General features: G+C 59.4%; 34 protein-coding genes and 5 pseudogenes. 9 read left to right on the top strand and 30 right to left on the bottom strand.

Going from position 1 to position 41,002, the window contains the following annotated elements; genetic code table 11:
• The 11 genes and pseudogenes from J5286_RS29355 to J5286_RS29305 all read right to left on the bottom strand — a co-directional run.
• The coding region (locus tag J5286_RS29355) for a Gfo/Idh/MocA family protein (protein ID WP_245206655.1) at nucleotides 1-994 on the bottom strand (994 nt) is incomplete at its 3' end.
• 67 nt (nucleotides 995-1,061) lie between these two features.
• A pseudogene (locus J5286_RS29350) lies at nucleotides 1,062-2,114 on the bottom strand (sugar phosphate isomerase/epimerase family protein).
• 91 nt (nucleotides 2,115-2,205) lie between these two features.
• The gene (locus J5286_RS29345) at nucleotides 2,206-3,165 is read right to left on the bottom strand and encodes an arginase family protein (RefSeq protein WP_209193511.1); all 960 of its coding nucleotides are present in this window, start codon (nucleotides 3,163-3,165) and stop codon (nucleotides 2,206-2,208) included.
• A 71-nt stretch (nucleotides 3,166-3,236) separates the two neighbouring features.
• On the bottom strand, nucleotides 3,237-4,376 hold the full coding sequence (locus tag J5286_RS29340) for a Gfo/Idh/MocA family protein (protein WP_209193510.1): 1,140 nt from the start codon (nucleotides 4,374-4,376) through the stop codon (nucleotides 3,237-3,239).
• A gap of 20 nt (nucleotides 4,377-4,396) precedes the next feature.
• Nucleotides 4,397-5,290 (bottom strand): sugar phosphate isomerase/epimerase family protein, encoded by an 894-nt coding sequence (locus J5286_RS29335; protein WP_209193509.1) that lies wholly within the window; start codon nucleotides 5,288-5,290, stop codon nucleotides 4,397-4,399.
• Between the two features lie 77 nt (nucleotides 5,291-5,367).
• Nucleotides 5,368-6,431: pseudogene (locus J5286_RS29330) on the bottom strand (ABC transporter ATP-binding protein).
• 4 nt (nucleotides 6,432-6,435) lie between these two features.
• The gene (locus tag J5286_RS29325) at nucleotides 6,436-7,263 is read right to left on the bottom strand and encodes a carbohydrate ABC transporter permease (protein ID WP_209193508.1); all 828 of its coding nucleotides are present in this window, start codon (nucleotides 7,261-7,263) and stop codon (nucleotides 6,436-6,438) included.
• Between the two features lie 147 nt (nucleotides 7,264-7,410).
• Nucleotides 7,411-8,175 (bottom strand): carbohydrate ABC transporter permease, encoded by a 765-nt coding sequence (locus J5286_RS29320; protein ID WP_209193507.1) that lies wholly within the window; start codon nucleotides 8,173-8,175, stop codon nucleotides 7,411-7,413.
• A complete protein-coding gene (locus J5286_RS29315) occupies nucleotides 8,172-9,449 on the bottom strand; it encodes an ABC transporter substrate-binding protein (RefSeq protein ID WP_209193506.1) in 1,278 nt (425 codons plus the stop codon). Before J5286_RS29315 ends, J5286_RS29320 begins: the two co-directional genes overlap by 4 nt.
• A gap of 259 nt (nucleotides 9,450-9,708) precedes the next feature.
• The gene (locus tag J5286_RS29310; RefSeq protein WP_209193505.1) at nucleotides 9,709-10,656 is read right to left on the bottom strand and encodes an AraC-like ligand-binding domain-containing protein; all 948 of its coding nucleotides are present in this window, start codon (nucleotides 10,654-10,656) and stop codon (nucleotides 9,709-9,711) included.
• A gap of 227 nt (nucleotides 10,657-10,883) precedes the next feature.
• On the bottom strand, nucleotides 10,884-11,903 hold the full coding sequence (locus J5286_RS29305) for a YeiH family protein (RefSeq protein ID WP_209193504.1): 1,020 nt from the start codon (nucleotides 11,901-11,903) through the stop codon (nucleotides 10,884-10,886).
• A gap of 107 nt (nucleotides 11,904-12,010) precedes the next feature.
• On the opposite strand from J5286_RS29305, the gene J5286_RS29300 reads away from it, so the two are divergent.
• On the top strand, nucleotides 12,011-12,898 hold the full coding sequence (locus J5286_RS29300; RefSeq protein ID WP_209193503.1) for a LysR family transcriptional regulator: 888 nt from the start codon (nucleotides 12,011-12,013) through the stop codon (nucleotides 12,896-12,898).
• A 7-nt stretch (nucleotides 12,899-12,905) separates the two neighbouring features.
• Here the strand turns inward: J5286_RS29300 and J5286_RS29295 are convergent, their stop codons facing one another.
• The 6 genes from J5286_RS29295 to J5286_RS29270 form a co-directional block, all read right to left on the bottom strand.
• Nucleotides 12,906-14,969 carry an alpha-glucosidase gene (locus tag J5286_RS29295; RefSeq protein ID WP_245206654.1) on the bottom strand — a complete coding sequence of 688 codons (2,064 nt, stop codon included), beginning with the start codon at nucleotides 14,967-14,969 and terminating at the stop codon, nucleotides 12,906-12,908.
• 29 nt (nucleotides 14,970-14,998) lie between these two features.
• Nucleotides 14,999-15,853 carry a carbohydrate ABC transporter permease gene (locus tag J5286_RS29290; protein WP_209193501.1) on the bottom strand — a complete coding sequence of 285 codons (855 nt, stop codon included), beginning with the start codon at nucleotides 15,851-15,853 and terminating at the stop codon, nucleotides 14,999-15,001.
• 3 nt (nucleotides 15,854-15,856) lie between these two features.
• Nucleotides 15,857-16,774 (bottom strand): carbohydrate ABC transporter permease, encoded by a 918-nt coding sequence (locus J5286_RS29285; protein WP_209193512.1) that lies wholly within the window; start codon nucleotides 16,772-16,774, stop codon nucleotides 15,857-15,859.
• Between the two features lie 136 nt (nucleotides 16,775-16,910).
• On the bottom strand, nucleotides 16,911-18,146 hold the full coding sequence (locus J5286_RS29280; RefSeq protein ID WP_209193500.1) for an ABC transporter substrate-binding protein: 1,236 nt from the start codon (nucleotides 18,144-18,146) through the stop codon (nucleotides 16,911-16,913).
• A 56-nt stretch (nucleotides 18,147-18,202) separates the two neighbouring features.
• Nucleotides 18,203-19,279, bottom strand: a complete 1,077-nt coding sequence (locus tag J5286_RS29275) for an ABC transporter ATP-binding protein (RefSeq protein WP_209193499.1) — start codon at nucleotides 19,277-19,279, stop codon at nucleotides 18,203-18,205.
• 217 nt (nucleotides 19,280-19,496) lie between these two features.
• Nucleotides 19,497-20,201, bottom strand: coding sequence for a GntR family transcriptional regulator (locus J5286_RS29270; protein ID WP_209193498.1), 705 nt, complete (start codon nucleotides 20,199-20,201; stop codon nucleotides 19,497-19,499).
• Nucleotides 20,202-20,303: 102 nt separating this feature from the next.
• Between J5286_RS29270 and J5286_RS29265 the strand changes: the two genes are divergently transcribed.
• Genes J5286_RS29265 through J5286_RS29255 form a run of 3 tightly spaced genes read left to right on the top strand, consistent with a single transcriptional unit; the run spans nucleotide 20,304 to nucleotide 22,878 of the window.
• Complete coding sequence (locus tag J5286_RS29265; protein WP_209193497.1) at nucleotides 20,304-21,461, top strand: LLM class flavin-dependent oxidoreductase; 1,158 nt, start codon at nucleotides 20,304-20,306, stop codon at nucleotides 21,459-21,461.
• Nucleotides 21,461-22,351: an aldo/keto reductase gene (locus tag J5286_RS29260; protein ID WP_209193496.1), complete on the top strand. Its 891-nt coding sequence runs from the start codon at nucleotides 21,461-21,463 to the stop codon at nucleotides 22,349-22,351. Before J5286_RS29265 ends, J5286_RS29260 begins: the two co-directional genes overlap by 1 nt.
• The gene (locus J5286_RS29255) at nucleotides 22,351-22,878 is read left to right on the top strand and encodes a flavin reductase family protein (protein ID WP_209193495.1); all 528 of its coding nucleotides are present in this window, start codon (nucleotides 22,351-22,353) and stop codon (nucleotides 22,876-22,878) included. The genes J5286_RS29260 and J5286_RS29255 overlap by 1 nt, the downstream gene beginning before the upstream one ends.
• Nucleotides 22,879-23,507: 629 nt before the next feature.
• On the opposite strand, the gene J5286_RS29250 is transcribed toward J5286_RS29255, so the two are convergent.
• Entirely contained in the window at nucleotides 23,508-24,542 is a 1,035-nt protein-coding gene (locus tag J5286_RS29250; RefSeq protein ID WP_209193494.1) for a hypothetical protein, read from the bottom strand.
• 526 nt (nucleotides 24,543-25,068) lie between these two features.
• Nucleotides 25,069-25,419: a hypothetical protein gene (locus J5286_RS29245; RefSeq protein ID WP_209193493.1), complete on the bottom strand. Its 351-nt coding sequence runs from the start codon at nucleotides 25,417-25,419 to the stop codon at nucleotides 25,069-25,071.
• Nucleotides 25,420-25,656: 237 nt separating this feature from the next.
• Between J5286_RS29245 and J5286_RS29240 the strand changes: the two genes are divergently transcribed.
• Nucleotides 25,657-25,908 (top strand): WGR domain-containing protein, encoded by a 252-nt coding sequence (locus tag J5286_RS29240; protein WP_209193492.1) that lies wholly within the window; start codon nucleotides 25,657-25,659, stop codon nucleotides 25,906-25,908.
• A gap of 673 nt (nucleotides 25,909-26,581) precedes the next feature.
• Here J5286_RS29240 and J5286_RS29235 read toward each other — a convergent pair.
• The 4 genes from J5286_RS29235 to J5286_RS29220 all read right to left on the bottom strand — a co-directional run bounded on the left by J5286_RS29235 (nucleotide 26,582) and on the right by J5286_RS29220 (nucleotide 31,023).
• Nucleotides 26,582-27,319 (bottom strand): ATP-dependent metallopeptidase FtsH/Yme1/Tma family protein, encoded by a 738-nt coding sequence (locus J5286_RS29235; protein ID WP_209193491.1) that lies wholly within the window; start codon nucleotides 27,317-27,319, stop codon nucleotides 26,582-26,584.
• The gene (locus J5286_RS29230) at nucleotides 27,316-28,872 is read right to left on the bottom strand and encodes an AAA family ATPase (protein ID WP_209193490.1); all 1,557 of its coding nucleotides are present in this window, start codon (nucleotides 28,870-28,872) and stop codon (nucleotides 27,316-27,318) included. Before J5286_RS29230 ends, J5286_RS29235 begins: the two co-directional genes overlap by 4 nt.
• Nucleotides 28,873-29,261: 389 nt before the next feature.
• Nucleotides 29,262-30,296: a hypothetical protein gene (locus J5286_RS29225; RefSeq protein ID WP_209193489.1), complete on the bottom strand. Its 1,035-nt coding sequence runs from the start codon at nucleotides 30,294-30,296 to the stop codon at nucleotides 29,262-29,264.
• 382 nt (nucleotides 30,297-30,678) lie between these two features.
• Nucleotides 30,679-31,023 (bottom strand): hypothetical protein, encoded by a 345-nt coding sequence (locus J5286_RS29220; protein WP_209193488.1) that lies wholly within the window; start codon nucleotides 31,021-31,023, stop codon nucleotides 30,679-30,681.
• Nucleotides 31,024-31,567: 544 nt separating this feature from the next.
• Between J5286_RS29220 and repA the strand changes: the two genes are divergently transcribed.
• The 3 genes from repA (at nucleotide 31,568) to repC (J5286_RS29205) (ending at nucleotide 35,139) form a co-directional block, all read left to right on the top strand.
• A complete protein-coding gene (repA, locus tag J5286_RS29215; protein WP_209193487.1) occupies nucleotides 31,568-32,803 on the top strand; it encodes a plasmid partitioning protein RepA in 1,236 nt (411 codons plus the stop codon).
• Nucleotides 32,800-33,771 carry a plasmid partitioning protein RepB gene (gene repB / locus J5286_RS29210; protein ID WP_209193486.1) on the top strand — a complete coding sequence of 324 codons (972 nt, stop codon included), beginning with the start codon at nucleotides 32,800-32,802 and terminating at the stop codon, nucleotides 33,769-33,771. Before repA ends, repB begins: the two co-directional genes overlap by 4 nt.
• 153 nt (nucleotides 33,772-33,924) lie before the next feature.
• Entirely contained in the window at nucleotides 33,925-35,139 is a 1,215-nt protein-coding gene (repC, locus tag J5286_RS29205; protein ID WP_209193485.1) for a plasmid replication protein RepC, read from the top strand.
• Nucleotides 35,140-35,658: 519 nt separating this feature from the next.
• Here the strand turns inward: repC (J5286_RS29205) and J5286_RS31425 are convergent.
• Together J5286_RS31425 and J5286_RS29200 are read right to left on the bottom strand one after the other, a co-directional pair.
• Nucleotides 35,659-36,061: pseudogene (locus J5286_RS31425) on the bottom strand (integrase); the annotation flags it as partial.
• A gap of 432 nt (nucleotides 36,062-36,493) precedes the next feature.
• The gene (locus J5286_RS29200; RefSeq protein WP_245206653.1) at nucleotides 36,494-36,688 is read right to left on the bottom strand and encodes a hypothetical protein; all 195 of its coding nucleotides are present in this window, start codon (nucleotides 36,686-36,688) and stop codon (nucleotides 36,494-36,496) included.
• Between the two features lie 177 nt (nucleotides 36,689-36,865).
• Here J5286_RS29200 and repC (J5286_RS29195) point away from each other — a divergent pair, with 177 nt between their 5' ends.
• Nucleotides 36,866-37,108, top strand: coding sequence for a replication initiation protein RepC (gene repC / locus J5286_RS29195; protein ID WP_449090078.1), 243 nt, complete (start codon nucleotides 36,866-36,868; stop codon nucleotides 37,106-37,108).
• Between the two features lie 142 nt (nucleotides 37,109-37,250).
• On the opposite strand, the gene J5286_RS29190 is transcribed toward repC (J5286_RS29195), so the two are convergent.
• From J5286_RS29190 to J5286_RS29170, 5 genes and pseudogenes are all read right to left on the bottom strand, one after another.
• Nucleotides 37,251-38,393 carry a tyrosine-type recombinase/integrase gene (locus J5286_RS29190; RefSeq protein ID WP_209193483.1) on the bottom strand — a complete coding sequence of 381 codons (1,143 nt, stop codon included), beginning with the start codon at nucleotides 38,391-38,393 and terminating at the stop codon, nucleotides 37,251-37,253.
• On the bottom strand, nucleotides 38,390-38,794 hold the full coding sequence (locus J5286_RS29185) for a type II toxin-antitoxin system VapC family toxin (protein ID WP_209193482.1): 405 nt from the start codon (nucleotides 38,792-38,794) through the stop codon (nucleotides 38,390-38,392). The genes J5286_RS29190 and J5286_RS29185 overlap by 4 nt, the downstream gene beginning before the upstream one ends.
• A complete protein-coding gene (locus tag J5286_RS29180; protein ID WP_209193481.1) occupies nucleotides 38,791-39,048 on the bottom strand; it encodes a type II toxin-antitoxin system VapB family antitoxin in 258 nt (85 codons plus the stop codon). The genes J5286_RS29185 and J5286_RS29180 overlap by 4 nt, the downstream gene beginning before the upstream one ends.
• Nucleotides 39,049-39,561: 513 nt before the next feature.
• Nucleotides 39,562-40,482 (bottom strand): annotated as a pseudogene (locus J5286_RS29175) (IS3 family transposase); the annotation flags it as partial.
• Nucleotides 40,483-40,763: 281 nt separating this feature from the next.
• A pseudogene (locus J5286_RS29170) lies at nucleotides 40,764-40,904 on the bottom strand (transposase domain-containing protein); the annotation flags it as partial.
• Nucleotides 40,905-41,002: the final 98 nt, after the last annotated feature.

The following is a 41,002-nucleotide window of genomic DNA, read 5'->3' as shown; positions in this document are numbered from 1 at the left end:
GCCGCTGGTCTTCCGGGGCGCGCCCCGGAAGACCAGCGGCCGCAGCACCTGGGGAAGATTCAAACGGCACTAATGAGGAGTATTGCTCCGGTACTGACAGCTTGGCCTTTCCGAACTCCGTGAACCACAAGATGTTCGGGTTGTCTTGGCGCCATTCCAGTCCGCCCATGTCGCCGTAGACGCGAAGCTGCAAGCCATTCTCATTGCCAGGCGCGACTTGGCTCGCCCACAGCATTCCCCGGGCGCCCCCTTCAAGCCGCAACATGATGTGGACATTGTCGTCGACCTGACGTCCAGGAACAAAGCTAGTCAGATCTGCGGCAACCGCCTCGACAGGAATTCCCGTAACAAAACGCAGAAGATTAAAGGCATGGGTACCGATGTCCCCGATGGCGCCACCGACACCCGATCTCGCCGGATCGGTACGCCATTGGGCACCTTTGGCGTCGGCAATCTGCTCAACAGGCTCGGTGAGCCAGTCCTGGGCATACTCGACCTGCACAACCCGAATTTTGCCGATGGCGCCTGACGCCACAAGCTCTCTGGCCTGGCGAACCAAGGGATACCCGGTATAATTGTGCGTCAAAAGGAACCTTGCCCCCTTGGCTGGCTTCACGTCTCCCAAAAGACACGCATCTTCCAGTGTAGAGGCCAGTGGCTTATCGCAAATCACATGGATGCCCGCCTCAAGGAAGGTCTTCGCAGGTCCGACATGTATATGATTGGGCGTGACAATGGCCACTACCTGGATTCCGTCTGGCCGAGAGGCCTCGGATCGCGCCATTTCTTCGTAGCTGGTGTAGACGCGGTCGCGGTCTAAGCCCAGTCTGCGTCCAGACTCAATAGCAACGTCAGCTCGCGACGAAAGCGCACCTGCAACGAGGTCATAGTGCCCGTCGAGCCTCGCCGCCAGCCGATGCACATTGCCGATGAAAGCGCCCGTGCCGCCACCGACCATGCCAAGACGAATCCGCGCACTGCCGTGCTCGCTCATTGATCCTATTCCTTTCGAAGTGGGCGGGGTGACCGACCTGGGAGGAGTGCGGCCAACACTGCCGGGGTCAGAGCCCGAGCAACCGACGGTTCGCTGCAAGGTCTGTTCCTCCGCTGGCGAAGTCGTCGAATGCGTTTTCGGTGACACGAATTATGCGCGATTGGATGAACTCAGCGCCTTCACGGGCTCCATCTTCGGGGTGTTTGATCGCGCACTCCCATTCAAGAACAGCCCACCCGGGAAAATCGTATTGCGCCATCTTTGCAAAGATGCCGTCGAAATCGACCTGGCCATCACCAAGAGATCGGAACCGTCCTGCCCTGTTGACCCAATTCTGGTAGCCGCCATAGACACCTTGGCGGCCCGTCGGATTGAACTCGGCATCCTTCACGTGGAAGAGCTTGATGCGCTCATGGTAGATGTCGATAAATTCGAGATAACGCAGCTGCTGGAGTAGGAAGTGGCTGGGGTCATATAGGATGTTTGCGCGGCCATGGTTTTTCACGGCGTCGAGGAACATCTCGAACGTCACACCATCATGCAGGTCCTCGCTGGGATGAAGCTCGAACCCGACATCCACGCCAGCATTTTCGAATGCGTCCAAGATGGGCATCCAGCGACGAGCGAGCTCGGCAAAAGCCTCGGTGATCAGGCCCGCCGGGCGCTGTGGAAATGGATAGAGGAACGGCCATGCCAATGAGCCCGAGAACGTGGCCTGGCCCGTCAGCCCCAAATTCTGTGAGGCCTTGGCGGCAAACAGCAATTGTTGAACCGCCCACTGCTGACGCCCAGATTTGTTGTTGCGGATGGCCTCAGGTGCAAAGCCATCCAGCTGCAAGTCGTAGGCAGGATGGGAAGCAACCAACTGACCCTGAAGGTGTGTGGATAGTTCGGAAATCTCCAGGCCGTGCGCCCGTACCGTGCCAGAGATCTCGTCCGCATAAGTCTGCGAGTTTGCTGCCTTTTCGAGGTCGATCAGGCTGCTGACCCAAGTCGGTATCTGGACACCCTTGTAACCATAGTCGGCTGCCCATTATCAGATGGAGTCGAGGGAGTTGAATGGCGCTTGATTGCCGACGAATTGAGCGAGGAAGATGGCCGGGCCCTTGATGGTCCGCATGATGGCACTCCCGATACAAACCGATAGAAATTTGTCGACGCGGAGCATAGCCCCGCGGCGAGGTGAGTTGGTCGGATTGGCGAACGTTCGCTCAGCCGTTGCGCTGAGTGCTCTGCGCAGTCACCTTGGCAGAGTGCACGAACAGGGGCACCACCACGTCGAGGCACTTGGGATCCAGGGTAGGATCGAGAGCAGCCCAGGCAACCGAGAGAATCTCAAGACGCTCAGAGATCAGTGTCAGGGCATTGGCAAGCTGTTCGGCGGTGAGGCCGCCAGGAGCGGTATGGTAGCTTGGCAGCAGCACGGTCGGATCAAGAACGTCGACGTCAACGTGGACGTAGACCTTCTTGCAACGGGTCGCCAGACGATCCAGGGCCTGGGTCAGGGCACTTTCGAAGCCAAACTTTTCGATGACCGGCTTGTCGACCCGTTCGCCTACCGCATAGCCGGAACCGGGCCGAGCACGCTCGGTATATTGCTCGTGCAGCCCAACCGAAATGATGCGATCTTCGGAAATCTCCCGGAAACCCGGAATCTTCCGCCGCATCCGCGGCCAGCACTGGCCCGCGATGGTGGTGACCGGCATGCCTTCGAAATAGCCGTTCTCGGTCGTATCGGGCGTCTTGGCATCACCATGGCAATCCAGCCAGATCATACCGATTTCTTCGTCGGGTTCGGCGACGCGGCCCACCATGCCCAGAGCCTGCGAGCAGGTGCCAATGGCCGCGAGTGCCAGGCGGCCGCGCGAGCGCGCCTCTCTCAGCACGGTGGCAAGGCGCATGCTCTGGACAAGCTGACGGGCCATCTGATCCCCGGCGGGCAGCAGACGGACATCGCCGCCAGTCTCACGCGCCGTCGGTTCATCCACGTCATCAATCATGATGACTTCGATATCGTCGAATTCCTTTGCCATCGCAGCGGGAACGTTTTCCTGCTTCAGCAGCACGAGCGGCCCGTTGCACATCGAGTTTGTCTTGGTCGGCACACGTGTGCCGTAGTTGTAAGGCAGGCCGATCAAGGTAATCGGCATTTTGCGGATATCGTCCAACATCATTGTCCTCGTCAGGTTGCGGTGTGAGAGCCTCGACGCGAGATTGCGTCGAGGAAGAAAAGGCGCGGCGACTAGCGCAGCAGTGCTCTGGCCTGTTCCGGCGTAAAAGCGTCGGGCCGCTCGCAAGTGGTCTGGATGGAGACCGCTTCGCCGATCTCGCCGGACTTCAGGATCGACAGCATCACGTCGACCGCATGCAGGGCCAGATCGAGGTCGCAGCGGGGCTTGCGGCTGGTTCCGATCGTATCGAGCATGTCGGAGAGCCCTGCATTCCGATAATTGGCGCGGGGGATTGGCTTGTCGAGATCCTCATTGGCGATGCCAAAGGGGTGGTCCCACGCCTCTATTGTCGATTTGGTCCCGATAGTGTCCGTTACGACCAGTTCGCCATTGAAGAAATTCGGATTGGGAACGTAGAGCGTGCCGTCGGTGCCATAGAGTTCGATATTGTGATGGCCATGGCTGGAGACGTCCCAGCTGGCGCCCAAGGTGACGAGGGCGCCATTGGTGCATTCAAGCACGGCATGGATCGTCGTCGGCGTGTTGACCTTGACTGAAGTGCCCTTGTTCGGACCATCCGCCGTAACCAGCCGCTCCTCCTTCGCCTTCCCCGTCAAGGCAGTTACCCGCCTGATGGGACCAACCAGGTGGATCAGGTCGGTGATATAGTACGGCCCCATGTCGAGCATCGGACCGCCGCCAGGCTGATAGAAGAATTCGGGATTGGGATGCCAGTGTTCCATGCCTCGACCCATGATGTGCATGGTGCCCGAGGCGATGCGACCGATCTTGCCACTGTCGATGATCGAGCGGGCCTGCTGGTGCGAGCCGCCCAGGAACGTATCCGGTGCCGATCCGACCTTCAGCCCGCGCTGCTCGGCCATGGCCTTGATCTGGAGCCCCTCCTCCACGCTCAGCACGAAGGGCTTTTCGGAATAGGCATGCTTGCCGGCGGACAGAATATCCTTCGTCACGGCGAAATGCGCCGACGGAATTGTGAGATTGACGATGACGTCGATCTCCGAATTCTTGAGCATGGCTTCGGGCGTCTGGGCTCCGACGCCGTATTCCTTCGCCCGGCTCGTGGCTGCCTCACCGTTGAGGTCGGCAATCGCACGCACCTGCATGTTTTTGAACAGCGGAGCGAGCTTGAGATAGGCGGACGAGATATTTCCCGCGCCCATGATGCCGACACCATAAACTTTGGTCATCGCTATATACCCGATCTATGTTAGTGGCGCTGGCCGGTGGCCGCAGCAAGGTGCGAGCGCAACCAGTCGATGGAGATTTTCGCGCTCTGTTCGACGGTCGGCTGGTCTGCAAGATCGACCTCCACCACCATCCAGCCATCAAAACCTGCGATAGCCTGCAGTGGGGAATTCAGATCGATATTGCCGCGACCCGGTTCGGTCCAAATGTGCTTGCGGACTGCATCGTCGTAGGTTTCTCCGAGGGCCTTGACCTCGTCGGCAACGGCCTTGTGGTAGTCCTTGACGTGTACGGCGCCGATCCGGCCGGCATAACGGGTGAACATCTCCACCATGTCGGCGCCCGCCCATGCCAGGTGCCCTGTATCCGGGCCAAACATGAGAAGGTCTGGTGGAACGTTGTCGAGAACGAGCTCCGCGTCGCCCTGCGTTTCGACGCGGCTGCCGATGTGCGGGTGGAGACAGGGCACCACACCTTCGGCAACGAGAACGCGAGCGACGCGTTCCATGTTCGATGCTGCCAGGAGCGATGTTTCCCGGTCTGACGCGACACCCTGCGCCGGCGTGACGATGCGTTCCGGGATGGCGCCGAAACGATCTGCGAAGAAGATTCGATCGAGCCCGAGCTTTGCATGTGCCGAGCCGATCCGCCTGGCACGTTCCAAGGCGTCGGCAACCGCGACTTCGTCAGCAAAATTCGCGGAGAAGTAGCCCGGTGCGGGGCTGAGGCCGTAATCGCCCAGCATTGCCTTGTATGTGTGCGGTGTGATGTCGGCCGGAATTTCGGCGTGGATGCCGTCGTATCCCGCCGCGCTGACCGCCGCCAGGATGGTCGGCAGCGGCGGGGTGATCTCTGGCTTGTAGCCATCCTCGGTCATCGAGAAGGAAAGCGGATTGTAAGCGATCCGGATAGTCATAGGGTTTCCTGAGTGAGCAAGAGGTCAGGCTCGCACGTGCTGCGCGAACCTGGAATGTTTCGGCGCCAGAGTGCAGATCAGTTGATGCGTTTGCCGGTTTCCTGATCGAACAGGTGGGCCAATCCTTCAGGGATACGCACGCTGAGGTCGCTGCCGGAGGCGGGATCCAGTCGGCTGTGCACCAGCGCGGCGACCGTATCCGTCCCGAAGCGCAGGGAGATCAAGGTCTCCGCCCCGGTGGGTTCGATAACGACGACCTGTCCCGTGGTGGCGCCGGGTGCATCGGCGGCAACCAGCTCGAGGTGCTCCGGCCGAATGCCAAGCACCACCTTCCTGTCGGACGCTGCCAGCCCCGGCACCGCGAAGCGGACACCGCTGGCCGACACAAAAGCGCCCGCAGCTTCCATCGTCCCTTCAATCAGGTTCATGGCCGGCGAACCGATAAAGCCAGCGACAAAGAGATTTTCGGGGCGATCATAGAGTTCGAGGGGACGACCGATCTGCTCGACCAGGCCGCCGTGCATCACCACGATGCGATCGGCCATGGTCAGAGCTTCGGTCTGGTCATGCGTCACATAAACAATCGTTGTTCCAAGCCGTTGATGGAGCTCCTTGATCTCGGACCGCATGTGAACACGGAGTTTTGCGTCGAGATTCGACAGGGGTTCATCGAACAGGAAGACTTGGGGATTGCGGACGATCGCCCGGCCCATTGCGACGCGCTGCGTTGCCCACCACTGAGCTGTTTCGGGGTTCGATCCAGCAAATTCGTCAGGGACAAGATGTTGGCAGCATGGTTCACGGCAGCATCGATCTCTGCCTTAGGCCGACCCTTGAGCTTGAGCGAGAAGCCCATGTTCTGCGCAACGGTCATATGCGGATAGAGCGCATATCCCTGGAAGACCATGGCTATGTCGCGATCCTTGGGGGCCAGATTGTTGACCAATCGGTCACCGATCCGGATCTCGCCGCCACTAGTGGTTTCGAGGCCTGCAATCATGCGGAGCAGTGTGGACTTACCGCAGCCGCTGGGGCCGACGAGGATAACGAATTCACCATCGGCGATATCGACATCGACACCATGCAGAACGGAGTTGTTGGCATAGGTCTTGGTGACCGATTTAACGGTGAGGGACGCCATGAGACTAACCTTTCACGCCACCGGCGACAGCGCCGTGCTGGATGAACTTTTGGACGAAGAGGAAGAGGATAAGGGTGGGCAACATGGTCAGCGTGGCGGCTGACATGAGGCTGCCCCAGTCCGTCGAGAACTGGTCCATAAACATTCGAATACCGACCGGGAGCGTCATGACGTCGGTGGTCCTCAGGAACACGTTCGCCACGAAAAACTCATTGTACGAAAAGAGGAAAGCATAGATCGAAACGGCCGCGATACCGGGCCCCGACAGAGGCAGCACGATACGAACAAATGCTGTCAGCGGACCACATCCATCGATAAGGGCTGCTTCCTCCAGCTCACGCGGAATGGTGTCGAAATAGCTGCGGGCCATCCACGTCACAAAAGGCAGGTTGACGACGGCATAGATGATGATGACCGACAACGGCGAATTGATCAGCCCCAACGGTTTGAACAACATGAACAGCGGGATCAGCGCGAGAATGATCGGGAACATTTGGACTGCGAAGAGTGCTACCGAGTATCCATTGAGAAGCCCGTTGCGATAACGAGACAGGGCGTAGCCCGCCAGGACGGCGGCTGTCACGCTGAAGATCGTTGAACCGACCGAGGTGATGATTGAGTTCTTGAGGTAAGTGAAGAAGGGGGTCTGTGACAGCCCTTCATAATTCACCAACGAGAACATCCGTGGGATCAGGTCCCTGGTCGCGATCATCTGCTCGGTCGTCTGAAACGAGTTGAGCACCATGAGAATGATCGGCAAGTTGATGATCAGCACGACGAGCAGGGTGATGCCGGCCCACATCCAACGCTGGAGAACGGTTTGATGGTCCATTACTGACTCCGCCGCTGTAGACGGAGCAGGAAACCCACCAGCACCATCAGAATGAAAAGGGTGACGAAGGATGCCGCGGCACCCATGCCGACATCGTTGCGAGCGAAGGTATATCGGTACGCAAGGACGACGAGGTTTTCCGTCGCGTTAGCGGGTCCACCTTGGGCAAGCAGCCAGGGCGTATCGAAGTCGTTGACCGACCAGATCGTCATCAGCAAACAGAGAACGATCGAGATGTTCTTGATCTGCGGTAGCGTGACATTCCATAAGCCATTTGGTGGCGCCGTCGATCGCGGCTGCCTCGTAGAGACTGCGATCGATGCTCTGCAGCGCTGCGAGCAGCGACAGCATCATGAACGGAAAACTCCGCCAAATTTTGATGAGCACGACGATGGTAATGGTCCAAGTGCTATCGGACAGGAAGAAGATCGGGCTGCCGCCAAACACACCGATGATCTGGTTGAACAGCGCCTTGTCGTCCATCACCAGCCAGCGCCACGACACGATCGACACCAGCGACGGAACGATCCACGGTAACAACAGCAAGACACGGAACAGACCGCGAGCTGGCATGTCCTTCTGCATCAGCAGTGCGATCCCCAGTCCGAGAACGTAGCACCCCGCGATGTTGCACACTGCGAAAATCGCGCTGAAGCGCAGGGAATTCCAGAACGCGGCAGAGCTCAGGAGCTTGACATAGTTTTCCAACCCAACCCAATGGCCAGCTTTCATCAGCGAGCCATTGGTGAAGCTGAAATACAGCCCCTGCACCATCGGCACGACGATAACGATCAGCAGCAAGATCACCGACGGCGCGAGCAGCAAAGCCGGCGTGGAGAGATCCTTGAGTGCTCTCAGTCTGGCGCTTTCGCGCCAGACCTTCTTTTCAGAGGACATACCGACCGCCGTCATTGGCTCTTCACAATGTCTTCGAGGTGCGCCTGGGCGGTTGCCGCCGGACCTTTAAGCGGCTGGCCCTGCCAAATCGACTGGATGAGGCTGAACAGGAAACCATCGCCGTCGACTGCGTTCAGCGCCGGGAACGTGCCGCCCTTGTGCTCAGACATCAACTTCGCGACCGGGACGATGTCGTTCAGCACGTAGGTCAGGTTTTTGTCGCTGGTAAAGTGATCGTCGTTTGCGATCGACACACGTGCGGGCAGGTCGCCCACCATACCTTCAGTGAACAGCGGAAGGGCATTTTCCGACCACCACTTTAGGAAGGCGAACGTTTCGTCCTTATGCTGGGTCTGGTTGTAGACCATGATATTGTTGACAGAGCAACTCCCGGCGACATCACCATGTGGTCCGGCCAGCGGTGGAACGATGCCGAGCTGGTCCTTGGCGTCGCCAGCGCGGTTTGCGACTGCAGCCGTACCCAGGTAGAACGCGACTTCACCACGATAGAGCGCGCCGCGGGCGTCAGCACCGGTGTAGCCCACACTCGCTGGGTTCACAGAGCCATCGGCGACGAGGTCGGAGAGGTACTGGAATGCTTCCATGGTGCGTTCGCTGCTGATTGCCGCATCGCCTTCCTTGTCAAAGAGGCCGCCGCCATTGCCTACGGCGAAGTGGAGCAGCCAATGGGCGCCGTTGGTGTCGCCGGACGATGCAATGCCGTACTTACCGTCCTTGGTCAGCGCCCGGGCAGCAGCGCGCAGTTCGTCCCAATTGGTTGGAACTTTGATACCGGCCTCGGCCAGAAGGTCTTTGCGGTACCACAGAACGTCCGGGCTGAGCGCCCACGGAACACCCATGTAGTGACCGTCATACTTCATGGCATCTAGGGTGCCTGGCGCGAATTCGGAGGCATTCATTTTGGCAACGAGTTCGTCGACCGGCATGATCGCGCCCTGGGAATAGAGCTGCACTGCCTGATAACCGCCGCCGGTGGAAAGGTCGGGTGCGCTGCCTGCAGCGACGGCCGTCACAAACGTTTCATACCAGTTCGTCCACGGCACAGCGCGGTAGACAACGTTCACGTCGGGATTTTCTTTGTTATAGCGATCAACGAGCTTCTGGGCCACAGCGGGATACTCAGTCCCGCCCCACACCATGTCCCAAAAATTCAGAGTGACTTCCTGGCTCATAACCGCGGTCGCGCTGAGCATCAGCATCGAACCCGCTACTGCCATCTGCAGCATAGAACGCCGGCTATGGCGAACCATGTCTGTTTTGACCGTCATATTGCATTCTCCCTGGACTGCTATCTAGGCACGGCGCAGGTGCCGCCCTGCCAAAATCATGGAGGCCAAGCTAATTTGGACCTCACCCCTACGACAGTTAAGCTACGACTAGGGATGGTTGCTGTCTTGTTTCGCTCGGACAGCGAAAATTGACTGAGAGTGCCAATCTAGGCCCACGAGATGGCGGCCACATACCTGAGGCCAACGCCTCCCTGGGCCCCGCAATGGTCAGAAGCATCTCTCCCGCTTCTGTCTACGTTCACGCGCCGGGCAATCCGTTGCGCAACACTTTGCCAGGAGTCATCCCGAACTCCGCTTTGAATGCGCGGTTGAAGTGAGACAGGTCGTTAAAGCCACATTGATAGGCGGCTTGGGTGACTTGGCTAACCCGGCGCTCAGCAAGCAGGGAGAAGCTAACCTGTAGGCGACGTGCCCACAAAAAGTGCATGACCGTGGTGCGCTCAGCCGCGAAAGCGCGCGCCAAAGTTCGGGTCGACGTGTTGATGGCCCGGGCAATCGAAGTGGTATTCAATTCAGCATCGTCCAACTTTGAATCCATGAAGGCTGTCGCCCGGTTGTAGAGTGTCCGATAACCGGCAACGTCCTTGCTGGCAGAACCCGCAGTCCGCTCCATTGCGGAAATGATCATGTCGACCAACGCGGAGGCGTAACGCATCTCGCCGCCGGATCCTGGCGAGGTCCTAAGCTGGGCGCCCTCAAACACCATTGTCCGGAGCAGGCCGGTCAGGCCATCATCGTTTGCGATCTCAACACTGGTCAGGCTTCCCGCTCTCGGAAATCGCGCTAGAAACAACCGCCGCGGTAGGCGGACGATACTGGACTTGATTTGGCCCATTTCATGCCTAAACGGCTGACCGGCATCCAGAACAACGATCGATCCGGGCTTGGCCTTCACCTCCCTCCCGGCTTGAGCAAAGGTCATTTCCCCTTCGTGCAGAAAGGTGGCGACGAAATCTTCGTCGGGGGATTGCCGCAAAATTTTCGACGTTCGCACGAACGTGTGGGGATTGGCCTGCATTTGGCAGATAGTCAGCCCACCCAGTTCACCTCCCTTAAGTGATCCTTCGAAATGGGAGGCGTCAGCGTAGCTAGCTTCCGCTGGGATCAGATGAGCTGCTACACTGTCATGCCAATACTGGGCTTTCTCGTGCTGGCGAAGATTGTCGGTGGAGTATGCAAAGGCCATTTCATTTGTTCCAGACAGCCTCCTCCCCACCATTACATAAGCAATCACCGTGCCAGCCAGTGGTGGCACGCTCAGTCAAGTCGTTGCGCGCGGGCGCGTTTCCCAGAGATCTTAGCGCTCGAAAGTACAAGGAGGCATCGTCGAAAAATGCCTCCTCTCACCAGTTGCATCTCCCAGCGGGGTCTTCGCTCTTGAATGCGGCGTCGTCTGAAGCCACTCGCTCGTCATCAACGTGCGAGAACGGTGATAACGCCGCAATAGCTCATCGCCGTTAAAAGCAGCAGCGACGCAGATGCCGCAAGAATGACGCGTCCGCCTGCGCTGGCAACGGTGCGAATATTCACCGAAAGACCCAGTGCCGCCATTGCAAGGACGGTCAACGCGCTCGATAGCGTTAGCAAGAACGGGATGATCGCAGCTGGAATGAGCCCCATCGAGCGAGCGATCACCACGATGATGAAGCCTATGATGAACCACGGGACGAGACCGCGTTGCGCATGGGCGCAATCACTGCGGTCCTTCTGGAGAATGCCAAGCACGAAAATGACCGGCCCCAACATCAGGACGCGTAGCAGCTTGATCAATGTCCCGGTTTGCACCGCCACCAGGCCGGCAGGCGCCGCAGCGGCGAGCACCTGCGGCACCGCATAAACCGTCAAGCCGGCCAACGCGCCATATTGCGTGACCGTCATGCCCGCATAGAAATACATCAGCGGAAGGATGAGAACCGAGGCGACCCCCAGAACTGCGGTAAAGGCCAGCGCGGCGGCAACTTCGTCAGAATCTGCTTCGATGACCGGAGCAACCGCGACGATTGCGGAATTGCCGCAGATCGAGTTTCCGCAAGCGATCAGCAGGGCCAAGCGGCTCGACAATCCGCAAAACCGCGCGACGAGAAAGCTGGCGCAGATCGAAATGACAACGATCGCCACCACGCAGACGACCAGCGTCGCACCGGCGCTTCGTAGCGTTCCCAAACTCAAGGAAGCACCCAAAAGGACAATCGCGATCTCGAGCAATGTCTTGGAGCTGAAACTGATGCCGGGCTGCCAAGATGTTTTGCCGGGTAAAGCCGTTCGCGTGATGATCCCGATCACGATTGCAAAGACCAGCGCTTCGAGAAGCCCAACCCCGAATACGGCATGTTCCAGTCGCTCGAACAGATAGGCCGCAGCAGCGACCGCCATGCAGACAAGCAAGCCGGGAACGATCTGGCGACTACGGCTGTAACAATTGTGGAGGGTCATCGGTCACCTGGAATTCTAATGATTGCCCGGCAGATTTTTCAGCTAATCGCGTCGACTTCCATCGAATATTCTTCTACATTTCGTTCGAGAAAATAGAATGATTTCCCATGACCTTCGAACAGCTTGCAATTTTCGTCGCGGTGGCGGAGCGTGAACACCTGACCAAGGCTGCGGCCTCAATCAACCTCACGCCATCGGCCGTCAGCACTGCGATCAAGAATCTCGAACATCACTATGGCGTCGAGCTTTTTCACCGCGTCGGCCGCCGCATCGAGCTGACGGAATCGGGGCGGATCTTCCTCGGCGAAGCGAAGTCGCTGCTTGCGAGAGCGCGTGCAGCCGAGCTTGTGCTTAGCGAGCTTGGAGGAATGCAGCGCGGAACGTTGAGTGTGTTCGCCAGCCAGACGATCGCCAGCTATTGGCTCCCTTCCCGCCTCATGCGGTTCCACGCGTCGCACCCAGGCATTGACCTCACTTTGACGATTGGCAACACCCGCACGGTCGCCGATGCGGTCATTTCCGGCGAGGCTGATGTCGGCTTCGTGGAAGGTGACATCGACGAGCCGGCGCTCGCAGCTTCGGTCGTTGCGCAAGACGAGCTTGTGGTGGTCGTCAGTGCATCACACCCGTGGGCGCGCGCCGGCAAACCACCGAACGACGAGCTTGTCGCAGCACCTTGGGTGATGCGCGAGATTGGCTCGGGGACCCGTTCCGTGTTCGAAGATGCGCTGGCCGAGATGGGTATCAAGGTCGAGGATTTGACGATCGCGATGGTGCTGCCATCCAACGAGGCAATCCTGGCAGCACTCGATGACAGCCTGTGTGCCGCCGCCGTCTCCCGTCTCGCCGCTCAGCAACATATCGAGGCCGGCAAACTGATCGAGGTCGATTTTTGCCAGCCGGTCCGTGAATTTCGCCTTCTGAGCCACAAGGAGCGGCACAGCAGCAAAGCTGCCTCGACGCTGATCGAGATGTGCCGCGTCAAAAGGCTCTAACTGCCACTCAAAGTTCAGCCAGCGCCGTAAAGGTCGCGGCAAACGATGCGTCGGCGCGATAAAAGACCGGCGGCTCACCCACCGGCGCGGCAATATTGATTTCCTGACCGCCGGCATACGCCTGGCCGGTCCACACGTGTATCCAGTCAACGCCGTTTGGCAGATAAAGCAGCCGTTCGTGCTGTCCGGCCTGCCAGACAGGCGCAACAAGCAGTTCCTTGCCATAAAGGTAGCTGTCTTGGATCGCATAGGTGTTGCGGTCATCTTCATGATGCAGGAAGAGTGGCCGCTGCACCGGAAGTCCTGTTTCCTCGGCAGCTGCCGACAGTGTCCGGAGATAGGGTGCCAGATGCACGTAAAGGCGCGTCATGCGCGCGAAATGCGCCAACACTTGTAGATCCTGGTCGATCTGGACGTTGTCACGGGGCCGGTTTCCCTCATGCGTGCGCATAATCGAGGTGAAGACCGACATCTCGGCCCAACGCATCAGTAGTTCAGGGGTCCGCACGTTTCCGAACAGGCTGGTGTATCCGCCGATATCGGAGTGATGGTAAGCGTTGCCGAGCAATCCTGACGATAGTGCTGCCGAGATGACGGTCACGAGACCGTCGTGGCGCGAGAAGTCAACCGACTGGTCTCCACCCCACAGCAAAGGGCAATGCGCCTGGACGCCGGTGAAGCCTGCCCGCATGAAGAACAGCGCTTCACCGGTCATGCCACGCGACGCGACGGCGTTGGCATTGACCTCGGCCCAAAGGGTCGGCCACGCATTGTGCATCAGCTTGGCGTCAACGCCGTTGTCTAGATTGACATCGATCGGCAGGTACTCGCCGAAATCTGCCATCCAGCCGGATAGACCGAAATCCAGCATCTTCTTGCCGATGACCTCTTCGGCAAACCATTCGGCCGCTTCCGGATTGGTGAAATCGACCACGCCGCAATCGAACTCGCCGAAATCGACCAGGGCTGTCGCCCCTTCCGTCGTCTTGGCAAAATAACCGGCACGTTCAGCCTCCGGGAAGAGCGGGCCATCAACGCATAGATAGGGGTTCACATAGCCTAGAAAGCGGATGCCCGCGTCATTCAGCTCGGCGATCTTCTGGCGCAGACCCGGATAGCGCTCCTCGTTTGCCTGCCAGTCCCAAAACAGTCTTGCCCCGAAGGAGGTCTGCCTAAGCCCGACCCAGTCCTCGCACCAGAGACCGGAGACCTGTACGCCCGCGTCTCGCATCGCCTGCAGCCGGGCAAAGGAGTTGACGCCGTCTTTCAGGCCAATGATCGCACCCTTATAGACCCACTCGGGTAGACGCGGCTGGCGGCCGAAGCGTTTGGAAAGCTGGCCGACGAGCTCGACGAAACTGGGCGCTGCGAAGAGCTCGATCCGCTCGGGGATCGTCCAGGTCTCGATCTCGTGGAAGCTCTTGTGGCGGAAGTCGAAGACCGAATAGGCGGTCGTCTCCACATGCAGTGCGTAGCGTGCCGACGAGACATAGGTCGGCTGTGGGTAGTTGGTATTGAAGTAGTCGCCGCCGGCACGATCCTTGACGTTGGACTTGAAGGTGATCTCGCTGGTCTTGTCGCGGCCGACGCCCGGCTCAGAGGTCCAAAGTGGAAAGCGCCTGCCGCGCATGTCGAAGTAAGACATCTGCTCGCCACCACCCCAGACATGCTCGTCATGGTCGGCAGCGACCCGCATCCAGAAGCGGTTGATCAGCGGATCGAGCGCCTGGATTTCGATGGCGCTGTCGGTGAAGGTTAGGACGAGGCGTGGCGGCTGGCCAGCGCGTTCCGACAATGCGATCCGGCGTCCGTCGATCTCGGCATGCGCTAATCTGCTGCGCTCGATCACATAGTCTTCGATGTCGAAATTGCCGCGATACATGTCCATGCGCTCTTCGCCGATGCCGACGAAAATTGCGGGTGCGCTGCTCGTGTGGTTGAGAACGACGCGCCCGTCGAGGGACACGTTGAAGCCCGAAGCGGTCGCGTCGAGCACGACGCGCTCTCCGGTCCCGCCCGCCTGCCTGAGTTCAGTCGGCGCCGGACGTTCGAGCGTTGAATCGGTAAACATGCTGTCTCGCTGCATTGCTGTGGCGTGGCTCATCCCTTGATGCCTCCCGAGGTCAGGCCGGACACGACACGCTCCTGGAAGATGACGATCAGGATCGCCACCGGAACGATGCCGACGACGAGCGCGGACGAGATGACCGGCCAGGGAAAGGCGAACTCGCCCTGATAGAGCTGGATACCGACAGGGAGGGTACGGAGCGACGGATTGGAATTGAACGACAATGCCAGCAGAAACTCATCCCAGGCGTTGACGAAGGCGAGGATGCCGGCAGTGAAGACACCGGGCGCGCAAAGGGGAACGACGACCTTGAAAAGAGCGCCAAGCCGGGTGCAGCCGTCGATCATCGCGGCATTTTCGAGATCACGCGGGATGCCCTCGAAGAAAGAGATCAGCATCAGCGTGCAGATCGGCAGGGACAGCACCGTATACGGTAGGACCAATGCAACCCACGTGTTCAAGAGATTGAGCGAGCGCATGATCTCGAACAGCGGCACGAGCAGTGTCACCAGCGGGAAGGTCGAGACGGCGACAATCAGCGCCAGGATCAGTCCACGGAAACGCAGGTTGAGCCGCGCCAGCGCGTATGCGGCGAGAACCGATACGAACAGCGTCAGCAACGTCGACAGCAGCGCCACCATGAAGCTGTTGAACAGGAACAGATGCAGCGGCTGGTCGGAAAAGGCCTGCATGTAGTTTGCAAGCGTGGCGTGATGCGGCAGCCAGGTGATTGGCTTCAGCGTCAGTTCGCTTTCTGTCTTCAATGACGTGAACAAGATCCACAGCGCCGGGAACAGCCCGTTGACGAGTAGGATTGCGGCGGCAATGAAGCGCAGAGGTTTACCGGCCAGGAACGACGCGGGGCTGGGAACGACAACGGCGCTCATGACCTATTCCTTTGTCCTGATGATGCGGAGATACACCGCAGTGACGACCATCGACAGCGCGAACATAACGACGGCGAGCGCCGATCCGTAGCCGAGGTCGAGGAACGACACGGTGTTCTGGTGGATGTACATCGCAAGCGTCGCCGTCGATGTGCCAGGCCCGCCACCCGTCATCATGAACGGAATGTCGAAGGTCTGCAGCGCCGTGATGGTGCGGAAGATCAGCGCAACGACGATCGAGGGCTTGAGCAGCGGCAGGGTGATCTCGAAGAACTGCCGGACGCGCCCTGCCCCATCGACATCAGCAGCCTCGTATAGAGAACGCGGAATGGTCTGAAGGCCGGCAAGGATCATCAGCGCCATGAAGGATGACGTCTTCCACACGATCGTCAGGCAGATGGCGGCAAAGGCCCAGTTCGGGGAATTGAACCAGATGATACTGCCGAAGCCGAGACGCGTGAGCACGTCGTTGACGACACCGTATTCGGAGTGGAAAAACCACGCAAAGATCAGGCCGGCGAAGGATAGCGGCAGCGCCCATGGGATCAGCAGCGATAGTCGCACCGGCCATTGCATGGCAAACGGCAGATTGGCGAGCAGCGCAAGTCCGAGGCCGACCAGCAGGGCGCCGGGTACAGTGATGATCGTGATCAGCACCGTGTTCCACAGCGTCTGCCAGAACACCGGATCGTCGATCATTGCGCGGTAATTGTCGATGCCGACGAACTCCGCCGGCAAGCCGGAGGTCAGCGACAGGTTGAAGAAGCTGGTGTAGACCAACCGCCCAACGGGATATACGATGATCAGCGACAGCAGGATGGCGGCGGGCGCCAGCAAGAGAACGGCCAGCGCGCGGTCGCTCAGGTCGAGCCATTTGCTCCACCGCGGCAGTTGCTCTTCATCTGCGTCAGTGAGCGGCATGATTGATATACTCACGGCGAGCGCTCCTGCTGTGCGTGTTCATGTCATATCCCTTTCTGTCGGGGGCACGGTCAGCGCGACCTGCAACGGAGAAACAAGATGTGTTGCAGGTCAGCGCATGGTGCGCAAAAGCGGACTATCGCAAGATCCGCTTCAGCCGCGCTTCGATCTGCGAAGCGCCTTCTTCCGGCGTGCTGACACCGGCCAGCACAGCGTTGATGGTGGTGCGGATGGTTTCACTGACCTCGTTGTAGCGAGGGGTGACAGGGCGGGCCTTTGCGGTCTCGACCACTGGCAGAGCGCTGGCGAACCACGGCGCTGCCTTGGTCACATCGGCATCCTTGTAGAGATCGGCATAGGTCGGCAGCAGCGCGCCGTTGACAGCCATGAACTTCGAGACTTCAGGGCTGGACAGGAATTCGACAAGCTTCTTTGCCTCTTCCTGATGCGTGGAGTAGGCAGACACGCCGAACTCCCAACCGCCGAGGCAGCTTGCCTGCTCGCCGCCGGTCACTGACGGAAGCGTTGCAACATCGACCTTGCCGACAACGGCCGAATCCTTGCCCTGGAAGCTGGACCAGCCATAGGACCAGTTGATGGCGAACACGACGTTGCCGGCCTGGAATTCCTTGCGGGTGTCATCGGTCGCCACTTCGGAAATGTTCTTCTTGGCGACGCCGTCATCGACGAAGCTCTTCCACAGCGCCAGCGATTTGACCGCGGCATCGTGATCGAACGTTAGCTTGCCGTTCTCGACGAGTGTCTTGCCCTGGCTCCAGTAAGGCAGCAGGAAGGTGCAGACGGCACCCTCGATCGCCTTGCCCTGGAACGACAGGCCCTGGAGGTCGGGACGCCCCTCGCCTTGCGTGATCTTCTTGGCGGCGGCCGTCAGCTCTTCCCACGTCTTCGGTGGCTGGATGCCGTATTTGTCGAGCAGATCCTTGCGATAGTAGAGGAACATCGCATCGGCGAATGCCGGAATGGCGACGACCTTGCTATCGACGGTATTTGCTTCCGTGTAGGTCGGCAGGAACTTCGACATATCCTTGTCGGAGAAGTCGCTGGTCCAGCCGGCCTTGGCATATTGAGCCGGTCGGATGACATCGAGCATCAGGACGTCGAGATTGGTGTCCTTGGCCGACATCACGGTGTTGAGGTATTGAGCCTGAGCTTCCGACGTGTTGCCGCCAGCCTCGATGGTGACCTTCACCCCTGGCGTCTTGGCTTCGTACTGGTCGAATACCTTGCGCCAGACGTCTGGATGATGCTGGCTCGACACGAAGATTTTCAGTTCAGTATCGGCGAAAGCCGGAACGGCCGAGCCCAGAATGCTGGCGCAAAGCGCCAAGCCGATAAGTGGCCTGCTGATCATGTTTTCCTCCCAGTGATCATAAGCGCGGACCTCAATCCTCCGCCGCGCAAAGAGCTTCAGGCGATCGCGCGCTGCGTTGCGGCGTCGAACAGATGAACCTTTGAAGGGTCGACGCCGATCCTGATTTCCTCGCCGGCATGGGTGCGAACATCAGGCGGCATGCGTGCGGTTAATACGTCGCCGCCCAATTGGAAATGGACCAGCGTGTCGGATCCGAGCGGCTCGACGACCTGAACCTTTACGGCCAGTTGGACATCGGATGCTGCAACCGGCGTAAAATGCTCCGGCCGAATACCGACGATGACCTCTCGGCCTTGGCCCAGCGTTCCCTGACCCGCGTGGACCGCGGCGCATGGCAGAGAGTTGCCGTCGCTGAACACGAGACGGTCGCCCTGGATCTCAGCTTTTGAAAAATTCATCGCCGGAGAACCGACGAAGCCACCGACGAAGACGCTGTTAGGCCGGTTGTAGACCTCGTCTGGCGTGCCGACCTGCTCGATGTCGCCGCCACGGAGAATGACGATGCGGTCAGCCAGCGTCATCGCCTCGACCTGATCGTGCGTGACGTAGATGATGGTCGTACCGATCTGCTGATGCAGACGCTTGATCTCGGTGCGCACCTGTCCGCGAAGCTTGGCGTCCAGGTTCGACAGCGGCTCGTCGAACAGAAACACCTGCGGACGGCGCACGATCGCGCGGCCCATAGCGACGCGCTGACGCTGACCACCCGACAATTGCCCCGGACGGCGATCCAGAAGATGCGAAATGCCTAAAATCTCGGCCGCATCGTTGATGCGTCGGTTGGAATCGGCAATGTTCGTGCCCCGAACCTTGAGGCTGAAGCCCATGTTCTCACGCACGGTCTTATGCGGATAGAGCGCGTAATCCTGAAAGACCATGGCAATGTCGCGTTCACGCGGCGGCAGCGCGTTGACAACCCGATCTCCGATACGGATTTCTCCGCCGGAGATGGTCTCGAGCCCGGCCACCATACGCAGTGTCGTCGATTTTCCGCAGCCCGATGGACCAACGAAAACGACGAATTCGCCGTCGGCGATCTCCAGATCGATGCCCTTGACGATGCGCAGCGCGCCATAACTTTTGTCAAGCTTCTTCAGACTTACCGACGCCATGCGTTCCTCCTCAAACCTTGACCGAAATCAAACCAAGGCCACCTCTTGGCAGCGATCATACCGACAGCGATAAGGAAATCAATAGTGTATCAATTTTATTTATGTCGATTAATTTACAGTCTAAGCTATTGAATTTTAACGCACCTAATGGGTTGTGCGGTAATTGCGTTCTGTCAGTTTCTCACAAGCCCTTCGCAGAGTACGGTGATGCCCGACCTTAGCGAAGCCGGCTGACGTAACGTGCCAGCTCATGATCATACCACGTATGCGAGAGCTCGGCCGTCACGCCGTCCTGCGCCTGGCTCATACGCACGACATGGGGTGCCGAGCTACCCGGTTTTTGACCAAACGCCTCGGGCGCCCACTCGGGAACGGCGCTCAGCCCGATCTGATCCTCGGCGCGCGCTATCCACAGTCCGAGCCTGGTCCTGTAATAGAGATAGAGAGATTCCGACAATTCCTCTGCAGTGACAGTTTCCACATAAGAGCCGTCGAGCCAGATCTCTTCCACGGCCACCACCTTGCCAGACAGACGGCGCAAACGCCGGATGCGATGCCCCTCCCCCGAGGCGCCGAAGGTTGGCAAATACTCGGGCTTCTTCAGTCGGCATACATCCAGTACCTCCGCGGTTGGAAGCCCGCCGCCGCCGACCAGCTCAAGCCGGAACATGGCGTAGACGCTCTTGGGATCGCTGATCGCCCTGATGTAATTACCCGAGCCCTGAACGCGCTCGAGAAGGCCGCGGCTTTGCAATTCCGCCAGAGTTTTGCGTAGCGTTCCAACGGCGATGCCGAGGTTGGCGGCCATCTCGCGCTCGGGGGCAAGCTTCTCGCCATCGATCAACCGTCCCGCCGCGATATCTCGAACCAGAAGCTCGGCGATCTGGAGATACATGGGCAGGCTACCGCGGGCGTTCTTCATTTGCAGGCCATCCTTGGGCGCGAGACAAAAAATTGATACACCATTGATTTACTAAAAACCTGATGATATTCAAGTGTCATTCGGCAGGTGAGGAGGAATTTTATGACCGTTGTACCGATAACATCAGGCGATCTCGATGCCGCCGAAGTATCATGGTTTTCTGCGCTGTGCTCCGACGATTACGCGTATCTCGGCGTTCCTGATGACACTCTGCGCTCGAGCTGGGCGCATTGCTCGTCAATCGTCCAGAAGACGGAAGCACTTGGCTTCCGCAACATTCTGTGCCCCTCGTCCTACCAGGTTGGTCAGGACACACTTAGCTTCGTTGCTGGTTGTGCGCCGATCACCGAGAAGATCAATTTCCTTGCGGCGATCCGCTGCGGAGAGATGCAACCGATCATGCTGGCCAGAACTGTGGCCACGCTCGACCATATGCTGAAGGGCCGCCTGACGCTGAACGTCATAAGCTCCGACTTCCCTGGCGAGGTTGCGGACAGCGCCTACCGCTATCGCCGCAGCCACGAGGTGGTTGAGATCCTGCGCCAGGCGTGGACGCGCGACACGATCGACCACGACGGGGAGATCTACCAGTTCAAGGGCGTCTCCACTGAACCGGCGAGGCCATATCAACAGAACGGCGGTCCGCTGCTTTATTTCGGCGGCTATTCGCCTGACGCGCTGGAACTGTGCGGCGCCCAGTGCGACGTCTATCTGATGTGGCCCGAGGTCAAGGAGCAGCTTGCCGAGCGCATGCGCGCCGTCCATGCCCGGGCCGAGGCCCATGGCCGCACGCTCGACTATGGCCTCCGCATTCATATGATTGTGCGAGATACGGAGGTCGAAGCCCGCGAGTACGCCGAGCATCTGGTGTCAAAGCTGGATGACGAGTATGGCCAGCTAATCCGCAACCGCGCGCATGACAGCATTTCGCTCGGGGTTTCCCACCAGGCGCGGGCCCGCGAGCTTGCCGACAAGTTCGGCTATGTCGAACCCAACATCTGGACCGGCGTCGGCCGCGCGCGTTCGGGCTGCGGCGCCGCTTTGGTCGGCTCCACCGATCAAGTCCTTACCGCGCTCGAAAACTACCAGAAGATGGGCATCCGCGCCTTCATCTTCTCCGGCTATCCGCATCTCGACGAGGCCGAACATTTCGGCACGAAAGTGCTGCCACAGATGAAGACCTGCTCGCTACCGGAAGCACGTGGCCGGGTTCCCGCCGAGACCCCAGCCACTCCACTTGGAAATGGAAAGCGCCACTGATGAAACGCATTGAACTGAACGCCGAAGTATCGCTGAGCAGGCTCGTCTATGGAATGTGGCGCATTGGCGATGACGCCGACACGTCGCCGGCGCATGTGCAGGCAAAGATCGAGGCGTGCCTCGCCCAGGGCATAACCGCTATCGATCAGGCAGACATCTACGGCGGCTACACCGCCGAGGCCATTCTTGGTGGCGCGTTTCGGGCGTCACCGGGTCTACGGGACAAGCTGGAGATCGTTACAAAATGCGGCATCGTGGCGCCCGCTGGCCGTCATGCGGCCGCACGCGTCAAGCACTATGATACGAGCGCCGGCCATATCAACGCCTCGGTCGAGACGTCCCTTCGCGACCTGGCGACAGACCGGATCGATCTCCTCCTTATCCATCGCCCGGACCCATTCATGGACGCGGAGGAAACCGGCGCGACGCTTGATGCACTCGTGAAATCGGGCAAGGTGAGAGCAGTCGGCGTCTCCAATTTCCGCCCTTGGGATTTCGCACTGCTGCAATCGGCCATGAGCACGCCACTGTCGACCAACCAGATCGAGCTCAGCCTTTCTGCCGCGGACGCCTTTACCAACGGCGATCTCGCCTTCCTGCAGGAGCGCAAGCGGCCGGTCATGGCCTGGTCGCCGCTGGGTGGCGGTTCTCTGTTGACCAGGGGTGGAGCGCTCGCCGCCGGACTTGCCAGGATCGCGGCCGAACAGGGTGTCGATGTCGCTGCGGTTGCCGTCGCGTGGCTGCTGGCGCACCCGGCCGCAATCCTACCGGTGCTGGGGACCAACAACCTGCAGCGGATCGCAGCAATCTCTGACGCAAATAAAGTGTTAATCGATCGCCAGACCTGGTTCGAGCTCTATTCACTTGCCATTGGACATGAGGTGCCGTGATGACAATCGTCGAAACTGCAAGATCCTTCGAAGAGCATGTGTTCATACCTGATGCCGAGACCACGCGCAGCTACCGCAACGCGCTCGGGGCTTTCCCAACGGGTGTGACCGTTGTGACCGCGAACACTGATGCCGGTCCAATCGGCATGACGGTAAACAGCTTCGCATCCGTCTCACTCGACCCACCACTGGTACTCTGGTCGCCAGCCAAGAGTTCGTCACGGCATGCACTCTTCACGTCTGCCGGACATTTTACCATTCACGTGCTGAGTGCAGAGCAGACCGCGCTTAGCAGCCGTTTTACTCGGGGCGGCCAAGGCTTCGCCGATCTCGGTTGGGAGCACAATATCGAGGGTGCTCCCATCATCCCCGGCACGCTTGCCCGGTTCGAATGCGAGCAGCAATCCGTCTATGATGCTGGCGATCACTCGCTGGTCATCGGCCGGGTGTTGCGGGTCGGGCTGAGGGACGGTGAACCGCTTTGTTTTGCAAGGGGTGGTTTCGGCCGGTTCGAGCGCCATGGCTGACAGCTCGTCTCATCAGGCGAAGACGCGGCTTCGGTGAAAAGCTTCACTGCCATCGGCAGATCTTCACCAGGCCTCAACACGGGGATCGGGTCTCAGGGTGCCAATCGTACTTCTGTTACTGTGCCCTCTCACCGCGCACTTCCTATGGAACATGGAGTGCCGATCCAAATTATGGATCGATCGAACCCAAAATTGGATCATGGTGCATGGCAAGCCATGCGATCCGCACCTTGGCTCGTCCGGCATGCATTGTGTGCATTGCGATATCAAACAGACCGATATGGCTGCGATTGACTTATCGACTCAGACGCGGGGTCCTTTCGCGGCAATTATTGCCGTTTGCGATGGCGGCAAGCTTCCGTCGCCAACGCCGCGGAGAGCTTTCGAGGAACGGAATGCCGACCGCAGGTGAACCAACCGATCTGCAACGGCGGTCATACCCTGGGACGCACAAAGTCCATTGGCGTGCCGGTCAACCCCCCATTCTTGGATCATGCGCCAGTGATGGCCCGGTTCGGTGATGCCGAAGTGGCCGGTGAAGCGAGCGGACGGCAAAAAGGGCCGCAGTGCGGCCCTTCGAGCTTTCGCGTGAAGCGCGGATCAGTCCGGGCTTCGACTGGCTTGTCGCCTCACGCCATCGGGGCGGGCGCCGGTGACATGTTGAGTGAGCGTTCCGCCAGCTCCTCGGGCGCAAGCGGCGGGACGGCGGCAAGCTGCGCGCGGGCCGCGGCGCCATCGTGGGCGATCACGTCAATCGAAGCCGGGTCCGTCACGTTGCCTGCCGGGGCTGCCGGCTTACGTTCCTTCGAGATCGCCCAAACGAGGATCGGCAGAACCTGGTTTTCCAGCCAGCCACGCATCTCGCCGGACTTCGGCCAAGCTTCGATGGAGCCGAGCGTCAGCAGCGTGTCGCTCACCCGCGCCCACTCGCTTGTTTTCGGGAACGTCGTCGCGCGGGATGTGGGTCCTGTCACGATTTCTGGTTCGACGAACAGAGCAAGGCTCTCAAGTTCCTGCCGGGCGATGCGAGCGAGATCGACGATCTCCTTGGCAAGCGCTTCCTTGATCACTCGCTTTCTTGCCAATGCAGTGCCGACCATCTGGCAAATCGTTTCGATGTGCGCGATGAAGGCCTTCAGCCCGTCGCGGACCTTGAGCGCAATCAGCGCCTTCAGCCCGGTAACCCCGCCAGCCGAGAAGTGGTCGTCGGCGGTCGCCTTCCCCGCACCCTGATCCCCGCCGGCCAGGATGGATTTCACATCCGATACCTGGAGGCGCCCGTGTTCCGTGGCAAAGGCAATCGCCTCGGTGATCTGTTCCGGTGTTGCGGAGCTCAGGTGGAACAGCGCCGTCGATCCCACCGAGAGGTCGACGAGGTCGTCCCGGTACGGTGTGAGGTTGCGATACACCGCAACATAGTTGCGAGCGCTGCGGACTGCGAGACCGCAGCGCTTCTTCACCCAGCCGTCAAAATTGCCGTCGGTGAGCATTTCTGCCGCGGCCGCCAGGTGGTCACCGAGCTCGAAAGTCTGTTCTGTCGTGCGGCGACCAAGATCGAAGATGAGAGAAGCCCTCGTCTCGAGTTCATCGCGCATCGCGGGATCGATCGCGAGCGTGTCGTAGAGGGAAGAGGAAGTAGCGAGGGTATCGAGCAATGTCTTCACGGTGGTCTCCTGTGCAATGTATTCGATGGACAGCCCGTCGAATGAATGTATTATCGCATCGGAAGATTATTGAAGCAAATTCAATTATATACTTAGAAAAGTAAAGTCGTCGATATATATTTAATATTAGCGCATAGTATGAATAATAAATAAAATAATAGATATATATTAACCATAAAATACATATTTATACGATAAAGATGAATTATTTTTATTTAATACGTTTCTAGATATTCTTTTATGCAGGTCTAATCGGGCGCAACGAATGCCGCCCGCACCACGATGGCAGCCGCTTCCAATGAGCTTTGCGCAAAGGTCATAGTATTCGATCATGGTTGCGTCTGCACGCGCAGTTCAAGCTGGCGGCCGATTGTCACGCGCCCGCTCAGCCATGGACCATGCCGCCGAACGCGCTGCGATCGGAGCCGGGTGGCTCTTCGAGACGGCCGGAGACGACATCGCATCGGCAGTGGCATGGAGTTGATCCGGCTGGGCCAACTCCACGCCTTAGTGCGATTGATGGCAATTAGAGGAATGGGAAATTCGCAAACTGCCGATACGTCCCCTCGAACACGATCTTCCTGCTGGCGGTATCGGTGATCGTCAACTGCGTCTCGTCGCCGTTGATTGACGGCTGCTGGAAGCGATAGACGTACTCACTGTCACCGGAGACGGCGTCAGTGAGCCGGAACTCGCCGGCTGCATCCGCCATCATCAGACCCGCAATCGCCTGGCACAGCGAGATTTGCGGATGATGGTTATAGCTGTTCATGTCGCCGGCAAGCTGCTGGCGGGCAGCCCGCCAATGGTGGCCGATATCGCGCTGCATGGATGCCGGATCGCTGTCTTCGTGCTTGTAGAGATGAAGTGTGATCATCTCCGGCTCGTCCCGTCCCGGATAGGGAAAAATCTCAAAAATGAATGTGCTGCGCAAACCCAAAGCATGCCTCCTTTACAAAACGGGCGAACGCTACGGCCAAAGGGATAACAAAGCATGATCCACTGCGACCGATGCTGGATCGATCCCGGACTTATCAATCGGATGAATCGGTTCGTGCCCACCGATTCATAACTGTCGTTGGACCTCCGGCAGGTTGAGGGGCAGACTCTTTGCATGATCCAGCCCTATCGCATTCACATCGAACGCAGAGATTTCAAGCGCAACATGGCGCGTTTCTATTCGTTGTCGATCGAGCCCGATCTGTTCGGCGGCGCAGCACTGGTGCGGCGCTGGGGGAGGATTGGAAAGTCCGGCCAGCGTCGCATCGATCTTCATGCAGGCGAGGACGCCGCAGTCCGCCAGTTCCTCTTGTTGCTCGGCGCCAAACGCCGTCGCGGCTATCGACCGGTCGGCGATGGCCTTTGATCGGCCTGATAAGGCCAGGCGGGCGATTCCTCTGCAAACGTCGTTTGACGAAGTCACGGGGGGAAAGCTATCAAAATCGACAAAGCGCGTTTGCAAAAAAACAGGCCGAGGCAGTCAGAGGGGCCGACGGGTAGCCGAGAAGACGGCACCAACGAGAGAGTGGCAGACTGGGAAACCGGTGGCTAGCAGGCGCAGACGTATTGGGCCAGCGCTGGTGGCTTCCAACCTTGGGCTTCGAGGAGCATACCAGCGGCCATAGATATCGCCTTGCGGCCTTAGGCGTCGATCGCGGCGATCGAGATCGATCAAGCCGAATGGACGTTGGCAGTCCTCTATCCTTTGTTCGGCGGCATCCTTCGACGTCGATGTGACTTCGCTGCAATCTGAATCGGAATTCCGGAGATCGGAATCGAATGAGCGCAATTTGTTTCGAATTGCCGGCAATACGAGATGGGTCACCGGCAACGCGTTGTGGAGTTTGGGCCGAACGCTGAATCGATCAGTCGGCATTCTGAATCAAAATTCTGAACAACAGAATCGTCCGCCGGTAACGTTGAATCGGATCACCGCAACTTGTCTCAAGTTGCCGGCAATGTGAGACGCACCGATTCAAGTTGCCTGCCCCACGATCGTGGCTGTTGTTGTCCGCATCGCCTCCCGATGATCCCTCCCCTCACCCGGAGCCTTCCAGGATTGCCGTTACCGCCTTCCCATCCATCGCCTGCAGCGCAAACAGCGCGCGGGAGAGCCTGTCGAGGGCCGCCCGATTTTGCATCAGTGTCTCGGTGGCAAAGCCGAACGCCACCTGCAGCCTCCGCTGGATCGCCTGCCGAAGCGCGGCGTCGCCTGATAACGCCGATGTCGCATCCGCATGATGGCGATAGACCAGCGGGTCCGTTCCAAATCCCAGCGTCGTCTCCATGTCGAGGGCAATGCGCGTTGCACGCGCCAGGTCACTCTCATCCGCGCCACCCGACCCGGCCGAGGCATCACCCAGCACCAGCACCTCGGCCGCCCGCCCAGCCATCAGCATCGCCAGCAGGCAGTCGTAATGTTCGAGCACGTCGCCGCGCCGATTGTTGTAACCGACCATGTTGAAGCCGCCCGCCTGGCTATCGATGGTCAGACCGCGGATGGAGCCGAGACGCAGGCCATGATGAACGACTGCATGGCCTGCCTCATGCACGGCGTAGCGCCAGCGCGTGTTGCGATTGAGCGGCGGCCTGTGTCCGCGGATGCCGGCCTCGACGTCGTCATAGGTCAGCCCCCTGCCCTGCCTGCGTGCTTTCGATCGGGCCTCGCGCACGGCGCGCTCGATATCGGCGCCGGTCAGACCCAGCGCGCGTGTTGCCAGACGCCGCAACAATGCGGCGCCGTTTGAGAGGGAAACGGCTTCGGTGGGTCTCTTCACAGGCTGTCCTCCTTGCCGAGATCTTGGCCTTGATCCGGCTTATGATCGGGAATGGCCTGCGCCAGCGTGGCGAGGTCGTCCTTCAGATGATGGCGCAGGATGCCGGTGAGCGCATCGATGTCGGGTTGAGGGATGATGATGTGTTTCTCCAGCCTTCCGGCACGGGTGACGGCCGTATCGATCTCCTGCGGACGATTGGTCGCTCCGATGACGATGATGCCTTCGGTCTTCACCGTGCCGTCGAGCAGCTCCAGCAGCCGGTTAACGACGGCGTTCCAATAGTCTGCATACTCGTGATTGGCCGCCACGCGCTTGCCGATCCCGTCGATCTCGTCGATGAAGACGATCGCCGGCGCCAGCGCTGCGGCCTCTTCGAAGGTCCGGCTCATGCGCGTCAGCACTCCGTTGAGATGAGAGCCTTCCAGCCAGCTCGACACGGAGGTTGCCACGAGCGGCACCTGCAAACTGTTGCAGAGCGCCTTGGCAAAGGTGGTTTTGCCGGTTCCGGGTGGGCCGCTCAGTAGCAAACGTGTGCTGAGATCCGACCAGCGGATGGTCTGAGCGTGATAGGCGTCGAGATCGAGCTTCAGGTCGAGCGCCCAGGTCATAGCCTCGCCATAGCCGGAAAGATGCTCGAGAAGCAGGATCTCCTGTGTCTGCTGAGCGCCGATGACCGGGAGGATGATCTCGGCGCCGGACGACTTTGCAGATCCCTGCGCGCGCGTATCGGACTTTGCGGTTTTCGCATCTGCCCGAAACGGGCTTTGCGAGATCATGTGGCGCTCCTGTTTCGCAGTCGTGTCGACCTGGTCCTCGCCTCCGGTCTCATCGCTGCTTGCTTCGGCAAGATGACGGAGCACTGACAGCGCATGCTCGACCGGGCGACCCGGCCGGAAGGCGAGATCGAGATCATGCAGCGACAGATGCGCTGCATCGATGTCGGCAATCGCCTTGCTGTGCCCATCCCGATCTTTTGTGTCATAGAACAGGGCGACGAGATCACCGATGATCGCGCTGTCGATGTCACCTGCATGCAGCGCGATATCCGCGGACAGATCGAGGATCGCCGGCGTCGATCCCTGCGCCTCGCCGATGGCAATAATCGGACATGACTGCCCCAGCGCGCGATTGATCTGGCGCCGCAAGCCAAGACCATGGGTTCGGTAAAGGTCTTTGCCGCAGAAGTGGATGAACCGACGCCGTACGTCGCCGTCGCCGTAGGCCCACCGGCCATTGTCCATCAGAAGGTTGCCTTCCGTCCCCTCATAGGGACCGAAGGGAACGAGGGCCGAGGTCTCGACCAATCTGAGGACGGCACCTTCGAAGCCGCCGGCCCACGCCGTCAGCGTGATGATCGGGGCCGGCTGTCGGAGAATGTCGACGATCTCGCGTAGCGTATAGCCGCTCGCCGCGATGGCACGGGCAAGAAGCAGCACGGTGGCAATCGCGGCTGCATCCGCGGGCGGGCGTTCTGCACCGGAAACCCGATACTGGCTGCGTGCGGTCATGTGACGGAAGCGACGAAGGAGGAGGAGCATAAGGCGATCCATCATCGTCTCTCCCCCGTTCGCGTTGCTCGGCCTGCGATCCATTGGCTGACGAGTATGGCGGTAGGGTCGCCTGCCTGGCTCAGGCCAGTGAGATCGTGCAAAAGCGGAGCGGGGACTGTTGCGCTCCCTCCCCTGCCCTGTCGCGCGAAGGACAGGCTTAGGCCAATGATCAGTGCGGGGTCGGGAGATGTGGTTGTCGTCGGCGTCGGCGTCAGCGTTAGGGGCATATTGCCGCCTTCGGACATGCGGTCGGCTTTGGGCATGCGGTCTCCTTGTCGGAGCCGCTCACGGCGCCCGACTTGAATGGAACTGGAACTGTGAATGGCGTTGGCTCGATCGCCGGCGCCGGGCCTTATCGGCAACGCCTGCGATCGATGGCCGTTTGACGCGCTTTACGCGTCGAGCATGCGGCGGGCAAAGCCGATCCGGATGCGGGCTGCCGGCGCGATGTCGTCCTCCGCGGAGTCGACATCGGCTTCCAGCCCATCAGCGTGGTCGTCGTGGAGGTCATTATCGCCAGTCGCGGACATCGAACGGCGGACACCACGCAAGGCAAAGCGTGACAGGCCAGACCCCGGCGTCAGCGTGGCGTGCTTGGCGATACCGAGCGCGCGATAGGTCGCCTCTTTCAGAAGTTGCTGCACACGCTGCCCGAAGCGACGACGCAGTTCCATCATGCATGCGGCTGCGCCATCCACCTCGAGCAAGTCATCCACCTCGCTCAGCGCCCAGATGCCGGCGGCATGATCACTCGGGCGGCTTGCGCCATCGACAATGGCGACGCCGACGGTATCGACCATCACGCGTTTCTGGGTACGGTAGAGCCAGTCGGGGAGGATCATGGCACTGGCCATCATTTTCATTTTCAACTCCTCCATCCGCGTCGTATCGCCGTATGAAGCCAGAGAACGTTTGAGATCGAGAATGACGGCGCTGTGGCGCCGCTTGTTGATGATGATGAGATCGGGCGTATAAGTGCCCTTCGATGGTGCATCGCAATCGAGACGGATGCTCTCCAGCAAGCCCCAATCATTGCCGGCTACCGCCTCGATCGCCGCTTTGACGAGCGGTAGTTTGATCGACTGCATCAGCACGACGAGATCGGAATTGGCTTGCGACAAGCGCAGCATCGCCTGTTCCAGCAGCTTGCCCTCGCGGAACGAGACAGCACGGACGAGCGAGGCGACCTGCACATAGTGTCCAAGGATCTCGTCGGCCACCGGTTCGCCGTCGGTGATCGCGGCAATCGCCTTGTCGATCAGCGTATCGAAGTCGCCGGCGACGTCGGCGTAGCGAACAAGATGCGGGTGACGGCGCGGCGCTGCCGGTGCCGACGAAACAGAAACTGCGCGGATTGCCGAAGCCGATGCTACTGGCGTGGACGAGAGAACTTCCCCGGCGGGGATGGTCGCGGTAGACGTGTTCATAGCCTGATTCCTTTCACTGGAAGGCTGAGGGTCAGGCCCTTGTCGGTGGTGCAAACACCGGCAAGGGCCGCTTGCTCCGGACATCCGGAACGCCCCAGTCCTGGCAGGACCCGCCAGGGATCTCAAGGATCTCCAAGCCAAAAAATGCAATCGGGCTCGATTGGCGTTAACGGAGGGCTCACGATCGGCGGTGTCCGCGCACCTGCCCGCGGCACGATGGTAAACACGCCGTTAACGCTGCGATATCAGCGAATTTCGAGTTTGGAATCGATTCAATCGCAAACGGCGTTTGCCAAAGTAACGGGGGGACGCAGTCACCTGCAGCGATCACGACGTTTACACCGGGCTGGCACCACTGAATATCAATCAGGCCAGCAGCAGCCTATTCGGGAAGATCCTGATCCGGCGGGCCATCCGGAAACAGAAGATGTGGCTTGCGCTGGAAATCCCAGTGTTCCCGTGTGTACTTCTCCACTAGGTTCTCGAATACCACGCGGCTTGCCGCCTCGTCGAAACCCTGCTTCGCCAGGCCTCTCGCCAGCCGTTCCCCCATCGCCTCCAGCTCGGCCTCGCGCTCCGGGCCCTGCACGCCGACGATGTACCAGTGTAGCAGGATCCGCGCGATGTCGTCGCGGCTCGGGCGACGCTCGGCTTTATGCCGTTCTCTCACCTCCCGCTGCCGGTCTCGTTGCTTTCGGTTGCGTTCTGCCTGTGACTGCTTCGCCATGGAACCCTTCCAGCCTTCACCTATCGGCAGCAAAACCGACGTCGGCTCTCGACGATGAATCGGCTTTCTCGATCTTCGAATCGTTCGTGTTCATCAAGGAATCGCTTGATCGCAATTTGTCTCAACGTGCCAGCACTTTGTCCTGAAGCACGGGCGATTGGCACCGAACTGGCGCTGGCTTCCTATTAGGGACTGGGCGGAGGCCGGCGCCAACTTTTCGTTCCGGTCCCCATGGCACTCTATGCGCGATTCGCTTCCACGGTACCGGGAAGGCGCGATAATCGCGTGAAGTAAGCGCAAGGCTGGCGGTTTTCGACTCTTTTTTCTCTGCTAGCAATGTCACCATCCGGACCGCCGCAATTGCTTGATTCCCAGGGATTGTAAGCGATGCGATCGGGATTTCCGCTGTATAACCAGTAGGTTTGTTAAGAATTCGTTTACCTTAAATCTCTTGCCGACTCACAGCTTTCCCGTCTTAGTGGATCTGCGGAGATTATCGGGTGACGCCACAAAATACCGCAGGTCATCCTAAAGGCACCAAGACATGGCGAAGAGCAAACAGGCACCATCTTCAAACACGGATCCATTGCGGGCTGTGATCCGGCGCCTTTCCGAGACGCTATCGTCCCAACTTCAGGCCCATCAGGCAAGAATTTTTCCGCCGACCGCCAGGAAAAGCATCCGCACCTTCACGCCTGCCGAGGTGGCGAAACTGCTTGGCTTGGCGGAAGGCTATCTGCGTACGGTCGTTTCCGATCTCGCAGCGCGCGATGACAACGATTTCAACCCGGCGACCGGCCCTGGCAACCGGCGCGTCTATACGGTCGAGGATATCGCCAAGCTGCGCAGGCTGCTCGATGAGAGCACGCGCGGCGCGCGCTCGCCGCGGCGCTACGTGCAGAACCGCGGCCCAGATGAGCAGTTGCAGATCATCGCGGTGATGAACTTCAAGGGTGGGTCCGGCAAGACGACGACATCCGCGCATCTGGCGCAGTATTTGGCATTGCGCGGCTACCGCGTGCTTGCGGTCGATCTTGACCCCCAGGCAAGCCTGTCCGCGCTGTTCGGGACGCAGCCCGAGCTCGACGTCGGGGAGAACGAAACGATCTACGGCGCGATCCGCTACGACGACGAGCGGCGGCCGATCCAGGAAATCATCCGCAAGACATACATCCCCGGGCTCGACCTAATCCCCGGCAATATCGAACTGATGGAATTCGAGCACGACACGCCGAAAGCGCTGTTGCAGCGACGCTCGGACGAGCCGATCTTCTTCGCCCGCATCGAGAGCGTGCTCAGCGAAGTCGAGTCGGACTACGACGTCGTGGTGATCGACTGCCCTCCTCAGCTGGGCTTCTTGACGATGTCGGCACTGACGGCGGCTACATCGCTGATGATCACCGTTCACCCGCAGATGCTGGACGTGATGTCGATGAACCAGTTCCTGGCGATGACGAGCGACCTCCTGGACGAGATCGCCAGCGTGGGCGCCGCCGACCGCAACAACTGGATGCGCTTTCTTATCACGCGATTCGAGCCGACCGACGGCCCGCAGAACCAGATGGTCGCGCTGCTGCGCAGCATGTTCGACGAGCATGTCATGGTCAATTCTATGCTCAAGAGCACTGCGATCTCTGACGCGGGTCTGACAAATCAGACGCTGTTCGAAATCGAGCGAGGGCAGTTCACCCGTTCGACCTATGATCGCGCGCTCGAGTCCATGAACAATGTCAACGCCGAGATCGAGGGCCTGATCAAGCAGGTTTGGGGAAGATCATGAGCAGGAAAGGCATATTCGCGCATCTGAGTGAGGCAAACCAGAGCGGTCCGTCGCTGCCTGCCCGGCCGCTTGCCAAGCCGAAGGCAATGGCGACGGTCACCAAGTCGCTCGGCGACCTCAGCTCGCGCAGTCAACGCGCCGATGAGCTCGAGCGGATTCTCGCCGAGGGACAGGCCGTCGTCGACCTCGACGTTTCAGTGATCGAGCCATCTTTCGTTCAGGATCGTATGCCCGGCGATATCGACGCGCTCAAGGCATCCATTCTCGAACAGGGCCAGCAGGTGCCAATCCTTGTGCGTCCCCTGCCCGACAACGGGGGCCGCTATCAGGTCGCGTTCGGCCATCGCCGCCTGCGCGCGCTGACGGAACTGGGTCTCACGGTCAAGGCCGTGGTGCGCGATCTGTCCGACGAACAGTTGGTCATCGCACAAGGCCAGGAAAACAACGAACGGCAGGATCTCTCCTTCATCGAGAAGGCCCGGTTCGCTGCGCGGCTGAAGGAACGTTTCGGCCGTGATGTCATCATGTCGTCGATGTCGATCGACAAGGCGCATCTGTCGAAGATGCTGTCGATCATCGACGTGCTGCCCTCGGAACTGATCGATGCGATCGGCCCGGCCCACGGGATAGGCCTGCGGAGCTGGCAGGATCTTGGTGCGCTCGTTCAGCAAGCGGCCTCGCCAAGGGAGATCGTGGACTACGCGACGTCGCGGGACATAAGCGCCCTCCCCTCCCCCGATCGTTTCAAGGCGGTCCTTGCGCGCAAGTCGAAGCCTGTTGTCCGCGGCGCCGCAGCCGTCATGTCGTCGCTGCGCGGCGAACGGCTTGCGCAGGTCAAGGACAGCAAGGCCAAATTGGAAATCACGATCGACAAGAAGGCGACGCCTGAGTTCGCGGCCTTCGTACTCGAGCAGCTACCGGCGCTCTTCGAGGAGCACCTGACCGGACAACGAAAGAAGGAAGCTTAACCGCAAAAGAAAAGGCCCCCAAAACGTGACCGTTTCGGAAGCCCATTCTGTTCTCTAGCAATTACAGAATCGCATTTCCGGGAATCATCGTCAAGAGTCTTTGGCATCGTTTTGATGAGCGCTTTTTCTTTGCCTGCTGAAAGGTGAAGGAAGATGCCTACGGGAAGTGTGACGACGCCATTCGGGCGGCGGCCGATGTCGCTTGCTCTCGTGCGGCGGCAACGGGCCGCAGCCGATATCAAGGCCGGGAAGACGGCCGACAAGTGGAAGATCAAGCGCGACGCTTCGGCGGCAATGGATCTGCTCGGATTGCAGTCGAACAGCCTGGCTGTTCTCGACGCTCTCCTCAGCTTCTATCCTGAAAACGATCTGCGCCAGGATGGCCAGCTGGTCGTATACCCATCGAACATGCTGCTTTCGCTGAGAGCAAACGGCATGGCGGGATCGACGCTTCGGCGCCATCTGGCATTGCTTGTCGATGCGGGACTGATCGTGCGCCGGGACAGCGCCAACGGCAAGCGCTACGCCCGCAAGGACGGCGCGGGCGAAGTCGAAAGCGCATTCGGCTTTGATCTCTCTCCCTTGCTCGACCGGGCTGAAGAACTCGCTGCTATGGCGCAGCAGGTGGCTGCCGAGCGCGCGGCCTTTAGAAAGGCGAAGGAAAGCCTGACGATCTGCCGGCGAGACGTGCGCAAGTTGATCTCCGCCGCCATGGAAGAGGGTGCGGCAGGTGATTGGCTCAAGGTCGAGGGCACCTATATCGCCCTGATCTCGCGGCTACCGCGCATTCCGAGCATTGACGACATCAGCAACATTCTCGATGAGATGCAGCTCTTGAAGGACGAAATCCTCAACCAATTGGAAATTCAGCAGGAATTCAGAAATAATAGCACCAATGATGCTCATGGCGAGCGCCACATACAGAATTCAAATACCGATAAACCTAATGAACTTGAACCTCGCTCTGAAAAAGAGCAGGGGGTGAGGCCGAGTGAAATCGGCCGGCCAATGCGGGAGCCGCTGAAGGCATTTCCGATAGGCATGGTGCTGAAGGCGTGCCCGCAGATCACCGATTATGGGCCGGGTGGCGCGGTCACAAGCTGGCGCGACCTAATGTCGGCCGCCGTCGTGGTCCGGTCGATGCTTGGGATCAGCCCATCCGCCTATCAGGATGCCTGCGATATCATGGGCCCAGAGAATGCAGCGGCGGCTGTTGCCTGCATGCTGGAGCGTGCCAACTTCATCAATTCGTCTGGAGGGTATCTGCGTGATTTGACCCGGCGTTCGGAGCGCGGCGAGTTTTCGCTCGGCCCGATGGTCATGGCGCTTTTGAAGGCGAACGGGCATGGCGAGCGCAAGGCCGGGTAGAGTTCATCGACGCTTGGCGCCTGAATTGCGGGTTTTTGCTTGTGAAAAGCTTGGAACGCTGAGTTGTTCGCGAACAACTCAGCTAATGGATTGAATAATAAGCATTTTCAGGTTTCGTTGTTGAAGGCAGGAGATTTACGCGTTTGCGCTGCTCGTTTTTGAGAGAAGGCGATTTCAACGGTATAGAGGAATTAGCTAAGGCTAGGCGATCTTAGCTCTTCCGTGCACTCAAGGGGACGGCGGTCGGTCTGGCCCCGCTGTCGCACCGACAGCCGTATTGAATGACCCGTCGGTGGGGTTGAGTTCCTCGTGCGCGCCTATACGATCCGCGCCGTCGATGTCGAACGTAAAGAAACTTAGGACCGACTTCTGCCAGCATCCGAGCCGGGCGCAACGATACTAGGCGCGGACTTCGGAGCGACCGCTCGATCGCGTCGGGCCGAGGTTGGCCGCCTCTGTAAGATAGCCCGATCCCAATCCCTGACCCGAATAGTCGTCCGGATTGCTGATTATAGGGCAAGAGGGCAAGGCACCCGAAAACACGCGCCATTTCGGCAAATGGTCGATTGGCGGTCCGTGTCGGGCGCATACGAGCCTACTTCACCTAGAAAACCTTGGCTGCGAGGCTGTCGGCCGACAGTAGCGGGCATGCCGTGATTACGGTCGGCCTCGCGCTTGACCGCATCCCACAAGTGATGCGGTAACGAACTTTAGAAGCAGCGCCTCCGGCGCCGGTTGGGGGAGGGGACCGCCGGTCACCGCTAGCAACAAGTCTGAAAATAAGGAATATCCGCGGTCAGAGCCCGCAGCGTATTCGCGCCCATGCCCCTGTTGACCAGATACCGCAAGGTCTTGTCATCCTGATCGATCGGGAACTCTGCAAGTTTATCACTTGCCGCTCGATTGGCCCCACGGGAGCCATCGTATCAAGCTCGCAGGCTCTTTATTGATCAGATCGTGATCCGGGCTCATCGTATCATAGAAGACGGAGGATGAACTTTAAGATCTGTCCGCTCAGAATCATTCTCTGAACAATAGCATTGCCTTACTTATCGGGGCGACATTGTAGGAGAATCCGTCGCCCATATTAGCGCGGCTGGATAACGACCGTGGCCGAAACGCTCAATCGATTCCTCGGCCGGGCGATGGTGATTCTCGTCGGAAACGACGGTCGTCACATTCGGCGTTTCGGCAAGTTGATGACCTTCTCTCGACCGATACCCGGCCTGAAGACTTCGTCCTCTAGCTCATCGGTCGGTACGGAGATGTCAACCGAGGTATCGACAGCGATCATGTTGGCAAGCCGTCTTCGTCGTGCGCCAAGATCGTGCCGTCCGGGATGTTGCGCCGATCTTCAGCTGCCAGATTGCCAAACGACGTCCATCGGCTGGCGGGGCTTGTACTCACGCAGCGCCTTATCGTAACGCTTGAGCGCCAGCTCCACGAGCCGGCTGATCGGCTGTTCGGTGCGGCAGGACTGGGAGTGGTTGAGATCATGGGCCTCGCTGCTGCGAATGTAGAGCTGCGATTCAGAGATAGCGTGCCTCATTTTTCACTCGCCGAATATAGGGGGCGAGACGGGAAATGACACTGTTTCTGGCGCGGATGGTTCCGTTCCGAAATGACATCGCGCATCGAGATGCTGATTCCCGCAAGCTTAGCTTCAAAACGCTGGGCGGGCGCCATAAGTCTTGTACGGCGCTGGCGAGGATATCCGCGATAGCGTCTGGGGCACGGTGTCGCTTGGGGGAAACCCATTGGTTACAAGGAGACGTACTGGACGATGGGGCTGGAGAACGCGGCGGTGGCTATGGCTTGCGTTTTGGAGAGAGAGGGTATGATCAATTCGTCTGGTGTGTATCTGAGAAACTTGACGAGGCGGTCAGAGCACGTTGAGTATTCTCTCTATCCAATGCCGATGGCGTTGTTGAAAACCCAGCGCTTTGAAGGGCGTCGCGCTGTCCAATGAGACGAATGTAACTAAGCGATGAATGCTCTAATCCGAACTTTGACGGCCGTTTTTTCTGAAATTTAATAGAATGAAAACAATATATTATCCTGCTTTATGGCAGGTCTGATCAGCTCTCAGTCAGCCAGCTCAGGTCACTCAATCAAAGCATCCTAGCAGCTCGTCCGCTGCGTCGGGTAGCATCATTGTAGTAGCTCGATGCCTGCTGCACCGATCGATGTCGAGACTGTTCCATGGCTTCGGGGAGGGGAATACCGCGATTGGCAGCCTCCGTGAGATAGCCGGATCGTAACCCGTGCGCCGAATAGTAGGCCGGATTAAGACCCGCCAGCGCAGCGCGGCTCTTAACGATATCGTTGACCGATTTCGGATCGAGGGTCCTTGTGGACACATTGCCCCAGCGATCGATCTTGCGAAACACCGATCCTCTTTCGATCCTGGCGGCCTTCAACCAGGCATTCAATGCCTCGACCGGCCGGCCGGTCAGATAGACGACCTCATCGTCATCGGCGCCCGAGGTCTTGGTGCGGCCGAGATGGATGGCCATCGAGGGGAGGGGAGGGCCGTCCTCAGCGGCGATCGGCGGCTCGACCGCCAGCTGATCGCAACGCAGTCCAGCGACCTCGCTGCGGCGGCGCCCGCCGGAGGCGAAGGCGACCATCAGTATCGCGCGGTCCCTGAGATCGCGGAGACTGTCGGTATCGCAGGTGGAAAGCAACAGGGCCAGCACATCTGCTGTGACCGACTTGGCGCTCTTGCGCTTTCTTGGCCGCGGGGTGGCGCGCACCGCGAGCCGGATCGCTGATTTCAGGGCAGGGGAGGCGAAGGCGCCGGTCAACCCACGCCATTTTGTCAAGGTCGACCAGCTGGCGAGCCGTCGGCGCACCGTATCGGGCGCATGCGGGCCGACGGCGCGTAGAAAACTCTGGCTACGGAGCTGCTGGTCGACGTCATCGGGCATGCCGTGCGCAGGGTCCGTCTCGCGCTTGACCGGATCCCAGAGATGATGGGCAACGAATTTCAGGAGCAGCGCCTCGGGCGCCGGCCAGGGGAGGGGACTGCCGGTGGCCGCCAGCGACCAGGCCTGCAGATAAGCGAGATCCGAGGTCAGGGCGCGCAGCGTGTTTTCGCCCATGCCCTCGTTGAGCAGATGCCGCAACGTCTCGACGTCCTGGTCGGTCAGCAGCTCGGCGAGCTCGTCGCGGCGATCGATCGGTAGCACGACGGCAATGGTATCGAGCGCGTGAGCGCGGCGATCGATCGGATTGCGGCTCGGGCTCGTCATATCATCGAAGACGCGGGATGAAGTTTAAGATCTGTCCGCCCAAAATCGTGTCCCTTGAACAGGAGCGGCGCCTTGGCGAGCGTGGCGACAGCGTAGGAGAAGCAGTCACCCATATTGAGCGCGGCTACATGACGACCGCGGCCGAACCGCTCAAAGGCGTCCTCGGCCGCACGATAGTGTTTTTCGTCGAAGACGACGGTCGTCACATTCGGCGTTTCGGCAAGCTGCTTGATCATCTTTGCTGCGCTGGCAAAACCTTTGCCAGTGAGGACCATTCGCACTTCCAGCAAGGTCGGCCAGCCAATGATGACCGGCTCTCGGCCGAGAAGCGGTCTAAAGACTTCGGCCTCCGGCTCATCAGCTGCTATCGCGATGATCACCGAGGTATCGACGGCGATCATATTGGCAGACCGTTTTCGTCGTAGAATTCGTCGTGCGCCGAGGTCGTGCTAGGCGGGATGTTGCGCCGATCCTCGGCTGCCAGGTCCCAGACGGCATCCATCGGATAGCGGGTCTTGTCCTCACGCAGCGCCTGGTCGTAACGCTCGAGCGCCAGCTCCACGAGCCGGTTGATCGGCTGCCCGGTGCGGCGGGAAAGGGCGTGCGCAAGATCGCGGGCCTTGCTGCTACGAATGGAGAGCTGCGGTTCAGACATGGTGGTCCTCATTTCTCATGCGCCGAATATAGGGGAAACGACTAAAGATGGCAATTTTTTCGCTGCGGATGGCTTACTTCCGATAAGAGATACTTATCGTATTTTAAAACCTAATCATCGATCATGCGCAGTAACGAACTTTAAATATCTAATAGCATTCGTTTAGAGAATTATTTACCATACAATCAATAAGTTATAGTATTGTCCATCTGCCCATCGAAGGCCTACTGAAACTTGTTTCGGCGGCAACAGCGGCTTGATGCCGGTTCGACGGGTGCATCGGTCGCTCGAATGTGGCGCCGGCTTCCGTTGGCCCTATCGCCAGCCGCCGGTCCGAAACGGCGTCCTTAGGATGGGATTCTTGTCCTTGCCCAGCGCCAGTCCTAAAGCTTGAGCGCGAGTTCCATCAGCCAGTTGATCGGCTGCCCGGTGCGACGGGAGGGGCGTGAGCTCGATCGCAGGCCTTGCAGCTGGGAATGGAAAGCTGCGGTCGAGTGACCTTGCCCCCAAGTTTTATCCAGTTTTGAGTTCGCTCCAGCGGTTTTGGGGTGCTGTATTCGGGGCGGTAGCGGCGGGTTGCGATGCGGAGCCATTCCGGCTGCGCAGCACCGCATCACGTCTCGGGTTGATTGTCTGAGCGAACTCGGCAAGTGTCATCCAGCCGCGTCCAGAGTGTGGTCGATGATCATTGTAATCGCTGCGCCAGTTTGGGAGCGCTGAGCGAGCGTGGTTCAGCGACGAGAAGAGCGTTTCATTCAAGAACTCGTCTCGCAGCCTCCCATTGAAGCTTTCGATGAAGGCGTTCTGGATCGGCTTGCCAGGCGCGATGTAGTGCCATTCCACCTTGGTCCGATCCGTCCATTGCAGGATCGCGTTGCTGGTGAACTCGCTGCCATTGTCGCTGACGATCATCTTCGGCTTTCCGCCCCCCTCGATGATCCGCTCCAGCTCACGGGCAACCCGTAGGCCGGAAAGTGACGTATCGGCGACGAGGCCCAGGCATTCCCTGGTGCAATCGTCGACGATCGTAAGCACGCGGAACCTGCGGCCACCGGTGAGCTGATCCGACACGAAGTCCAGCGACCAACGATCATTGGCTGCCATCGGGATCAGCATCGGTGCGCGTGTGCCTGTCGCTCGTTTCCGTCCGCCGCGCTTGCGCACCGTCAGCTTCTCTTCCTGATAGAGCCGGAAGAGCCTCTTGTGGTTCACAATGTGGCCCTCACGCCTGAGCAGCACATGAAGGCGGCGATATCCAAAGCGGCGGCGTTCGTGCGCCAGCGCTTTCATCCGCTTGCGAAGGTCATGATTGTCGAAGCGCCTGGTTTCGTAACGGATCGTCATCCGGTAAAAGCCGATGGCTTTACACGCCCGCCGTTCGCTCATCTGGTGGCAATCCATCAAATGAGAAACAGCTTTCCGCCTTGCTGCGGGGTAAGCATCCGGCGTAGGCCGCCTCGTGGTCACTGATTTCTCTGTGACCAAACTTCTCATCGACGAATGGAGAAGATAGGCAAAATACGGTATGCATTAGCTAGATTAACGGTTTTTCTGTCGCCATGAGAGGTGCGCAATGACCTACAAGACGGGCTCCATTGCCGCCGTCTGCCCACGATGCGGCAAACCCGCCCTGCAATCCCCAAGCAAAGGGATTTGGTGCGCTCACTGCAGGAACGGATCAAAGAGGTAGAGCTGCGACACCTGTTTGTTGGTGATCACGCCGCTTGAGCTTCTGACGCTGGCGACGTCCAATTCCAAGGAAGCAGTTGCTCCAGCCTGGTAATCGGCATGTCTGCGATGCGGGCAAGAACGTCGGCAAGCCACGCCTGCGGATCGATGTCGTTGAGCTTGGCACTTTATACCGACCGGCGAACTATGCCGATTGCCTCTTCTGATAGGAACGGTCCATCGGGCGTTCCCGGCAGGTTCGGCGTTGTGCCGGTTGATGACACTC

This window comes from Rhizobium sp. 16-488-2b (genome assembly GCF_017741815.1).
In the GTDB taxonomy this organism is placed as follows: domain Bacteria; phylum Pseudomonadota; class Alphaproteobacteria; order Rhizobiales; family Rhizobiaceae; genus Rhizobium.
The sequence above is the reverse complement of the archived record's forward strand: the minus strand, read 5'-3'. Positions and strand labels throughout refer to the sequence as shown.

Excerpts from the sequence above, each read along its gene's own strand:
- J5286_RS29320 (WP_209193507.1), bottom strand. The coding sequence starts at position 8,175 with ATGACGGCGGTCGGTATGTCCTCTGAAAAGAAGGTCTGGCGCGAAAGC.
- J5286_RS29295 (WP_245206654.1), bottom strand. The coding sequence starts at position 14,969 with ATGTTTACCGATTCAACGCTCGAACGTCCGGCGCCGACTGAACTCAGG.
- J5286_RS29200 (WP_245206653.1), bottom strand. The coding sequence starts at position 36,688 with ATGAGGCACGCTATCTCTGAATCGCAGCTCTACATTCGCAGCAGCGAG.
- J5286_RS29310 (WP_209193505.1), bottom strand. The coding sequence starts at position 10,656 with ATGGCCTTTGCATACTCCACCGACAATCTTCGCCAGCACGAGAAAGCC.
- J5286_RS29280 (WP_209193500.1), bottom strand. The coding sequence starts at position 18,146 with ATGATCAGCAGGCCACTTATCGGCTTGGCGCTTTGCGCCAGCATTCTG.
- J5286_RS29270 (WP_209193498.1), bottom strand. The coding sequence starts at position 20,201 with ATGAAGAACGCCCGCGGTAGCCTGCCCATGTATCTCCAGATCGCCGAG.
- J5286_RS29245 (WP_209193493.1), bottom strand. The coding sequence starts at position 25,419 with ATGATCACACTTCATCTCTACAAGCACGAAGACAGCGATCCGGCATCC.
- J5286_RS29325 (WP_209193508.1), bottom strand. The coding sequence starts at position 7,263 with ATGGACCATCAAACCGTTCTCCAGCGTTGGATGTGGGCCGGCATCACC.
- J5286_RS29315 (WP_209193506.1), bottom strand. The coding sequence starts at position 9,449 with ATGACGGTCAAAACAGACATGGTTCGCCATAGCCGGCGTTCTATGCTG.
- J5286_RS29265 (WP_209193497.1), top strand. The coding sequence starts at position 20,304 with ATGACCGTTGTACCGATAACATCAGGCGATCTCGATGCCGCCGAAGTA.
- J5286_RS29345 (WP_209193511.1), bottom strand. The coding sequence starts at position 3,165 with ATGTTGGACGATATCCGCAAAATGCCGATTACCTTGATCGGCCTGCCT.
- J5286_RS29305 (WP_209193504.1), bottom strand. The coding sequence starts at position 11,903 with ATGACCCTCCACAATTGTTACAGCCGTAGTCGCCAGATCGTTCCCGGC.
- J5286_RS29340 (WP_209193510.1), bottom strand. The coding sequence starts at position 4,376 with ATGACCAAAGTTTATGGTGTCGGCATCATGGGCGCGGGAAATATCTCG.
- J5286_RS29260 (WP_209193496.1), top strand. The coding sequence starts at position 21,461 with ATGAAACGCATTGAACTGAACGCCGAAGTATCGCTGAGCAGGCTCGTC.
- J5286_RS29230 (WP_209193490.1), bottom strand. The coding sequence starts at position 28,872 with ATGATGGATCGCCTTATGCTCCTCCTCCTTCGTCGCTTCCGTCACATG.
- J5286_RS29290 (WP_209193501.1), bottom strand. The coding sequence starts at position 15,853 with ATGAGCGCCGTTGTCGTTCCCAGCCCCGCGTCGTTCCTGGCCGGTAAA.
- J5286_RS29180 (WP_209193481.1), bottom strand. The coding sequence starts at position 39,048 with ATGTCTGAACCGCAGCTCTCCATTCGTAGCAGCAAGGCCCGCGATCTT.
- J5286_RS29335 (WP_209193509.1), bottom strand. The coding sequence starts at position 5,290 with ATGACTATCCGGATCGCTTACAATCCGCTTTCCTTCTCGATGACCGAG.
- repA (WP_209193487.1), top strand. The coding sequence starts at position 31,568 with ATGGCGAAGAGCAAACAGGCACCATCTTCAAACACGGATCCATTGCGG.
- J5286_RS29255 (WP_209193495.1), top strand. The coding sequence starts at position 22,351 with ATGACAATCGTCGAAACTGCAAGATCCTTCGAAGAGCATGTGTTCATA.
- J5286_RS29240 (WP_209193492.1), top strand. The coding sequence starts at position 25,657 with ATGATCCAGCCCTATCGCATTCACATCGAACGCAGAGATTTCAAGCGC.
- J5286_RS29300 (WP_209193503.1), top strand. The coding sequence starts at position 12,011 with ATGACCTTCGAACAGCTTGCAATTTTCGTCGCGGTGGCGGAGCGTGAA.
- J5286_RS29220 (WP_209193488.1), bottom strand. The coding sequence starts at position 31,023 with ATGGCGAAGCAGTCACAGGCAGAACGCAACCGAAAGCAACGAGACCGG.
- J5286_RS29225 (WP_209193489.1), bottom strand. The coding sequence starts at position 30,296 with ATGAACACGTCTACCGCGACCATCCCCGCCGGGGAAGTTCTCTCGTCC.
- repB (WP_209193486.1), top strand. The coding sequence starts at position 32,800 with ATGAGCAGGAAAGGCATATTCGCGCATCTGAGTGAGGCAAACCAGAGC.
- J5286_RS29190 (WP_209193483.1), bottom strand. The coding sequence starts at position 38,393 with ATGACGAGCCCGAGCCGCAATCCGATCGATCGCCGCGCTCACGCGCTC.
- repC (WP_209193485.1), top strand. The coding sequence starts at position 33,925 with ATGCCTACGGGAAGTGTGACGACGCCATTCGGGCGGCGGCCGATGTCG.
- J5286_RS29275 (WP_209193499.1), bottom strand. The coding sequence starts at position 19,279 with ATGGCGTCGGTAAGTCTGAAGAAGCTTGACAAAAGTTATGGCGCGCTG.
- J5286_RS29185 (WP_209193482.1), bottom strand. The coding sequence starts at position 38,794 with ATGATCGCCGTCGATACCTCGGTGATCATCGCGATAGCAGCTGATGAG.
- J5286_RS29285 (WP_209193512.1), bottom strand. The coding sequence starts at position 16,774 with ATGCCGCTCACTGACGCAGATGAAGAGCAACTGCCGCGGTGGAGCAAA.